This is a genomic window from Achromobacter maghribensis, assembly GCF_057334215.1.
Genome location: NZ_JBHFII010000029.1, coordinates 119,118 through 162,939, shown reverse-complemented (window position 1 = coordinate 162,939; position 43,822 = coordinate 119,118). Strand labels below are relative to the sequence as shown.

Here is a 43,822-nt window from a genome sequence, read left to right as displayed (position 1 = left end):
CCCCCCCCCCCCCGGCGCCCGACAGCATGGCGCCGATCGTACGGTTGCGGTTGCGCACCGGCACGATGAACGACACCTTTTCGCCGCGTTCCAGCGCGGGGCGGCTGCGGTCGATCAACTGGTGATCCAGCGCGCCGGCCAAGCCGTGGTCCTGCTCTTCGGTCTGGCGCACATCGGCGTCCGACTGCGTTTGATGAAACACGCGGGCGAAGTCCAGCCCTTGCGCCTTCCAGTGCTCAACGCCCGAACGCATGTCCAGCAGATCGGCGCGGCCGATCAGGTCGTCGAACTTGCGGATGCCCAACTGGGCCATGATTTCGCGCACTTCTTCGGCGATGAAGAAGAAGAAGTTGACGACGTGTTCCGGCTTGCCCTGGAATTTCTTGCGCAGGACCGGGTCTTGCGTGGCCACGCCCACCGGGCAGGTGTTCAGGTGGCACTTGCGCATCATGATGCAGCCTTCGACGACGAGCGGCGCCGTCGCGAAGCCGAATTCATCGGCGCCCAGCAGCGCGCCGATGACGACGTCGCGGCCGGTCTTCATCTGGCCATCTGCCTGCACGCGGATGCGGCTGCGCAGGCGGTTCAGCACCAGCGTCTGCTGCGTTTCGGCCAGGCCCAGTTCCCACGGCGTGCCAACGTGCTTGATGGACGACACCGGCGATGCGCCCGTGCCGCCGTCATGGCCGGCGATCACGACGTGATCGGCCTTAGCCTTGGCGACACCCGCGGCCACCGTGCCCACGCCCACTTCGGACACCAGCTTGACCGACACCGACGCCTTGGAATTCACGTTCTTCAGGTCGTGGATCAGCTGGGCCAAGTCTTCGATGGAATAGATGTCGTGGTGCGGCGGGGGCGAAATCAGGCCCACGCCCGGCACGGAATAACGCAGCTTGGCGATGTATTCCGACACCTTGTGGCCGGGCAGCTGGCCGCCTTCACCGGGCTTGGCGCCCTGGGCCATCTTGATCTGGATCTGGTCGGCGGACGACAGGTATTCGGCGGTCACGCCGAAACGGCCCGAGGCCACCTGCTTGATCTTTGAGCGTAGCGAATCACCCTTCTTCAACACGACGTCGGCTTCGATGCGGTCCGAGCCCAGCAGCGAGGCCAGCGTGTCGCCGTCCTTGATGGTGCTCTTGCCTTCGCGCATTTCGGCGCGGTAGCGCAGTTCGTCTTCGCCGCCTTCGCCGGTGTTGGACTTGCCGCCGATGCGGTTCATGGCCACGGCCAGCACCGAGTGCGCTTCGGTCGAGATCGAGCCCAGCGACATGGCGCCGGTGGCAAAGCGCTTGACGATGTCCTTGGCGGACTCGACGTCATCCAGCGGGATGGCGCGCGACGGGTCGAAGCGGAATTCGAACAGGCCGCGCAGGGTCATGTGGCGACGGCTTTGGTCGTTGATGATCTGCGCGTATTCCTTGTAGGTGCGGTAGTTGTTGGCGCGCGAAGCGTGCTGCAACTTGGCGATGGAATCCGGCGTCCACATGTGCTCTTCGCCGCGCACGCGGTAGGCGTATTCGCCGCCGGCGTCCAGGTCGTTGGCCAGCACGGGGTCGGTGCTGAACGCCGCGCGGTGCTGGCGCAGCGCTTCTTCGGCCACCTGGAAGATGCCGATGCCTTCGATGTTGGACGAGGTGCCGGTGAAGTACTTGTTCACCAGGTTGCTTTGCAGGCCCACGGCTTCGAAGATCTGCGCGCCGGTATAGGACATGTAGGTCGAGATGCCCATCTTGGACATGACCTTGTTCAAGCCCTTGCCGATTGCCTTGATGAAGTTCTTCACGGCCTTTTCGGGGTCATTCATCTTGCCCAGCGATTCCAGCGCCAGGTAGGGGTGAATGGCCTCGGCGCCGTAGCCGCCCAGCAGCGCGAAGTGGTGCACTTCGCGAGCCGAACCGGTTTCCACGACCAGGCCGGTGTTGGTGCGCAGGCCGGCGCGGATCAGGTGCTGGTGCACGGCCGACGTTGCCAGCAGCGCGGGGATGGCCACGCGTTCGCTGTCGACCAGGCGATCCGACACGATCAGGATGTTGTAGCCGCTTTGCACGGCATCGACGGCGCGCGCGCACAGCGCGGCCACGCGGGCTTCAATGCCCTCGGGGCCCCAGGCGGCGGGGTACGTGATGTCGAGCTCGAAGCTGCGGAATTTCTTGCCCGTGACCTGCTCGATGTCGCGGATCTGCGCCATGGCGGCAAAGTCCAGCACCGGCTGGGACACTTCCAGGCGCAGCGGCGGGTTGACGTTGTTGATGTCCAGCAGGTTGGGCTTGGGGCCGATGAACGACACCAGCGACATCACCAGCTGTTCGCGGATGGGGTCGATGGGCGGGTTCGTGACCTGCGCGAACAACTGGCGGAAATAGTTGTAGAACGGCTTGGCGCGGTCGGACAGCACGGCCAGCGGGGCGTCGTTGCCCATCGAGCCAATGACTTCCTCGCCGGTGGACGCCATGGGTTCCAGGATGAACTTGTAGTCTTCCTGGGTCCAGCCGAATGCCTGCTGGCGATCCAGCAGCGACACGGACGACTGCGTGGCGACGGCGGCCTGGCGCGGGGCCGGCAGCGATTCCAGCTTGATCTGCAGGCGCTCGATCCATTGGCGGTACGGGCGGCTGTTGGCCAGTTGCAGCTTGATTTCGGCGTCGTCGATGATGCGGCCTTGTTCCAGGTCGATCAGGAACATCTTGCCCGGTTGCAGGCGCCACTTCTTGACGATGCGGTTCTCGGGAATCGACAGCGTGCCGGCTTCGGACGCCAGGATGACCATGTCGTCATCGGTGACCAGGTAGCGGGCGGGGCGCAGACCATTGCGATCCAGCGTGGCGCCGATCTGGCGGCCATCGGTGAAGGCGACGGCGGCGGGGCCGTCCCACGGCTCCATCATGGCAGCGTGGTATTCGTAGAACGCGCGGCGCGACTCGTCCATCTGCGTGTGCTGTTCCCAGGCTTCCGGGATCATCATCATCATGGCGTGGGCCAGCGAATAGCCGGAATTGACCAGCAGTTCCAGGCAGTTGTCGAACGTGGCGGTGTCCGACTGGCCTTCGTAGACGATGGGGTACAGCTTTTTCAGATCGTCGCCCAGCACGGCCGATTGCATCATGCCTTCACGGGCGCGCAGCCAGTTGAAGTTGCCCTTGACCGTGTTGATTTCGCCGTTGTGGGCGATCATGCGGTACGGGTGGGCCAGCGGCCAGGCGGGGAACGTGTTGGTCGAAAAACGCTGGTGAACCAGCGCCAGCGCGGATACGGCGCGGGTGTCGGCCAGATCGCGGTAATAGCGGCCGACCTGGTCGGCCAGCAGCAGGCCCTTGTAGACCACGGTGCGCACCGACGCCGACGGCACGAAGTATTCCTTGCCGTGGGCCAGATGCATGTTCTGGATGGCGTGGCTGGCGGTCTTGCGGATCACGTACAGCTTGCGTTCCAGTGCGTCGGGCACCATCACGTCGGCGCCACGGCCGATGAACAGCTGGCGGATCACGGGCTCGCATTCGCGCACGGTGGGCGACATCGGCATGTCGACGTCCACCGGCACATTGCGCCAGCCCAGGACGACCTGGCCTTCGGCGCGCACCGAACGTTCAAGTTCTTGCTCGCAAGCCAGGCGCGAGGCGGTTTCCTTGGGCAGGAACACCATGGCCACGCCGTACTCGCCGGGAGGCGGCAGGATGATGCCTTGCTGGCTCAGTTCGTCGCGATAGAGCGTGTCCGGAATCTGGATCAGGATGCCCGCGCCGTCGCCCATCAGCTTGTCCGCGCCGACAGCGCCGCGGTGGTCCAGGTTTTCAAGGATCTTCAGACCCTGCTGGATGATCGCGTGGCTTTTCTTGCCCTTGATGTGCGCAACGAAACCGACACCACAGGCGTCGTGCTCATTCTTGGGGTGGTACAGCCCTTGAGCCGCAGGCAGACCGATGCGGCTGGCATCGATAGGGGTCGCCTTGGGGGTGGGACAGGATTCGATCGGGGTAATTTGGGGCATGGCGCGCTCCGCAGTGGGCCTGCGTCGTAATGTTGCAGTGCAGGAGACGGACAATACCCCCGTCGCAAGTAGGGTGCAATAGAAACAAACAGGGTATGACCCTATTTATATTAATGCTCCATCATAGTGCGTAAATATGGGGACGCATCATCGCCCGCGCCGTTATTGGCTTGCCACGGCGAGTGCCCAGGGCGTCGCATGCCGACGGAGGTGGAATCCCTGAATTTCCCTTTATGCGTCCCTAATTTTATGGACATTTGCGGCTGGGAAATTGACGCGTCGATGTGGCGAAAAGTGCACGTGAACGTGCGTCGCGCCAAAAAAAACCCGCCATGCAGGCGGGTCGGGATGTCAGGAGCTTGTGGTCGGCGGGGATGGCGAGGGGGCCGGAGCACCGGACTCGGCATCCGCCGGCGCGGCGGGCTTTTTACGCGGCCGGCCGCGTTGGCCGGGCGCGACACGCCGGCTGGCGGTATGGGCCAGGCTGGCAATGAAGCTTGCGCCGCCCAGCGCCCACTGGCCCGACACGGCCTGGTCGATGCGTTGCGATTCTTCGCGCGACAGGCCGTCCTGGAGACGCTTGCGATAGTTGGCCTGACGGTCGAACGGCGTATTGCCGCACGCCCAGTAATCGGCGTGATCGGATTGCCACTGTGCAGGCGCCGCTGTCGTGTTGCCGGTGTGGCTCGCCGCCGAGGACCAAGGCCAGGAATCGGGGTCTTGCGACGCGCCGCTGCGCACGGGGTAGGTTTCCAGCCAGACCAGCGCTGGCAGTACCCAGGCGCCGGGTTCCAGCAGGGCGGACCGATAGCGGCCCGCGAACACGCGACCGCCGCGCAGGCGCGCTGCCAGATTTCGGCCCAGCGTCTGCATCAGCCTGGGAAGGCCTTCTTCGTCGGCCGGAGTGGCCAGCAGCAGGATGCGGTCGTTGGCAAGCAGCCACCCATGAACCGACACCCGATGGCGTTGGGCGGATTCGCCCAGCCAGGTGGCTAGTTGATTCAGGATATCCGCGGGCGCGGGTTGCGATGGCGCGGCCAGCGGCGAAATGAAGTTGGCCTGCACCAGTTGGGGCAGCCCAGGGGCGTACAGACGGGGCAGACGGGCCATAGTGTCAGGGCTTGCGTATCTGGAAGAACGGGTTGTCTTCGCTCACGGTATATAAATAGTGCCACGGTGGGCGCTGGTCAAGTCCCGTGATCACAATATGGGCACGGAATCTGTTTTTTTTGCCGCCGGGCCCGTATGAAGCGCAGGTTAACATTCGGCGACGGAACGTCGTACCGTGGATATACCCTAACCCGTCGACGTTTTTTTCACCCCTGACCGGAGAAAATCCATGCCTGTGGCCTTGGAACTCATTTCCCAGCATCGCTGCTTTGGCGGTACGCAGCGCTACTACCGCCATGAGTCCGCGGCGATCGGCCTGCCGATGCGCTTTTCGGTCTACATTCCGCCGCAAGCCGAACACGGGCCGGTGCCGGTGCTGTTCTATCTGGCGGGACTGACCTGCACCGAAGAGACTTTCATGATCAAGGCGGGCGCGCAGCGTCTGGCAGCCGAACTGGGCGTGATGCTCGTGGCCCCGGACACTAGCCCGCGCGGCGCCAACGCGCCGGGCGAAGACGAAAGCTGGGACCTGGGCACCGGCGCCGGCTTCTATGTCGACGCCACGACGCCGGCCTGGCGTGGCCACTACCGCATGTACAGCTACGTCACCGACGAGCTGCATGGCATCGTCACGGGCGAGGCCTTGCCCGGCGACGCGTCGCGCACGGGTATTTTTGGGCACTCCATGGGCGGCCACGGCGCCCTGGTGCTGGCGCTGCGCAATCCGGGCAAGTTCCGCTCGGTGTCTGCGTTCGCGCCCATTGCGGCGCCCAGCCAGTGCCCGTGGGGCAAGAAAGCGTTTGGTGCCTACCTGGGCGACGACGTCCAGGCATGGGCCGCGTACGACGCCTCTACCCTGATGCGCAGCCTGCAGCAGCCCTTCCCGGCCGGCATCCTGATCGACCAGGGCGAATCCGACCAATTCCTGGCCGAACAGTTGTATCCCGACGTGTTCGAGGCGGCCTGCGCCGCTGCCGACCAGCCGCTGACGCTGCGCCGCCAAGCCGGTTACGACCACGGCTACTACTTCATTTCGACCTTCATCGAAGATCACATCCGGTTTCACGTCGAGCGGCTTGGAAAACCGGCGGTCTGAACACGCGCTTCTATACTGGGGTGCCTGCCGCGGCAGGCTCGTGGCGCCCTGGGCGCGCCGGGCTTGGCCCCGCGGCACCCTGAATAGGAACGCCTGACTTGATCAACGGTATCGCTCCCTTCGTCTGGATACTCCTGGCCGCCGTCGTCGTCCTTTTGCCTGGCATGGTCATGCTGCTGGGCCGGGGCGGCCCCCGCGACGAACGTGGCCGCAAGATGTTCCAGGTCCGGCCGGTGCGCCGCCTGTTCGGCTTGATGCTGGTGCTGCTGGGATGCGTGTCGGGCTTGTTGGCGCTGTCGCTGGTCCAGTTCTTCCGGCTGACCACAGACGAATCCGTGGCCCGCATCGAGGTTCGCCAGCAGGCGGAAGGCCAGTTCCAGGTGACCGCCACGGCGTCGGGCGTCAGCCCGAAGCAATACGTGCTGTACGGCGACCAGTGGCAGATCGACGCTCGTGTCGTGCGCTGGAAGCTGCCGGCGCTGATGGCGGGCGTGCCGCCCCTGTACCGCTTGGAGCGCCTGTCCGGCCGCTATAGCGACGCGTCGCGAGAAGCGTCGGCGACGCGTTCGGTCCATGCGCTGGACGATTGGCCGGCGCCGGACCTGGGGTCGCTTAAAAAGACGTTCCCGAACTGGTTCCCCTTCGTCGATGTCCAATTCGGAAGCGGCGCCTATATGCCACTGTTCGACGGTGCCAAGTACCAGGTCTTCATGGACCCCCGGGGCGCCCTGTTTGTCCGGCCTGACGGCGAAGCGACGGCCGAAGGCCTCAAGCGCCTGGGCTGGTAGTGGGTGGGCCCCCACGCTGCGCGCGTTGCGCTTGCTGCCCCCCAAGGGGGCGTCTTTTCCCTTGGGACGGCCCGGCGGGAAAAGGGAGCCCCCACGCTGCGCGCGTTGCGCTTGCTGCCCCCCAAGGGGGCGTCTTTTCCCTTGGGGCGGCCCGGCGGGAAAAGGGAGCCCCCACGCTGCCGTAGATCGGCGCTTGAAATAAATGGGGACGTATTTGTCCCATGAAACTTTGACGCACCGCAATAGTCGAATTAGCACTCCCTCTACTAGAGTGCTAACATCGAATCCATGTCGTTACCCCTTCGCTTTCCGGAGACCCTCGCTATGAAACAACCCAGTACCTCGTTGGCCGCTTCTGGCAACGCCCTGGCGTTGGCCATTGCCAATCCGGGCGCACTTGGCACGATCGACGCGTATATTTCTTCGGTCAACCGCCTGCCGGTCTTGTCCGCCGAGCGTGAAACCGAGCTGGGCCGTCGCCTGCGCGACCAGGAAGACCTGGGCGCTGCGCGCGAGTTGATTCTGTCGCACCTGCGCCTGGTGGTGTCGGTTGCCCGCCAGTACCTCGGTTATGGCTTGCCCCACGCCGACCTGATCCAGGAAGGCAACGTCGGCCTGATGAAGGCCGTGAAGCGTTTCGATCCCGAGCGCGGCGTGCGCCTGGTGTCGTTTGCCGTGCACTGGATCAAGGCCGAAATCCACGAATACATCATCCGCAACTGGCGCCTGGTCAAGGTGGCTACCACCAAGGCCCAGCGCAAGCTGTTCTTCAACCTGCGCAGCATGCGCCCCGATGGCCAGACGCTGGACCCTGAACAGGTCGATCACATCGCGCGCGAACTGAATGTGCGCCGCGAAGACGTCAGCGAAATGGAAGTGCGCCTGTCTGGCCGCGACATGTCGCTGGAAAACCAGGACGACGACGACGACAGCTACGCGCCGATCGCCTACCTGTCCGACGATGGCCGCCAGGAACCCACGCGGGTGCTGGAACGCGCCGCGCGCGACCAGTTGCAAAGCACCGGGCTGAATACGGCCCTGGAAGCGCTGGACGCCCGTTCGCGCCGTATCGTCGAGGCCCGCTGGCTGCAAGACGACGGGGGCGCCACGCTGCATGAACTGGCGCAGGAATTCGGCGTATCGGCCGAACGCATCCGCCAGATCGAAGCGGCCGCATTGAAGAAAATGCGCGGCAACCTGGCCGCCTGATCACCCGCCTGCGATCCGCGGGATCCACACCGAAAAGGGCCGCGCAAGCGGCCCTTTTCTTTGCGCGCGGCGGTCACGAATGGTGCGATCACACGGGCGCCAGCTCGATCAATAAATTGATACAAATTTAGTCCTGAATTTTGCGCGATCGCAGAAACTTAATGGGGATCGCGCCGACTAACTTCATGTAGACCGCGAACTTCGGTTAGCAGTCTTGTCATCCGTCTCGGCTTCTCCTCTTTCCCCTCCCCTATGAGACGGATGCTTGCGGGGCACCATGCATATCTTGGTGCCCCGTTTTTTATGCGCGAACCCAATGCGGGCGTCGCGTCGCCCGATTCCGCATTGCCTTCTTCCCTATCAAGCTGCCTGTGCGTCGTCGGGTGCCAGCGCCGTATGCCATAGCGCATCTTGCACGCGGCGCACGCCGGTCGCCATCGATCCGTCCTGATAGAGCTTGATCCAGCGATAGCCGGGCGCCATGTTGTCGACCACGTGCTTGCCATCGCGGATGCTGAACTGGAAGCAGGTCGACGGCGTGGCGAGCATGCGCAGGTTATGCCGGCGGCGGTCGAACTCATGGTGCACGTGCCCCCACAGCAGCACGCGAGCCTGCGGCCAGCGGGCCAGGCGCTTGAACAGCGCTTGCGGGTTGTCGATCATCATCGAGTCATGCCAGTGGCTGTCCATCTGCATCGGGTTGTGATGCATGGCGATCAACGTGTGGCGGCCGGGGGCCTCCGCCAGGGCGGTCTCCAGCAGATCAAGCTGGCTGTCGGGCAAGTGGCCGGCATTGGATCCGGGCACCGTGGTGTCCAGCGCCACGACGCGCCACGCGCCGACGTCTGTCACCGGCGCCGACCATTGCGCCAATTCCTGGCGCAGCACGGCTGGCTGATCGTGGTTGCCTGGCAGGCAGCGGATCTGGGCGCGCGCCAACCCTTCGGCTTCGCCCAGGATCGTGGCAAAGCGGCGGTAGGAGGCGGCTTCGCCGTCTTGCGACAGGTCGCCCGTGGCCAGCAACAGGTCGGGATGCTTGCCGTCAGCCTCGATCTGGCGCAGCACGGCACGCAGGCTTGCGTCGGTATTGACGCCCAGCATCGCGGTGTCGGGTTCGCCGAACAAATGGCTGTCGGTCAACTGGACGAGCATGGCGGGCGCGTCGTGACGCCGGGCCAGGGAATGGACGCGAGGCAAGTGTGGCTCCTGCGGAGTGGGTACGTTTGCACATTACCCAAAAAACAGAACCCGGCGCGCATTTCGCGAGCGCCTTGGGGTAACGAAACGTGCGTGGCTGCGATTCTCTTCGATTTGCCGCCAGGGGGCGCGGGAAAAAGCCGCTATTCTTGGAAAACTTCACATTGGTTTCATGTTCGGGGCGCGGCGCTATCCATGGATGTCGGTTTTCTTGTTTTCGGCTTGGCCGGTTTGCTTACGCTGGTCTGCTTCATGCCTCCGCTGGCCGGCCGCCTCAAGCTGCCGTACTCGGTGCTGCTGGCTATCGTCGGTTGTTTGCTGGGCATCATCATTCACGTGCACGGCTGGGCGCCCAGCTGGATCGCCGATTTCCTGGACTCGCTGGAACGTTTCGAGATTTCGTCTGAAACCTTCCTGATGGTGTTCCTGCCGGTTCTGTTGTTCGAGACCGCGCTGTCCATGAACGTGCGCCGCCTGATGGACGACATCGGCCCCATCCTGATGATGGCCATCGTGGCCGTGGTGGTGTGCACGGTGGTGGTCGGCGTGACGCTGGACGCGATCTCGTCTTACGGCCTGGTGGTCTGCCTGCTGCTGGGCGCCATCGTCGCGACGACCGACCCTGTCGCCGTGGTGGGCATCTTCCGCGAGGTGGGCGCGCCCAAGCGCCTGACGACGCTCGTCGAAGGCGAAAGCCTCTTCAACGACGCCGCGTCCATCGCCCTGTACTCCGTGCTGCTGGCCGTGCTGAGCGGCCATGGCGAACTGACCGTCGGCGGTATCTTCAACGACTTCATCGTGCACTTCATCGGGGGCGGCATCGCCGGCTTCGCGATGGGGCGGCTGGCCTGCTTCCTGTTTGCGTGGCTACGCGGCTTTCCCACGGCCGAGATCACGCTGACGCTAACGCTGGCCTACCTGTCCTTCTTTATTTCCGAGCACTACCTGAACGTTTCGGGCGTGGTCGCCACGGTGATCGCGGGCCTGGTCGTGGGGTCCACCGGCCGCACGCGCATGTCCCCGACCACTTTCGAATATCTGTCCAGCGCCTGGGGGCAATTCGGGTTCTGGGCCAACTCGTTGATTTTCCTGTTCGCGGCCATGCTGATCCCCAAGCTGATGGCCGCCGCCGATTGGCAGGAACTGGTGCTGGTGGCCGTGGTGTTCGTCGCGACGCTGGTCGCGCGCGCCATCGTGGTCTTCGGGCTATTGCCGTTGCTGGGACTGACGAAACTGGGTACCAAGGTCAGCAACCCGTATAAGGTGGTGATGCTGTGGGGCGGGCTGCGCGGCGCCGTGTCGCTGGCGCTGGCGCTGGCCGTGACCGAGCAGACCGGCGTGCCCGAAGAGGCGCGCCAATTCATCGCGGTGGCCACGACCAGCTACGTCTTGTTGACGCTCTTCATCAACGGCATCAGCCTGCGGCCGCTGATCCGGATGCTGGGCCTGAACCAGTTGTCGTCGGTGGAACGCACCATCCGCAATCAGGCGCTGGCCGTGGCGCTGGAAGACCTGCAAGGCAAAACCGACGAAGTGGCCAAGACCGAGCACATCGGCACCGAGGTCCGCGACCGCATCCGCGCCGTGTTCGACGCCAGCCTGACCAGCGTGCATGACGGCCAGGTCAGCCAGATGAGCGACGAGCAGCGGGTGGCCGTGGGCCTGGCCATCGTGGCGCAGCGCGAAGAGGAAATGTTCTTCGACATTCTGAAGGCGCAGATCGTGGATTGGCGCATGGCCGAAGCCTTGCTGGCGCGGGCCGAACGGTTGGAGGACGCCATCCGCCTGGGCGGGGTGCCGGGCTTTGAACGCGCCATCGTGGCGGACGTGCGCTATTCCACCGCCTTCCGCCTGGCGCTGCGCATGCATTACCTGTTTGGTTTCCAGGGCTGGCTGGCGCGCGAACTGGGGCAGCGTTTCGCCAACCTGATGAGCAAGCGCTCCGTCGCGCAGCGGCTGATCGTCTTCGCGCGGGAGCAGATCACTCCGCTGCTGGGCGAGGAAGCCACGCAGCGCATCGTGTCGCTGCACCAGCGCCGCCTGGACCTCATCGAAAGCGCCATGCAGGCGCTGAACCTGCAGTACCCGTCTTACGCGCAGTGGTTGCAGGAAAGTTATCTGGGCCGGGTGGCACGCGAGCTGGAACGCATCCGCTACCGCGACATGCTTGAGCAGTTTTTGATCAGCGGCGAGGTCTATGCCGATTTGATGGCGCAGTTGAAGAGCCGCTGGGCGCATATTGATACGCACCCCCCGCTGGATATCGAAATGAGCGCGGCCGACCTGATCAAGCGCGTGCCGCTGTTCGAAGGCCTGTCGCCCGATTCGCTGCGCGCGATTAGCAAGCTGCTCAAGCCGCGCCTGTCCCTGCCCGATCAGCGCGTGCTGACAAAGGGCCGCCATGGCGAGGAAATGTGCTTTGTGGCGTCGGGCGCCGTGGCCGTGCATCTGCCCGATCACACCATGATCGAACTGGGCAGCGGCGAATTCTTCGGTGAACTTGGATTGTTGGGTGAACAGCAGATCACGCCGGACGTCACGTCGCTGGGCTATAGCAAGTTGCTGATGCTGTCGTCGCGCGATTTCCACGCGTTGCTGGCGCGGGACGAGCACCTGCGCGAACGCATTCAGGTCGTGGCCAAACAGCGCTTGCGCGCGATCGAGGTCTGGAAGCAGTTTTCGCAGGCTTCCGCGGCAGCGGCCGCGCCCACCCCCGCCCCGGTGTCTGTCCCCAGCCCGGCCCAGGCCGCCGAAGCGGCGGAAGCCGCAGGTGTCGAAGCGCCGGCCGAGCCGCCGTCCAGCCTGGTGGGCGAGCCAGGCGTCGCCCCGCGCTGATTCAGATCTGGCCGGCGGCCTGACGCTGCATGATGTCTTCGATGATCACCAGCGCCGCTTCCAGCGTGAATTCACCCTCGGCGACCTGCCGCACGGCGGTCGCCACGTCCACGGTGGCGATCTGCATGACTTCACCGTCTCGGTTGGCGGGACGGGCGTCGGCCGCCAGCACGCAGGTGCTGGTCAGCACGTCTTCGACCTGATAGCCCTCTGGCAGCCGGCGGTGGATGCGCAGAATGGTGCGCAAAGGTGTGCGCTGGACCAGGTCGGGCGCATCCAGGCCCGCTTCTTCGCCGCATTCGCGCAGCAAGGCCAATTCCAGATCTTCGCCGCAGCCCGCCAGGCCGCCCACCAGTGTGTCCCACATACCGGGATCAGTGGATTTGCTGAGCGCGCGCCGCGCGACCCACAGCCGCCCATCCGGGGTCCAGGCGTTCAGATGCACCGCTTTGGTCAGAAGGCCCAGGGGCCGCACGGCCGCGCGTTCGATCACGCCCAGGGGCAGCACGCCGTCCATCACATCCAGCAATTCGTCGCGCCAGCCGCGCAGGCAGTTGGCTTGGCGCAACAGTTCCGCGGCGTTTTCCAACACGGTGTTCAGCTCGGCGCCCGGCGTCAGGTCGCGGCCGATATGCAGCGCCGTGTCGTCGCACACGATGCGGGGCGCGTCGCGCAGCGCGTCGCACGCCGCATGCGTCGCCCACCCGCAGCGGCGTCCCGCTATATATAAAGCGTGCGCGCCGTCGGGGGCGGCTTCCTGTGCGCGGGCGCAAAGGTCGACATACAAATCGGACAACTGCTTGGGCATCGTTGGGCGCCGTGATGAAGTTGGCGGTGATTTTATGCCACCCTGTTTATGGCGCGCGGTCAAGAGGCGCGTGCAGATGGGGGCGGGGCCCACGAAATCAAGAGGCCCGTCTTACAACTGTTTGCGTGTCCGCTATAATCCGCCAGTTTCTTTGTGATTTCGAGTGGGAATGCGGGGGCCGCTCTATCTCCCTGCCTAGCCCTGCCATCTAATAATTGCGCGTAGTCCTGTTGAAGTGACACTCGTGCCACTAGGCGACAAGGGCCCTCGCGCCGTGTTTCGAGGTAAGCATGAAGAAGTGGAGAGGGATACTGGGGGCTTGTGCGATGCTGATTGGCAGCGTGGCCAACGCTCAGGTGCAAGACATGCCCGGCGGCCCGAAGGTCAATCAGCTGAACCTGCATGAGGGTGTCACGGCGATTTCGCGCGACATCATGTGGCTGCATTGGTTGCTGCTCACGATCTGTATCGTGATTTTCATTGGTGTGTTCGGGGTGATGTTCTACTCCATCTGGGCGCACCGGAAGTCCCGCGGGCACAAGGCCGCGACCTTCCATGAGCATCTTGGCGTGGAAGTCGCCTGGACGGTCATTCCCTTCATCATCGTCATCGCCATGGCGCTACCGGCCACCAAGACGGTCGTGGCCATGAAAGACACCTCAAGCGCCGACCTGACCATCAAGGTCACGGGCTATCAGTGGAAGTGGGGGTATGAATACCTCGACGGCTCCGCTGCCGGCGTCAAGTTCCTGTCCACGCTGTCCACGCCCCGCGCGCAGATCGAGAACCGCGAGCCCAAGGGCGAGTTCTACCTGATGGAAGTGGACAACCACATGGTGGTCCCGGTGGACAAGAAGGTGCGGGTCGTGCTGACCGCGGCCGACGTCATCCACTCCTGGATGATCCCCGACTTCGGCGTCAAGCAGGATGCCATCCCCGGTTTCCTGCGGGACGCCTGGTTCCGTGCGGAAAAACCCGGCATCTACCGTGGCCAATGCGCGGAACTCTGTGGCAAAGACCACGCCTTCATGCCCATCGTCGTGGAAGTCCTGGCGCAGGCCGACTACGATAAGTGGGTTGAAGACCAGAAAAAGAAGATGGCGGCAAACGCCGACGATCCCAATAAAGAGTGGACGGAAGCCGAACTGGTTGCCCGTGGCGAGAAGGTCTTCGCCGCCAATTGCGTAGCCTGTCACCAGGCCAACGGCAAGGGCATTCCGGGCAGTTTCCCACCGCTCGACGGAGACAAGGTTGTTCTGGGCCCCAAGGCGGGCCAGATCAACACCGTGCTCAAGGGCAAGCCCGGCACCGCGATGGCGGCATTCGGCGGGCAGCTCAATGATGTCGAGATCGCAGCGGTCATCAGCTATACGCGCCATGCCTGGAGCAATGCAGGCAAGGGGCAGGACCCGACGGTTCTACCGAAGGACGTCGCGGCCGCGCGTTGATCGCGCGCCTGCGTTCCCACCGTTAGAACCGGTTCCGTTTAGTTAGAGATACCCTGCCGTCCCCGTGGAACGGGGGCGGCACTCAGCAGGAAGGAGTCCATCATGAGCAGCGTCACTGTAGACCACGTGTCGCCGGGCCACGGCCACGGTCACGATGACCACCACCACGCCATGCCCACGGGCTGGCGCCGCTGGCTATTCGCCACGAACCATAAAGACATCGGGACGATGTATCTCATCTTCTCGTTTGCCATGTTGCTGGAAGGCGGCACGCTTGCCTTGCTGCTGCGCACCGAATTGTTCGAGCCGGGCCTGCAGTTCTTCCGCCCCGAACTGTTCAACCAGTTCACCACCATGCACGGCATCATCATGGTGTTCGGCGCCATCATGCCGGCCTTCGTGGGCTTCGCGAACTGGATGATCCCGATGCAGATCGGCGCGTCCGACATGGCGTTCGCGCGCATGAACAACTTCAGCTTCTGGTTGCTGCCGGTGGCCGCGATCATGCTGACGGCGTCGTTCTTCGTGCCGGGCGGCGCCACCGCCGCGGGCTGGACGCTGTATGCGCCGCTGTCCCTGCAGATGGGTCCAGGCATGGATCTGGGTATTTTCGCGATGCACATCATGGGTGCGTCGTCGATCATGGGCGCGATCAACATCATCGTGACCATCCTGAACATGCGCGCGCCCGGCTTGACGCTGATGAAGATGCCGCTGTTCTGCTGGACCTGGCTGATCACCGCGTTCCTGCTGCTGGCCGTGATGCCGGTGCTGGCTGCGGCCATCACCATGGTGCTGACCGACCGCCACTTCGGCACGGGCTTCTTCAACGCGGCCGCCGGTGGCGACCCGGTCCTGTACCAGCACGTGTTCTGGTTCTTCGGGCACCCCGAGGTCTACATCATGATCTTGCCGGCGTTCGGTATCGTGTCGGCCATCGTGCCCGCGTTCGCCCGCAAGAAGCTGTTCGGTTATGCCTCGATGGTGTACGCCACGGCTTCCATCGCCGTGCTGTCGTTCATCGTGTGGGCCCACCACATGTTCACGACGGGCATGCCGGTGACGGGCCAGCTGTACTTCATGTATGCCACCATGCTCATCTCCATCCCGACCGGGGTGAAGGTGTTCAACTGGGTCGCCACGATGTGGCGCGGCTCGATGACGTTCGAGACGCCGATGCTGTTCTCGATCGGCTTCATCTTCGTGTTCACGATGGGCGGCTTCACCGGCCTGATCCTGTCCGTGGCCCCGATCGACATCCAGGTGCACGACACCTACTACGTGGTGGCTCACTTCCACTACGTGCTCGTGGCGGGTTCGTTGTTCGCGCTGTTCGCCGGCGCCTACTACTGGGTGCCCAAGTGGACCGGCCGCATGTACAGCGAAAAGCTGGGCAAGCTGCATTTCTGGTCGACGCTGATCTCGTTCAACGTGACCTTCTTCCCGATGCACTTCCTGGGCCTGGCCGGCATGCCGCGCCGGTATGCCGACTACGCCGCGCAATTCACGACGTTCCACCAGATGGCCACCATCGGCGCGTTCTGGTTCGGCCTGTCGCAATTGATCTTCCTGTGGGCGATCATTCGCTGCTACATGGGCAAGGGCGAAGTCGCCGCGGCGAAGCCGTGGGAAGGCGCCGAAGGGCTGGAATGGACGGTGCCCTCGCCGGCCCCGTTCCACACCTTCGAAACACCGCCCGAAGTGAAGTGAACCCGCCTTTCATGTTCCAGGTAGCACAGCAATGACACCCGAGCAGCGCCGCCGTAACAAAATTGCAGGGCTGGTCCTGCTGGTTTTCGTCCTTGCCGTGTTTGCCTGGACCGTGTTGCGGGGTTCGGCGCTGCTGACCGGCAACGCGGTCGGCTAGGCCACGACCATGAGCGATGACCTGCACGAAACCACTCAGCGCAAGCTGAGCTTCCTTCAGACGATGAAGGCGGTGGCGTGGGGGTTCTTCGGCGTGCGCAAGGGCGCGGGCTACCGGGAAGACAGCGCCAAGCTGAACCCGGTGCACGTGATCGTGGCCGGGCTGCTGGCAGCGGCAATCTTCGTTACTGTGCTGGTATTAATTGTGCGTTGGGCTGTTTCTAGCCTGACTTGAATCACTTAATCGATAAATCTGTACCAGGGAGAAAGCCATGAGTGCAAGCCACTCGGTTCAAGGTAAAGAGGCACCGTACTACTTTGTGCCCGCCGACTCGGGGCACCCCGTGCGTACGGCGGTGGCGCTGTTGTTCATGGGGCTGGGCGCCGCGGCCTGGATCAACGGCGTCGACTGGGCCAAATGGGCGGTGCTGGCGGGGTTCATCGGCCTGATCGTCGTGCTGTACTACTGGTTCGGCGACGCCATCCAGGAATCCGAAGCCGGCATGAACAGCAAGCGCATCGACGGTTCTTACCGCTGGGGCATGAGCTGGTTCATCTTCTCTGAAGTCATGTTCTTCGCCGCCTTCTTCGGCGCGCTCTGGTACACCCGCACGATCACGACGCCGTGGCTGGGCGACATCGACCACCGGCTGATGCTGTGGCCCGACTTCAAGGCGGCCTGGCCCAACTTCGGCCCGGCCGGCGTGGTCGAGCAGTTCCAGACGGTGGGCCCCTTCTGGCTGCCCACCATCAACACCGCGCTGCTGCTGTCCTCGGGCGTCACGCTGACGATCGCGCACCATGCGCTGCGCGAGAACCACCGCGGCAAGACGATGTTCTGGCTGGCCGCGACGGTCATCCTGGGCTTCATCTTCGTGGCCTGTCAGGCCGCCGAATACCACCATGCGTACACAGAGCTGAACCTGAAGTTCAACTCGGGCGCGTACGGGTCGCTGTTCTACATGCTGACCGGCTTCCACGGGTTCCACGTGATCCTGGGCGCCACGATGCTGACGGTCATCCTGATCCGCCTGATCCGGGGCCACTTCACCGCCGATCATCACTTCGGCTTTGAAGGCGCGGCCTGGTACTGGCACTTTGTGGACGTGGTGTGGCTGGGCCTGTACCTGTTCGTCTACTGGTTCTGACGCAGGCCGGCACGGACCCGCTCTGCGGCGCAGGGCGGGCAAAGCGCGATAAGGGCCCGGGCGGCGATAATGCCGGGCGCCGATCGCGCTTTGTTGCAATAAGGGGGAACCGATGCCCCCGCCGGCCTATCTAAGCCCGGTGCTTTCGATCCAGCCCATGTGATGGGCGAACAGCACGAACAGGAACAGGGCGACCGACAGCCCGATGCGCACGGTCAGTGCATTGACAGTGCGGCTGGTAGTGCCTTTGTCCCGCATCAGGTAGACCAGGGCGGATGCCAGGCTGGCCAGAATCCCGATGAAGGCCAGTACGACGAAAACGCGCATGGTGGTCTCCGGACAAAACAGAGTTAGCAACGATACATGGCCCGACCGCATTCAACCCGCTACACGGTAGCCGCCTTACTCCTGCTTGGCATCGCCGTGGTGATTCTGGTGTCGCTGGGGCAATGGCAGTTGCGTCGCAGCGACGAGCGACGCGCCATTCTGGCGGCGATCGAGGCGGGCCGCAAGCAGGCGCCGCTGATGCTGACGCCGGCAACGCCTTCCGACGACATGACCGCGTGGCGCGTGGCCCAGGCCAGCGGCACATGGTTGCCGCAATTCAGTGTACTGCTGGACAACCGCAACCACGACGGCAGGCCCGGCTACTGGCTGGCCACGCCGCTGCTGCTGGATGCGTCGTCGCGGCAGGCGGTGGTGGTGCTGCGGGGCTGGCTGCCGCGCGTGATCCAGGGCCAGGGCGAACCCAAGCTGCCGGCAACGCCCGAAGGCGCACAGACCGTCACCGGTGAACTCTCCGACCGTGTGCCGCGCATGTTCGAGCTTTGGTCGATGGGCGGGCAGGATCAATCCGCGCTGCCCAAGGCGCTGCCCGTGGCAAACGGCAGCGTGCCGCAGGTGCAGAACCTGCCGCTTGCCGATTATGCCCGCGCGACGGGGCTGAACCTGTTGCCGGTGGTGCTGAGCCAGACGGGCCCGGCGGACCCGGGCGCCGCCGGCGGCCTGATCCGGGACTGGCCGCAGCCGTCGGTGGATTTTCAGAAGAACACGTCTTACGCCGTGCAGTGGTTCGCGTTTGGTCTGATAGCCGCCATCGCATGGCTGGTGGTGCTGGGGGGCGCCATCAAGCGCATGCGCCAGCGCGCGCGAAACGGCCCCCCGGCCTGACGCGTGCGTCCATGAACGAATCATCCAGGATATAAAGTGGCTCGCGATATTTCATCCAACAAACCCGCAGGCAAGCGCTCATTGATGCCCATGCTGCTGGTGTTTCTGTGTTCGCTGGCGCCGATCGTGGCCGCCTTCGTGGTGTACATGAACCCGCAGTGGTGGCCGGCGGATTCCAGCAATTACGGCACGCTGGTGTCGCCGCAGCGCCCGATGCCGGCGGCGGCCGAACTGAAGCTGACCACACTGGACGGCAAGCCTTTCGACCTGCAAAGCCTGAAGGGCAAGTGGCTGCTGGTGACGGCGGACGGCGCGGCTTGCCCGGAAAGCTGCGCCCGCAAGCTCTACATCACGCGCAACAGCCACGCCAGCCAGGGCAAGAACGTGGACCGCCTGGCGCGCGTCTGGTTCATCACCGATGACGCGCCAGTGCCGGACAAGGTGCTGGAAGCCTACAAGGGCACGGTCATGCTGCGCGCGGACCCCGATCAACTGGCGCGCTACCTGCTGGCGCGGGACACGGCCGCCGGCCAGCCCGGGTTGCCGGAGCCGATGTGGGTGATCGACCCGCTGGGCAATCTGATGATGCAGTACCCCGCCGAAGCCGACGGCGTCAAAGTGCGCAAAGACATCAGCAAGCTGGTCTATAACTCCAGGATTGGATGACGGGTTTCACGTGCCGCGGGATTCCCGCGGCGCGGCAGAGTAATGGTAGGGAAATGGAACGCATCAAAGCGCGGTATCGCAAGCTGGTTTTTTTCACTTGGTTTCTGACCCTGGACCTGATCATGTTCGGCGCCTTCGTGCGCCTGACGGACTCGGGCCTGGGCTGCCCCGACTGGCCCGGCTGCTACGGCAGCGTGACGCCGCTGGGCGCGCAGGGCGACATCCACCAGGCGTCGCAAGCGATGCCCTTCGGCCCCGTGACGATGTCCAAGGCCTGGATCGAGATGATCCACCGCTATGTCGGGACCATCCTGGGCATGCTCATCATCGGCATCGTCTATATGGCGTGGCGTTATCGGCGCGAACTGGGCCGTTCGCCCGCGTTGGCCGTCACGACGCTTGTCGCCGTGTGCGTGCAGGGCGCGTTCGGCGCCTGGACGGTGACCCACAAGCTGATGCCGGCCGTGGTGACGTCCCATCTGGTGTTCGGGCTGTCGGTGCTGGCGTTAATGACCTGGCTGTCTGCCCGTGAGCGTCCGCATCTGCCTATCGGCGCGGCGGCGGCCCGCTGGAAGCCGTGGGTAGCGGTGGGGTTTGGTCTGCTGCTGGTGCAGGTGACGTTGGGCGGTTGGGTCAGTACCAACTATGCCGCGCTGGCCTGCATGGATTTCCCCATGTGCCACGGGAAGTGGGTACCGGACATGGACTTCCACGGCGGCTATTCGGTGATCCGCGGCCTGGGCGAATTGCCCTCGGGCGAGATGATCTCGCAGCCCGCCCTGACGGCAATCCACTGGGTGCACCGCAATTTCGCCTTTGTCGTGTTCCTGTACCTGGGCACGCTGGCCTGGCGGCTGCGGGCCGAACCTGGGCTGCGCGGCCCCGCCACGCTGATGCTGGCGCTGCTGACCGCGCAGTTGTTCACCGGCCTCACCACCATCTTCTTCCAGTGGCCGCTGCTGATCGCCGTGCTGCACAATGGAGGAGCCGCGGGCCTGACCTTGGCCGCCGTGGTGCTGATGGTGCGTTTGTCCACAGCGGGAGGCGCGCCGGCGGCGGGCTATGGCCCCAATTCGGTGCGCGTTTAAAATAGGGTCCACTATGACCAGTCTTGCCGCTCCCCAATCCGGATTGTTTCGCCAATACTTCGTACTCACCAAGCCGCGCGTCACGCAGCTGGCCGTGTTTTGCGCAGTCATCGGCATGTTCCTTGCCGCGCCGGGCATCCCCGACATGCGCCGCGTGCTGTTCGGCACGATTGGCATCTGGCTGCTTGCCGCAGCCGCTTTCGCCATCAACTGCCTGATCGAACAGGAGGTCGACGCGCGTATGCTGCGCACGGCCCGCCGCGCCACGGCGCAAGGCACCATTTCGGCTTTCCAGGTGCTGAGCCTGTCTGGCCTGCTGGGCGGCGCAGGCATGTTCGTGCTGTACACGCTGGTCAACCCCCTGACCATGTGGCTGACCTTCGCCACGTTTGTGGGTTACGCCGTCATCTACACCGTCATTCTCAAGCCGCGCACGCCGCAGAACATCGTGATTGGCGGCTTGTCCGGCGCGATGCCCCCGGCGCTGGGCTGGGCCGCCGTGGCGGATTCGGTGCCTGCCGAAGCATGGGTGCTGGTGTTGATCATCTTCATCTGGACGCCGCCGCACTTCTGGGCGCTGGCGCTGTATCGCAACCACGATTACGCCAAGGCCGGCCTGCCGATGCTGCCCGTCACCCACGGCAACCAGTTCACGCGCCTGCATATCCTGCTGTACAGCGTGGCGCTGGTGGCCACGACCCTGTTGCCCTACGCCATCCGCATGAGCGGCGAACTCTATCTGCTGTCGGCGCTGGTGCTGGGCGGGATGTTCGTCTCGTATGCCTGGCGCCTGTACCGCGCTTATAGCGACGAGCTGGCGCGCCGCATGTTCCGTTTTTCCATTCTCTACCTGGCGCTGCTGTTCGGCGCCCTGCTGGTGGACCACTGGGTCGGCCTGCTGCGCTGACCCCCTGGAGGTTGTTGATGTCCGTGTTTTCCGCCAGCCGCCGGCTGGCCCTGCGCTTCGGCGCCGCTGCCGCCTTCACCGCCGCTCTTGCCGCTTGCGGCGAAAGCGCGCCCACGTTCAAAGGCAGCGACATCAGCGGCACCCAGCTGGGCCGCGGCATGGAACTGACCGACACCAACGGCAAGACGCGCCAGTTGTCCGACTTCGCCGGCAAGGTGGTGGTGGTGTTCTTCGGGTTCACGCAGTGCCCCGACGTGTGCCCCACGTCGTTGGCCGAGCTGACCGAAGTCATGAAGAAGCTGGGCCCGGACGCCGAGCGCGTGCAGGTGCTGCTAATCACCGTGGACCCCGAGCGCGACACGCAGGACGTGTTGAAGCAGTACGTCACGGCCTTCGATCCGCGCTTCCTGGGCCTGACCGGCACGCCGGACCAGGTCAAAAAGGCTGCCGCGTCGTTCAAGGCGTACTACGCCAAGGCGCCCACCAAGGACGGGAACTACACGATGGACCATACCGCCGCGTTCTATTTGCTGGATGGCAAGGGCGAATCCCGCGTGCTGGCCAACAACAACCTGGGCGTGGACGCCCTGACGCACGACATCAAGGCCCTGCTGAAAGGCTGATCAGGGATCGGTCGGGGCGCGCGCGCCCGAAGCAGCCCAGCCGGCCAGTGCCGCCTGGGCTTTTTCATTGAGCTCGGCCACCGGGATGTCGTGGCGGTGGGTGATGATCATCAGGGCGTAGGGCGTGGCCAGCGCCGCGGCTTCGGGGCACAGGCGCGATTCGTCGCCGACCGATGGCGACAAGTTGCGCCAATAGTTGATCGCCTGTTCGAGCTGGGGCAAGGAAATGGAATCCATGCGCCTATTGTCCACGAATGGGATGGCCTGTCCACCGGCCCGGCGGCTGCAAAGAAGCGTCACCATCGCAACATGCCGAAACGGCGCCCGGGTGCTATACCGATGCCGGTTAGTTACGATGGAGCTTCATCATGAATACCACCCGAATCGACACCCCGCGCCGCGGCCTGCACCCGCTGGTCGCCGCCGCGGCGATTGCCGTCATTGTCATGTGCGCGGTGGGCGTGGCCGCGGTGATGGGCTGGTTGCCCTCGCCGTCGGCCAATCCCCACGCGGAGGCGCCCGTGGTCAGCGCAGGCCCGGAAAGCGCCAACCTGGCACCCGCGCCGCAGGCTTCCGCCTCGCAAGCCTCCGAGCCGCCTGCGCCTGCACCGGCCCAAACCGGCCGTCCGGCCTCTGCCGCGGCGCCCCGTCCCGCCGCCTCGGCCCCGGCTCCGGCGCCGCAAGCCTGCAAGAGCTGCGGCGTGGTGGAGTCGGTGCGCCAGGTGCAAGTCCCCGCGAAGGACGATAGCAATCATCTGGTCGGCACCATCGGCGGCGGCGTCGTGGGCGGCGTTGTGGGTAATCAGTTTGGCGGAGGCAGCGGCAAGACGGCGCTGACCGTGCTGGGCGCCGTGGGCGGCGCTTTGGCAGGCCGTGAAGTTGAGCGTAATATCAGACAGCAACAAACGGTGACGCACTATGAGCTGACGGTCCGCATGGGCGACGGTAGTGCGCGCCAGTTCCGCAGCGCGCAGCCGTTCGCCTTTGCCTCGGGCGACCGGGTGCGCGTGGAGAATAATCAGCTGGTGCCGGGTTGACCGGCAGCCGGCGGAAACCATCCGCATTTGGGGAGACCTGTCATGAGCGACCACTTCACGAATCCGTTCGTCCTTCCTGGCATGGGACAGAATTCCGACCTGTCGGGCAATCCCCTCTTGGCCAGCATGGAAATGATGCGCCAGGCGTGGGCGGGCCTGACCGGACCCGGCGGTCTGGCCAGTAGCTTGCCGATGGCGCCTCCCATGAACCTTGAAGACCTGGACCGCCGCATCGCGGAACTGCGCTCGGTTGAAAACTGGTTGCGCATGAACCTGTCAATGCTGTCGTCCACCATCCAGGGCATGGAAGTGCAGCGCTCCACCATCAGCACGTTGCGCGCGTTTGTGGATAGCGCGGCCAATATGGACATGGGCGCGATGCGCGATAGCGGCGCGGCGTCTCCCCTTGAAGTGGTGCTGGGCCTGAAACCCGCGCCCAAGGCCGCGCCCAAGGCCGCGGCCAAGCCCGCGTCGAATCCGTCGTCGGCGCAAGGCCACGCGCAAGATGCGCCGGCCGGCAAGGACGCGGAGGCGGATGAGGCCGCGGACAAGGCCACGCCGGAGTCGGCCATGCAAGGCATGAGCGAACAAATGGGCGCCGCCGCGCAATCGGCGTCCAAGGCATGGTGGGATCTGCTGCAGCAGCAGTTCAACCAGATTGCGGCCGCCACCGCCGCGTCCATGCCGGGCACGCCCGCCGCGCCGGGCACGGACCCAGGCGCGGATGCGCGGGCCAAGCCCGGCGAATCCAAGGCCGCCGCGAAGACCGAAGCGAAAGCTTCCAAACCGGCGTCGCGCAAGCCTGCCGCCAAGACGGCCGGCAAATCGGCGACGAAGACCGCCAAGAAATCCGGGGCTGCCGACGGCAAGCCCTGACCCCCTTTCAATCGACAAGCGAGACGGCCGCAAGGCCGCTCGGCCGTCCCAACCTTTCATGGAACTTATGCTTAACGTAGTGATTCTTGCCGCCGGACTGGGCAAACGCATGCAGTCCGATCTTCCCAAAGTGCTGCACACGCTGGCCGGCAAACCGATGCTGGGCCACGTGCTGGATAGCGCGCGCCAACTGAAACCGGCGCGCATCATCGTCGTGGTGGGCCACGGCGCCGATCGTGTCAAACAGGCGTTCGACGGTCAGGCTGACTTGCACTTCGTGCTGCAGCAGCCGCAGCAAGGCACCGGCCACGCCGTGCAGCAAGCGGTGCCGCTGTTGCTGGAAGGCGACGGCAAGGACGACGTGACGCTGGTGCTGTACGGCGACGTGCCCCTGGTGCAGCCGGACACGCTGCAACGCCTGCTGACCGCGCGCGCCGCGGGCGCCGCCGTGCTGACGGAAGTCCTGGCGGATTCCACGGGTTACGGCCGCATCGTGCGCGACGCCCAGGGCAATGTGTGCCGCATCGTCGAGCACAAGGACGCCTCGGAAGCGGAACACGCCATCAAGGAAGTGAACACCGGCATTCTGACCGCCCCGACCGCCAAGCTGAAAGACTGGCTGTCCCGCATCGACAACAAGAACGCGCAGGGCGAGTACTACCTGACCGACGTGGTCGGCCTGGCCGTTGCCGATGGCGTGCCGGTGGGCGCGGCCCAACCTGGCGCGGGCTGGGAAACGCTGGGCGTGAACAGCCGCGTGCAACAGGCCGAACTGGAACGCCGCTGGCAGGGCGAGCAGGCCCGCCGCCAACTGGAAGCGGGCGTCACGCTGGCCGATCCGGCGCGCTTTGACGTGCGCGGCACGCTGACGTGCGGGCGCGACGTGTTCATCGACGTGGGTTGCGTGTTCGAAGGCAACGTGACGTTGGCCGATGGCGTGCGCGTGGGCCCGCACTGCGTCCTGCGCGACGTGACCGTCGGCGCCGGCACCCAGATCGAAGCCTTCAGTCACTTGCAGCAGGCCGAAGTGGGCCGGGATGCACGCGTGGGCCCGTATGCCCGCCTGCGCCCGGGCGCTGAACTGGGCGACCGCAGCCACGTCGGCAACTTCGTCGAGATCAAGAAAAGCGTGCTGGGCGCGGACAGCAAGGCCAATCACCTGGCCTACATCGGCGACGCCGACATCGGCCAGCGCGTGAACGTGGGCGCCGGCACGATCACCTGCAATTACGACGGTGTGAACAAGCACCGCACGGTCATCGAAGACGACGCTTTCATTGGCTCGGACACTCAGCTGGTGGCGCCCGTGCGCGTGGGCCGCGGCGCGACGCTCGGCGCAGGCACGACCTTGACCCGCGACGCGCCGGCCGACAAGCTGACCGTGTCGCGCGCTAAACAGCTTACGGTCGAGGGTTGGCAGCGTCCGGTCAAAAAGTCGTGATGGCGGAGAACGACTCCGCCCGGGACACACCGCCGGGCGGGGGCGCCAAGCCCGCGCCGCCCGACGGTTTGCCGGCCCCCCGCCGGTACTGGGCGGCAGCCACGGTGATGACGGGCATCAGCCTGTCGGTGCTGGACACCACGATCGCCAACGTGGCGCTGCCCACCATCGCCGTCGATCTCCACGCCTCGCCCGCCGAAGCCGTCTGGATCGTCAATGCCTACAATCTGGCGGTGGTGATGACGCTGCTGCCGTTGTCGGCGCTGGCCGAACGCATCGGCTTTCGCCGCATGTTCACCTTTGGCCTGATACTGTTCACCCTGGCCTCGTTGGGGTGCGCGCTGGCCGGCACGCTGTGGCAACTGACCGCGGCGCGGGTGTTCCAGGGCGTGGGCGCCGCCACCCTGATGTGCATGTTCGGCGGCCTGGTGCGCAACATCTATCCCCTGAAGATGCTGGGCCGGGGCATCAGCATCAACGCCACCACGGTGGCCGTGATGTCGGTGCTGGGTCCCACCATCGGGTCCGCCATTCTGTCGGTCGCGCCGTGGCCCTGGATCTTCGCGGTGAACCTGCCCATTTGCGTGCTGGCGATGTTCGGCCTGCGCCACCTGCCTGAAGTGCCGCGCAACGACGTGAAGCTGGACTGGGTCAGCGCCCTGCTCTGCATGGCGACGCTGGGCGTTTTCATTTCGGGCGTGGACATGATGGGTCAGGATCTGCTGCGGGGCATCGGCCTGGTGGCGATCGCGGCCGTGGCGGGCTGGGTGCTGGTGCGCCGCGTCAGCAAGCAGCCGGCGCCGCTGGTGCCGGTGGACCTGCTGCGTATCCGCCCGCTGGCGTTCGCCGTGGGTGCATCGGCCTGCACCTTCGCCGCGCAAATGGCGTCGTACGTGTCGCTGCCCTTCTATTTCCAGCAGGTGCTTGGCCGTCCGTACCTGGAGGTGGGCATGTTGATGGGCGCCTGGCCCGTGGGCACCGCCATCATCGCGCCGCTGGCGGGCCGGCTGTCCGATCGCTATTCCGCCGCCACCCTCAGCGGCGTGGGGGCGGCGACCATGGTGGCCGGCATGCTGTGGCTGGCGTTGCTGCCGTCGTCGGTATCCAATTGGTTCATCGTGGCGGGCATGTTCGTGGCCGGAGTGGGTTTCGGTTTCTTCCAGACGCCCAACAACCGCGCCATGCTGTCGGCGGCGCCCCGCTCGCGCAGCGGCGCCGCGGGCGGCCTGCAGGCGACTACCCGGGTGTTCGGCCAGAGTTTTGGCACGGCGTTGGTGGCCATTGCATTCAGCGTCAGCGTCGCGCATGGCCCGGGGCTGGCGCTGGTGCTGGGAACGGTTTGTGCCGCGCTGGCGGTGGTGGTCAACACCGTCCGGTTCAACAAACTGCGGGTCTAGCGCCGGTTAGTGTCGACGGGGCCTGGGGCGGGTCCGCCCTTGCGCCCTGGCCGCTTCTATAATGGCGGCCAGCGCCTGGTCCAGGGACCGGGCGCGCAAGATTCCCTATTTTGAAGGCGTGCAGGCATGAAAATCACGGTCGTGGGTACCGGTTACGTGGGGTTGGTGTCGGGAGCGTGCCTGGCCGACATGGGCAACGACGTCATGTGTCTGGACGTGGACGCGGCGAAGATCGCCCTGCTGCGCCAGGGCGGCATTCCCATCTACGAGCCCGGCCTGGAAGACCTGGTTCGCCGCAACGTGCAGGCGGGCCGCCTGCATTTCACGGACGACGTGGCGCAAAGCGTGGCCTTCGGCGACGTGCAGTTCATCGCCGTGGGTACGCCGCCCGGCGAAGACGGTTCCGCCGACCTGAAATACGTGCTGGCCGCCGCCCAGAACATCGCGCGTCACATGACGTCCCGCAAGCTGATCGTGGACAAGTCCACCGTGCCCGTCGGCACGGCCGACCGGGTGCGCGCGGTGGTGGACAAGGAACTCGCCGTGCGCGGCGTCCAGATCCCGTTCAGCGTGGCGTCCAACCCCGAATTCCTGAAGGAAGGGGCCGCCATCAACGACTTCATGAGCCCGGACCGCGTGATCGTCGGCGCCGACGACGACTACACGGTTGGCGTGATGCGCCGCATCTATGAACCGTTCCAGCGCACGCACGACCGCCTGATGGTGATGGACGTGCGCTCGGCCGAGCTGACCAAGTATGCCGCCAACGCCATGCTGGCCACGCGCATCTCGTTCATGAACGAAATGGCGAACCTGGCCGAAGCGCTGGGCGCCGACATCGAGCAGGTGCGCCGCGGCATCGGCGCGGACCCTCGCATTGGCTACCACTTCCTGTACCCCGGCGCGGGTTACGGCGGTTCCTGCTTCCCCAAGGACGTGCAGGCGCTGGTCAACACCGCCGCGGAAAACGCCTTGCCCATGCGGGTCATCGAAGCCGCCGAGGCCGCCAACCATGCGCAGAAGTTCCGCTTGTCGGAAAAGCTGGTGGCACGCTACGGCGAAGACCTGCGCGGCCGCAAGATCGCGCTGTGGGGCTTGTCGTTCAAGCCGAACACCGACGACATGCGCGAAGCGCCCAGCCTGACGGTCATTGCCGAACTGACGCGCCGCGGCGCCGAGGTGCGCGCTTATGATCCGGTGGCCATGCACGAGGCCGCGCGCATGCTGGTCGGCCAGCCCGGCATCACCTTCGCCACCGACATGTACGACGCACTGGACGGCGCGGACGCGCTGCTGATCGCGACCGAATGGAAGGTCTTCCGCGCGCCCGACTTCGACCGCGTGAAGGCCTTGCTGAAGACGCCGCTGATCATCGACGGTCGTAACCTCTACACGCCGGCCGACGTGCGCGGCCAGGGCTTCGAGTACTCCGGCATCGGGCGCGCATGAAAATCCTGCAACTGAACTTCGAAAAAGGCTGGCGCGGCGGCGAACGGCAGACGCTGTATTGCATGCGCGCCTTCCGCAAGGCGGGCCATGACGTCGAAGTGATGTGCCGTGAGGGCGCGCCGCTTGCCGAGCGCGCCCGCCAAGAGGGCTTTGTGGCCCACACCTGCCGCAACGTGCCGGGTCAATTGGCGTTCCTGGCTGGCGCCGGCCGCTACGACATCATCCACGCGCAGACCGCCAACACCATCACGTGGGCCGTGCTGACGAAATGGCTGCATCGCAGTCCGGTGGTGTTTTCGCGCCGCACGTCGTTCGTGGTCAAGCCGGGCGATGAGTGGAAGACGGGCTTCAAGTGGCGCCATGCCAACCTGTTCGTGGCCATCAGCGAGATGGCCGCAAGCGAACCGCGCCGGCTGGGCATCGAACCGGTCATCATCCGCAGCGCCGTCGAACCGCACGAGATCAACGCGGAAAACGTTGCCGCCCTGGTCCGTGAATTCGATCTGGCGGGCAAAAAGGTCATGGCGACGTCTGCCGCGCTGATCCGCGACAAAGACCCGGTGACCTTGGTGCGCGCCGTGGGCGAGCTGGCCAGGACGCGCCGCGACTTCGTCTTCCTGCATTTCGGTGCCGGCGGCGATCGCGAGCAGCAGGCCAAGGACGAAGCCAAGAAGCTGGGCATCGAAGACGTCTACCGCTTTGCGGGCTTTCGCAAAGGCGTCGAAGACTTCTACAGCATTCTCGACGTGTTCGTGATGAGCTCCGAAGAAGAAGCGCTAGGCAGCAGCGTGCTGGACGCTTTCCTGCAGCGCGTGCCGGTGGTGTCCACCGACGCGGGCGGCTTGAAGGAAAGCCTGGCCGACGGCCGCGGCGTGCTGGTGGCGGTGGGCGACCACCAGGCCATGGCGGCCGGTATGGCCCGTTGCCTGGACGACGCAGCGTTCCGTGACGATGTCACGCAGCGCGCCTACGCATACGTGAAGACGGAACACGACGTCCAGGAGATGGGCAACCGCTACCTGGCGCAATTCGAGCGCCTGCTGGGCCGGCGGTAGACGGGACGCCTGGCGTTACCCGCGCACGTCGATCCGCGTCTCGAACTTGGCGCGGTGCACCGAGAAGAACGTGCGCACGTTGCGCACATTCGCCTGGGCCGTGAACGCCCGGTGCACCAGCGCGTGATAGGCCGGCATGTCCTTGACCTGCGCGATCACCACGAAGTCCGGCCCTGGCGACACCCGATAGCACTGCAGCACGGCGGGCTCGACCAGCATGCTTTGCTCGAACGCATCCAGGCTTTCCGCCGCCTGCACGTCCAGCGTGATTTCCACGATCGCGGTCAGCGTGCTGCCCAGCTTGTCGGCAGCCAGGAGGGCGACCTGACGGTCGATGACGCCTTCGTCCAGCAGTCGCCGCACCCGCCGCAGGCATGTCGGGGGCGACGCATGCACCCGCGCGGCCAGATCCTGGTTGGTCAACGAGCTGTCTTCTTGTAACTGTTCAAGAATGCGCCGGTCCAGATCATCAAGTTCCGGTAGCAAAATCGGCACGTTTTGCATGATTAATTCAAAAATGTGGTTTGCAAGAAAGATAATTTAATCACAATTATGTAAGGGAATTAAATTCCACTTATTCGCACATAAAGAAATCATATTTCTTGGTGGGTCGCGCACAATGCGTCGGTACACGAACTTAGCGGAGTCTCTCCTATGTGCGGCATTGTTGGCGCCGTCGCCCAGCGCGACATCACCCCGATCCTCGTTGAAGGCCTGAAGCGGCTGGAATATCGCGGCTACGATTCCTGCGGCGTCGCCGTCTACGCGGACGGCCATCTGCGCCGCACGCGCAGCACGCAGCGCGTGGCCGAACTGGCCGAGCAGGTCGCCGAAGACAAGGTGCAAGGGTTCACCGGCATCGCCCACACCCGTTGGGCCACGCACGGGGTGCCGGCCACGCACAACGCCCATCCGCACTTTTCGCACCTGGGCAACGACGAACCGCGCATCGCGCTGGTCCACAACGGCATCATCGAGAACCACGACGAACTGCGCGCCGAGCTGCAGGCCGTGGGCTACATCTTTGAAAGCCAGACCGACACCGAAGTCATCGCGCATCTGGTGAATCACCTGTACGCCGGCGACCTGTTCGAAGCCGTGCAAAACGCCGTGCGCCGCCTGCATGGCGCCTACGCCATCGCCGTGTTCTGCCGTGACGAACCGCACCGCGTCGTTGGCGCGCGCCAAGGCTCGCCGCTGGTGGTGGGCGTGGGCCAGAATGAAAACTTCCTGGCTTCTGACGCGTTGGCCCTGGCGGGCACCACCGACCAGATCATCTACCTGGAAGACGGCGACGTCGTCGACCTGCAACTGTCGCGTGTCTGGATCGTGGACGCCGCGGGCAAGAACGTGGACCGCGAAGTGCACACCGTGCACGTGCACACGGGCGCCGCCGAACTCGGGCCTTACCGCCACTACATGCAGAAAGAAATCTTCGAGCAGCCGCGCGCCGTCGGAGATACCTTGCAAGACATCGAAGCCATCACGCCCGAGCTGTTCGGCGACGATGCCTTCAAGGTCTTCAAGGACATCGATTCGCTGTTGATCCTGGCTTGCGGCACCAGCTACTACGCGGGCCTGACCGCCAAGTACTGGATCGAGTCCATCGCCAAGATCCCGGTCGCCGTCGAAATCGCCAGCGAATACCGCTATCGCGACAGCGTGCCCAACCCGCGTTCGCTGGTGGTGACGATCTCGCAGTCCGGCGAAACCGCCGATACGCTGGCCGCGCTGAAGCATGCGCGTTCGCTCGGCATGGAAAACACGCTGACCATCTGCAACGTGTCCACCAGCGCGATGGTGCGCGAGTGCAAGCTGTCTTACATCACGCGCGCCGGCGTTGAAATCGGCGTGGCGTCGACCAAGGCGTTCACCACGCAGCTGACCGCGTTGTTCCTGCTGACGTTGACGCTGGCGCAAGCGCGCGGCCGCCTGAGCGACGAACAGGAAGCCGAGCACCTGAAGGCGCTGCGTCACCTGCCGGTGGCCATCGGTTCGGTGCTGGCACTGGAACCGCAGATCATGGCGTGGGCCGACCGCTTTGCGTCCAAGGAAAACGCCCTGTTCCTGGGCCGCGGCATGCACTACCCGATCGCGCTGGAAGGCGCGCTGAAGCTGAAGGAAATCAGCTACATCCACGCCGAAGCCTACCCGGCCGGCGAACTCAAGCACGGCCCGCTGGCGCTGGTGACGGAGCACATGCCCGTCGTGACCATCGCGCCCAAGGACGAGCTGCTGGAAAAGCTGAAGTCCAACATGCAGGAAGTGCGCGCGCGTGGCGGCGAACTCTATGTGTTCGCGGACGCCGACAGCAAGATCCAGAGCGCCGAAGGCATGCACGTGATCCGCATGCCGGAGAACTACGGCAAGCTGTCGCCGATCCTGCACACGATCCCGCTGCAACTGCTGTCGTACCACACGGCATGCGCGCGCGGCACGGACGTGGACAAGCCGCGGAATCTGGCGAAGAGCGTGACGGTGGAGTGAAGCGGCGAAATCGTAACTTGGCCGTATTCTCGGCCCACCCCGAATTGGTCAATCGACCAGGACACACTGGGGGAATGACACGCGCCCCTGCCAGCGCCGGCGATTGCGCGCCGGTCGGCAGGGGGCGGCCGTGGTGCTGCGATGCGGTCGCGGGCCGCGTCAGAAATCCATCGTTGCCGATAACGTGAAGGTCCGCGGCTGGCTGAGATACAGCCAATTGCTGGAACTGCCCGACCAGTAATTGCGGCCGAAGGCGTTGTTGATGCCGGCGCGCAGCACCAGAGGCCGATCCCATGCGCGGGTCGCGTAGCGCGCGCCGAAGTCCCAGCGTGTCCAGCCGGGAATGCTGCGCGTATTGGCCTGGTCCAGGTATTGCTCGCTGGTGGAGGTCATGCGCGCGGTCAGCGTCAGCCCGGGCAGGGCCGGCAGGTCGTATTCGCCGCCCAGGTTCAACTGCCAGCGCGACACGTTGGGCGCGCGCTTTCCATCGTAGACGCCGCCTTCCGTCTTGGTGAGCCGGGGGTCGATATAGGCCACGCCGCCCAACAGGCGCAGGCCGCGCGTCGCTTCACCGAAGACATTCAGTTCCACGCCGCGATTGCGTTGCTCCATGCCGACCCGGTAGGTCGAGGTGCCGTCGCCGTTGGCGATCGCCAGGCCGCTCGGTTTTTCGATCTGGAACAGGCTGACGGTGGCGCTGAAGCGGCCGAAGTCGTACTTCGCGCCGACTTCGCGTTGCTTGACCTTGATCGGCGCGAACATCTGGCCGGCGTTGGTCGTGCCCATCGGCGCGGTGTCGCCCTGGATCAGGCCCTCGATGTAGTTGCCGTAGATCGACAGGTCCGGCAACGGCTTGATCACGGCGGCCAAGGCCGGCGTGATGGCCTGCTTGTCGTAGGTGGCGCTGGCCACGCCGATGCCGGTGTCGGTGCCGACGTTCTTGACGCGCTGGTAACGGGCACCCAGCGTGATCGACACGCGGTCGTCGAGCCACGAGACCGTGTCCGAGAGCGCCACGGACGGCAAGCGCAGCGAATTGGTCTGGGGTGGATCGGACTTGAAACCCGCCGTCGACGGGCGCTCGACGGTCGTCGGATGGTAGATGTTGGTGCTGAATTGGCTGAAGCCGTAGTAGGCGTTCGTGTAGCCGGTATCGCTGGTCAGATAGGTGGCGTTCAGGTTGACCTGGTGCCTGAATGCGCCGGTGTCGAACGCGCCGCGCACACCGGCCTGGGCGACCCGGTTCTCGACCCAGTTGGGCCAGTAGTAGACGGTCGCCTGCGCATTGCCGGCGGCGTCCGTGATGAACAGATCGGTCGACAGGTAGCGAGACTGCGTCCGGCTGCCGCCGAATGCGCCGTACAGCGTCCAGTCGGGAGCAACGTCGTACTCGGCCTTGGCCAGCAGGTAATTGCTGCTCGACCGGGAGTATTCCCAGTCCTGGGCGATCTGGCGCCTGGCCTGCGGCGGCCGCGGGATCGGCACGCCGTCATCGACGCCAAACCCCGCCGCGCCCTGTGGCGCCTCGTTGTTCATGGTCTGGTGTCCTGCATCCAGCGAGGCCCGCAACGTGGCGCCGCGGTAGTCCAGGCCGATCACTGCCGCGCCGAATTCGACTGATTGGCCAGCGGTGGCGGTGGCGCCGTCGCGGTACAGACCGTTGAAGCGGATGCCCCATTGGTTGTCCTCGCCGAAGCGGCGGCCGACGTCCAGATGGCCGCCGACGTTGCCATCGGACAGGTAGGTGGTGGTCAGGCGCGTCAGGGGCTTGTCCTCCGCGTGCTTGGGAACCAGGTTGATGGCGCCGCCCACGGCGCCGCCTGCGCCCACGGCCATGCCGTTGAGCAATGCGTTGGGTCCCTTGAGGATCTCCACCCGATCCACCAGCTCGGCGGCGCCAGCGCGACTGGAGATGATGCCGGGCAGGCCGTCGAACAGGATCGAGTCCTGCACCGACAGGCCGCGGATCATGAAGATCTCGCCGCCCGCCGCCGTGTTCGTCAGTCCATAGGACACGGTGCGCACGGAAGGATCATTGGCCAGGACGTCGGCCACCGTGATGGCCTGCTGGTTTTCGATCAGTTCGGCGGTGTAGCTGGTGACGTTGAACGGCGTGTCCATCATGTCCCGGTTGCCGAGCAGCCCCAGGCGACCGCCGCGCGCCACTTGCCCGCCCGCGTAGGCGGCAGGCGGTTCACCGGATACGCCGGTGGCCGTGACGGTGACGGCGGGCAGTACGGGTGTCGCGCCTGTCGCCGGCGCTGGCACGACGCGCAAGGCATAGGTGCCGTTCGGCTGGCGCTCTGCTTCGAGGCCCTTGCCCGCCAGCAGCGCCGCAAGGCCGGCCTTCACGCCATAGTCGCCGCGCAACCCCGCGCTGGTCTTGCCGGCAGTCAGGTTGCCTGGCGCCGACAGCAGCACGCCCGCTTCTTCGGCAAAGCGGTTCAGCACCGCGTTCAGCGATCCAGCCGGGATGTCGTAGGATCGCACCGGCCCGGCCTTGGCCGGCTGGGCCCAGGCTTGCGCGGGCCACGCCAGCACGCCGAGCACAGGGCCGGCCATGCACAGGTGCAAGGCCAGCATGGCCGGGCGCAAGGCCGCTTCGGACGAGCCGGAGGACAGGCGGGGCTGCGCCAAGGGCGCAGGGCGGCGGGAGGTGCGGCGGCGGTACATGGGTGGCTATCCTCGATGGTGGGCGGCAATGAGGCGCCCCGCGGATGCAGTGACGGTCGCCGCGCGGCGGCGCGGCGGTCAATGGCAGGCGGGGGGACGGGCGAGGTGGCCGTGGGGCGGTCCCTTCACGTCGTCTGATCGACTCTTTGCTCCTAAACCGGATGAGCCTGGAAAAAGGGAACCGTGTGTTGAAAAAAAGGCCGCGGACTAGCGGGCGTCGACGGTGATCCACCACGGCAGCGGGCGGTGGATACGGATCGGCAGGGCCTGTGCCAGCATGGCCAGGGCGCGGTCGGTGTCATCGGTGGGATAGACCCCCATGACGCTCAGCTCGGCCACGTCCGGGGCGACGCTGATGTGGCCGCGGCGGTAGCGGTTGAGTTCGGCCAGCAAGTCGCCCAGCGGCATGTCGTCTGCGGGTAGGATGCCTTTGCTCCAGGCAGCGCGCATGGGGGCAGCGGTGGCCAGCGGCGTCAAGGCGCGGGCGTCGAACAGCGCAGCCTTTCCGGCATCGACGCGGCCTTGCTCGCCGGACTGCGTGCGTATTTCGACGGCGCCGTCGAACACGTCCAGTCGTGTCTGCCGTTCCTGCAACTGCACCGAGAAGCGGGTGCCCAGGGCTTGCACTCGACCGGCAGGCGTCTGTACGAAGAATGGCCTGCCGCGGCCGTCGCGGGCGGTTTCGATGAGGATTTCTCCCGCCAGCAGGACCAGGTGGCGCGCGACATCCTGGTAGTCGACCTGGAGCGCGGTGCTTGTGTTGAGCCACACGCGAGATCCATCCGCCAGCGCCAGTTCGCGTCGCTCCCCGATGCCGGTGGCGTGGTCCGCGCGCAGCGCCGCCACCACGGCTGGCAAGGGGGTGTAGCGCCAGCCCAGCCACATCGCCGAGCCCAGTCCGAGCAGGCCGGCGACGCTGTTGACGACGTGGCGGCGGCTGACGAAGGCGCGGCGGGCGGCGTTGACGCCCACGACCGCTACCGTGCCACCGGCGTTGCCCTGCCTCAGCGGGTCGAATCTGCGGCTGACCGCCTCGACGTGTTCCCAAGCCTTGGCGTGGGCGGCGGATTGGGCCAGCCAGGCGTTCCAGGCAGCGCGGTCCTGCTCGGTGACGCCAGCGTCGGCCAGCGTCGCGTACCACTCGGCTGCCTGCTTAATATGATTGACGGTCACGCCGCCCGCGCGCCCCACGGAGTCATCGGGCGGGCCTGCGGGCTGGGCTGGGGCGTCGCTGGCCAGCATGGTCAGGCGTTCAACCCGGCTTCGATCAGGGCGCACTGCAGCATGGCCTGGGCGATGTACTTCTTGACCATGCGTTCGGACACGCCGAGCGTGGCCGCGATATCGCGGTAGGGCGTGCCGTCGACCTGCGCCATGACGAACGCGGCGGCGGCTTTCTGCGACAGGCGGCCCAGCATGCGGCCGACGCCGAGCAGCGTTTCGATGATGATGGCCTGGTGTTCCTCCGAGGGCGTGACAGGCTCGGGCTGCGCGGCCAGCGCGTCGAGCCAGGCCCGTTCGACTTCGCGCCGGCGCCACAGGTCCACGCACAGCGCGTGGCCCACCGTGCGCAGGTAGGCGCGCGCTTCTCCCTCGCTGCCGAAACGGGGAAACACCGCCTTGCTCAGCAGGCGCAGGAATGTGTCGTGCGCCAGGTCGGCGGCATCGGCAGCGTTGCCCAGCCGATGCGACAGCCAGCTGCGCAGCCAGCGGTGGTGATCGCAATAGAGGGCCTCCACGCTGGGAGAGGTCAGGGAGTTGGAGACGCTCACGGGAGGGGGCGGCGCGGGTCGGGGCGACAAACCGCGCGGGCTAGAAAGCATAAATGAGAATTAATAATCGTAGCGTAAACCCCCGCGATTGCCCAGTGTCCGGCAAAAGGTTGGGGCGCGCCGCGCCTGCCCTCAAGGCTAATCGTCGCGCGTAGCGCCGCCTGGGCGTTTTACAGCTTCCGAATTGTAAAACGTAAATACAATCCCCGCATTGTATTTGTACTTTACAATCTATATTGAGTATTTCCATTTTACTCAATATAATTTGTAAATCGGCAAAACAACGTGAGGCCTGTATGCCCGATTTCACCGTCCGCACGGCGGAGCAGCTGCCAGCGCTGCTCCAGGGTTTTCGCAAACAGTCCGGCCTGACCCAAGCGGATACGGCTATGCGACTGGGCGTCAGCCAGCAGGCCTTGTCTAATCTCGAGCGCCATGCCGACAAGGTCAGCGCCGACCGCCTGCTGGAGCTTCTGAGCATCCTGGGCGTCGAGCTCGTGCTGCGCAAGACCAGCGAATCGCCGTCGCCCAAGGCGTCGGCAGGCCCCAGCTGGTGAGCCCATGGGCCGACGCTCACACACCCGCACCCTGAATCTCTGGATGAACGGCGAATTCGTCGGTACCTGGAGCGCGCAACCGCATGTCGGAGAAGTCCTGCAATATGCCGACGCCTGGGTGGCTTCCGAGCAGGGGCGCCCGCTGTCGCTGTCCCTCCCCTTCACCCCGGGCAATCGCCCGCACCGTGGCGAAGCCGTGCGCACCTACTTCGAAAACCTGCTGCCGGACAGCAAGGAAATTCGCGAGCGCGTCGCACGTCGGTACCAGGCCGGCTCGACCAACGCGTTCGCCCTGCTGGCTGAAGTTGGTCGGGACTGCGTCGGCGCGCTGCAGGTAGTGCCGGGCCCCGAGGCGCCGGACGGCGTTCAAGAGGTGAACGCGGTTCCGATGACCGACGCCGAGATCGCCCAGCTGCTTCGCAACACCCTGGCGCCAGGCCCTCTGGGCCGCAACGCTGCCGAGGATGAAGACTTCCGCATCTCCATTGCCGGAGCACAGGAAAAGTCGGCCATGCTCTGGTACGACGGGCGGTGGTGCCGGCCGCATGGCGCGACACCGACCACTCACATCTTCAAGCTGCCGCTGGGCCTGGTCGCAAACATGAAGTTCGACTGGAGCGACTCAGTCGAAAACGAGTGGCTGTGCTCCGAAGTCCTGCGCGCCTACCAAATGCCGGTGGCGCGCACCGAGCCCCTGATGTTTGAGGACATGAAGGTGCTGGCGGTCGAGCGCTTCGACCGAATGTGGTGGGAGAACGTAGAGGGCAAGCGCTGGCTCGTCCGGCTGCCGCAGGAAGACATGTGCCAGGCGACGGGAACCCCGCCGCATTTGAAGTACGAGTCCGACGGCGGGCCGGGTGTGTGCCAAATCATGAAGCTGTTGGCCACGTCGCGCGCTCCTGACCGCGACCGCCGCACGTTCTTCCAGGCCCAGGTCCTCTTCTGGATGCTGCGTGCCACGGATGGCCACGCGAAGAACTTCAGCATTTTCCTGCGCCAGGGCGGCACCTACGAACTCACCCCGCTGTACGACGTGCTTTCGGCTTACCCCGTCATCGGCAAGGGGGCGGATCAGCTGTCTCCGTACGACGCCAAGATGGCCATGGCCGTGCGCTCGGAAAACCCCCACCGGGTCATGCGCGACATCCTGCGTCGGCACTGGATTGCCGTGGGCACCGAGCATGGCGTAGTGAGTCACGACGGTAAGGGGGTGGAGCCTGTCATCGACGACCTGGTGGCGCGCACGCCCGGGGTCGTGAAGACCGTCCGCGCGCTACTGCCGGCTGGATTCCCCATGCACGTGGCCGACTGCATCCTCGACGGCCTGCAAGAGGCCGCCGACAAACTGGCACGTTAGCGCCAGAGGACCCGCGGCGCGCTTCAAAAGGCATCCCCATGCCGCACCGCCAGCGCCGCCGCCGCCGCGCGCGTTTCCACGCCCAGTTTGATGTAGATGTGTTCCAGATGCTTGTTCACCGTTCGTGACGCCATGCCCAGAATCTCGGCGATATCCCGATTGGTTTTCCCCTTGGCCAACCAGCGCAGCACATCGGCCTCACGCGGCGTCAGACCGTAGGCCGGCGCCAGCGGCGCCTGCTCCTGCAACAGCAGCAACGTCTCGCCGCTACGCCGTGATGCCGACAGACTCAAGGTCAAACGCCCGCGCGCACTGACGATTACCAAGGGTTCAGCCGCCGGTCCGGCCGCCAGATTGACTGCCACCCAATCCGCCAAGGGCACCGGCAGGTCTGCCGCATCCTCCGTGCAACCAAAATACGCTGCCAGCCAGATCCGCGCTTTGCCCGTCTTCCAGATCGGCAGTCCGCGCGCATCCAGCGCCACTACGGCTCGTGCCGCCGCATCGATCGCATCAAAGGCCGCCGACAGGCTGCGCGCATTGCGCAAATGCGTTCGCAGCCTGGCCACTACCACATCCGGGTCCAGCGGCTTGGTCACATAATCCACGCCGCCCACTCGAAACCCCTTCAACACGTGCTCGGGCTCGGTCAGGCCCGTCATGAACACCACGGGAACATCTCCCGCCGCCGGATGCGCTTTCAGGCGCGCGCAGGTCTCGAACCCATCCATCCCAGGCATCACCGCATCCAGCAGCACGATATCCGGCACCACGAAATCCACCCGTTCTATCGCCGACTGGCCATCGGTTGCCACCAGCACCTGATAGCCCGCTGCATCCAATGCGGTGGAGAGCATTTTCAGATTGTCCGGCGCATCATCGACCAGCATGACGAGGTTCTTATCGGGCGTGGGCATGGTGACGCTGTACATGATGTTTGAGCACTTGATTGAATTCACTCAGTTGAAACTCGCCCGCCAGCGCCCGCAGATGCATCGTCAGTTCGCGTGCTTCGGCCCGGCGGCCCTGTATTTCTTCCAGCTTGGCCTGTATGCCCTTGATGTAGCCCATGGCGCCCAGTTCCAGCAGCGCCTCGGCATCCTCGCGCTCCAGTGCCACCCGATGCAGATCCCCCGCCGGCAGCGCCGTTTCCACCTGCGCCACCTGCCAGTCCAGCTTGAGCAAACTGCCGAGTTGATTCAGCAAATCATCAACCATCACGGGCTTGGCAATGAACGCGTCATGCCCGCTTTGCGCCGGGTCTTTCGGATCCAGCCCCAGGATATTGGCGGACAGCATCACGATGGGCACGGCCACGCCTTCATCACGCAGGCACCGCAGGACTTCCCATCCCGTCATGACCGGCATGGACACGTCCATCAATATCAGGGCCGGCCGCAGCGTATGCACGCAGGCCAGGCAAGCGGCGCCATGCGGCGCTTCGTGTATCTCAAAGCCCAGCGGCTCCAGCAGGTCGCGCACCAGGCGCCGCTGTGAAGGCTGGTCATCCACCGTCAGGATCCGCAGCCGCTCGCCGCGATAGCCCACCACCAGCCCCGACGGTCGGGCATCGCGGCGCGGCGAGCGCACCTCCGGCAAAAACAGCTTGAGCGTGAACACACTGCCGCGGCCGACGGCGCTGCGCACCGTCAACTCGCCGCCCATGATGCCGGTCAGCATTTGGCAGATGGTCAGGCCCAGGCCCGTGCCGGAATCGGCCTGCTCGACCGCCGCCCAGCTGCGTTCAAAGGGCAGAAAGATGCGTTCCAGATCTTCGGCCGGTATGCCTCGGCCGCTATCCTCTACTTCGAACAACACCATATCCGCCGCCGACTTCACGCGCATCGACACATGTCCTTCCGACGTGAACTTCAGCGCATTGCTCAGCAGGTTGATCAGAATCTGCCGCAGCCGCTTTTCGTCGATATGCACGATGGACGGCAGTTCCGCCGCTTCATAGCGAAAGATCAGCCCTCTGAGCGTGCTCTGCGGCCGGAACATTTGCACGATCTGCTCCAGAAACGCCGGCAAGCGCAGTTCGCTGTTCTCCAACCTTAGCCTGCCCGCCTCGATGCGCGCGATGTCCAGCAAACCATCGATCAGGCCGATCAAGTGCTTGCCACTGCGATGAATCACATCGATGGCCTCACGCCGCGCCGGTGGCAGGCCCGGGTCGCGCTGCAGAATCTGCGCGTAACCCAGAATGCTGTTCAAGGGCGCGCGCAACTCATGGCTCATGCCGCCCATGAAGCGGCTCTTGGCCAGGTTGGCGCTTTCGGCCGCTTCCTTGGCTTGTTGCAACTGCGCGTCGGTCTGCTTGTGCGCCTCGATTTCGCGCAGCAGCAAATGGGTCTGACGATCCGATTCCTCTTGCGCCACGCGTCGGCTTTCGTGCGCCAGCACCAGCCACCAGGCCACCACGCCGCCGATCAGCAACAAGGCGGCATACAACTTCAAGAAGGTTGGCCGCAAACCCGTGGGGGCCAGGCCGGCCCGCATGTGACTGGCGTATTCCTGGTAGTAGATCAAGCCCAGAATACCGGCTAGCAGCGAGCCCATTCCCGCCACGATCAAGAGGTAGTGGCCCAGGCGGCTATGCAGCAGCGGTGTGACCCGCGCCGGCAACAGCCAGCCCAAGACCGCCTGCACCTGATCCTTCAAACGTCCCTGCTGTTTGCAGCGATCCTGGCAGCGGGCATCCAGCGTGCAGCACAAGGAACAGATGGCACCGTTATAGGCCGGGCAATGCGCCATGTCAGGCTGTTCGAAACGGTTGGCGCAGATCACGCAGACATGGTCCGAACCCGCGACATCGACCGGCGTCCGCGCCAGGTTGTAGCGCCCGCGCGTGCGCCAGGCGATGACAGGCGCGCAGACAAAAGCCGCCAGCAAGGCTACAAAGGGAGACAACGCCTGCGCCAGCGCGCCCGCCGTGCCCGGAAACACGCCGGCAAAGGCCAGCAGGCCCAGCGTCATGGCGATCAGCATGCTGCCCACGCCGACCGGGTTGATGTCATACAGATAGGCGCGACGAAACTCGATCCGTTTCGGAGACAGACCCAGAGGCTTGTTGATCACCAGATCTGCCACCAGCGCCCCGATCCAGGCCAGCGCAACGTGCGAGAACACCGCCAGCACATGCTCCAACGCGCCGAACACGCCCATCTCCATCAGGACCACGGCGATCAGCACGTTGAACACCAGCCACACCACCCGGCCCGGATGGCTGTGCGTGATGCGGGCAAAGAAGTTGGACCAGGCCAGCGAGCCGGCATAAGCATTGGTCACATTGATCTTGACCTGCGAGACCACCACAAAGGCCGTTACCAGCGCTAGTGCCAGGCCGGGATCGCTGATCACATAGGTATAGGCTGCCAGATACATATGGGTGGGGTCCCCCGCTTTGTCGGCGGGCGCTCCCAGGGACAGGGCCAGCCAGGCCAGAAAGGCGCCGCCCAGGATCTTGGCCGCGCCCGGCAAAATCCAGCCCGGACCCGCGCAGATAAGGGCGAGCCACCAGCGTCTGCGGTTGGCCGCCGTGCGTTCGGGCAGAAAGCGTAGAAAGTCGACCTGTTCGCCGATCTGCGTCACCAGCGAGGCGGCCACCGCTACCGCCGAGCCGAACATCAGCAGATTGAAATTGCCGCCCCGGCCGTCATAGCCCGGAAACCGCAGAAACTCCTGCAAGGTCCCGGGATCCCGGAAGGCGATGAAGGCATAGGGCAAGAGCAGCAGCACCAGCCATATCGGCTGCGTCCATGCCTGCAACCGGCTGATGAAGGTAATGCCGTAAGCCACCATGGGCAGGATGACCACGGCGCACAAGAGATAGCCGATGGACAGCGGCAAGCCGGTGGCCAGCTCGATGGCCAGCGCCATGATGGCCGCCTCAAGCGCAAAAAAGATGAAGGTAAAGGAGGCGTAGATCAGCGACGTAATGGTCGAGCCGATATAGCCAAAGCCGGCCCCTCGCGTCAGCAGGTCCATGTCCAGGCCGTGGCGCGCCGCGTAATAGGCAATCGGCAAGCCGGTCAGGAAGGTGACCAGGGCCACGGCGATGATGGCCCAGAAGGCGTTGATAAAGCCATAGTTCAGCGCCAGCGCGCCGCCAATGGCTTCCAGCGCCAGGAAAGACACGGCGCCCAGGGCGGTATTGGCGACGCGGAACTCCGACCATTTGCGAAACGACACCGGCGTGAAACGCAGCGCATAGTCTTCCAGCGTCTCATTGGCGACCCAGGTGTTGTAGTCGCGGCGGATCTTGACGATGCGTTGAGGCGCGCTGGCAGACAAATCAGGCTCCGAGGAGTTGGGGATACGTCATTGAACGTAGATGCCGTTGTAACGCCCGGGGGCAGGCCTGCCTCTACGTCAATCAACGTATGTTGCGCTGCGTCATAGGCTCCTAGTATGCCCTCACCCTCCGGGCTGCGGCATGTGCCGCGCATGCTCGGTTTCCCTGGTCGTGATCCATTGAGGAGTCATCGATGTCTGGCAAAACCCCTTTTGATACTGCCCCGGAATCGCCCTCGCGCCGGCGCCTGGCCCTGGCTTTTGCCTCCCTTCCGCTGTTGGGCATACCGGCGCTGTCGCGCGCGGCTGCCCCGGCCACCTCGGCCATCAACACCACCGGCCTTGCCATTACCGACACCGAAGTCACGGTGGGCCAGTTGCACTCGGCGACCGGCACCATGGCCATCAGCGAAACAGGGTCGATTCAATCCGAGCGCCTGGCCATCGAGCAGATCAATGCCATGGGCGGCATTCTGGGCCGCAAGATCAAGATCATCCAGGAAGACGGCGCTTCCGACTGGCCGACTTTTGCTGAAAAGGCCCGCAAGCTGCTGGTCAGCGACAAGGTCGCCACCGTGTTCGGCTGCTGGACCTCGGCCTCGCGCAAGGCGGTCTTGCCGGTGTTCGAGAAAGAAAACGGCCTGCTCTACTACCCGACCTTTTATGAAGGCCTGGAGCAATCCAAGAACGTCTTCTATACCGGCCAGGAGGCCACGCAGCAGATTCTGTCCAGCCTGGACTGGCTGTCGCGCGAGAAGAAAGCGCGCTCGTTCTACCTGATCGGCTCTGACTACATCTGGCCGCGCACATCAAACAAGATTGCCCGCAAGCATATCGAGAACGTGCTCAAGGGCGAAGTGGTCGGCGAGGAATACTACCCGCTGGGCCACACGCAATTCGGCTCGCTGATCAACAAGATCAAACTGAAAAAGCCCGATGTTGTGTTCGCCGTGGTGGTGGGCGGCAGCAATGTGTCTTTCTACAAACAGCTTAAGGCGGCTGGCGTCACCAGCGGCAAGCAAAAGCTCTTGACCATTTCGGTGACCGAAGACGAATTGCTGGGAATCGGCGGGGAAAACGCCGAGGGTTTCTGGTCGTGCATGAAGTACTTCCAGAGCCTGGACAACGCCAACAACAAGAAATTCGTCGAAGCCTTCAAGGCCAAGTACGGCGCCAACGCCGTGATCGGCGATGTGACCCAGGCGGCCTATCTGGGCCCCTGGCTGTGGAAGATGGCGGTGGAAAAGGCCGGCAGCTTCGATGTCGACAAAGTGGTCGCCGCCTCGGCCGGCCTGGAATTCAAGGAAGCGCCCGAAGGCTACGTCAAGATCGACCCCAACCACCACCTGTGGAGCAAGACCCGCATCGGCCAGATTCGCAAGGACGGCCAGGTTGACGTGATCTTCGAAACCCCGGAACTGATCAAGCCCGATCCCTTCCCCAAGGGCTATCAGTAATCACCTCGATCCGGGCGCCGC

At 64.9% G+C, this 43,822-nt stretch carries 36 protein-coding genes; 24 read left to right on the top strand and 12 right to left on the bottom strand.

The genetic code is table 11. From position 1 onward, the window contains the following. Together ACE039_RS13140 and ACE039_RS13135 are read right to left on the bottom strand one after the other, a co-directional pair. On the bottom strand, positions 1–3,991 hold a 3,991-nt coding region (locus ACE039_RS13140; RefSeq protein WP_485821002.1), incomplete at its 3' end, for a glutamate synthase-related protein. Between the two features lie 351 nt (positions 3,992–4,342). After that, positions 4,343–5,101 carry a hypothetical protein gene (locus ACE039_RS13135; RefSeq protein ID WP_105560388.1) on the bottom strand — a complete coding sequence of 253 codons (759 nt, stop codon included), beginning with the start codon at positions 5,099–5,101 and terminating at the stop codon, positions 4,343–4,345. Positions 5,102–5,330: 229 nt separating this feature from the next. On the opposite strand from ACE039_RS13135, the gene fghA reads away from it, so the two are divergent. The 3 genes from fghA to rpoH all read left to right on the top strand — a co-directional run bounded on the left by fghA (position 5,331) and on the right by rpoH (position 8,194). Then, the gene (gene fghA, locus ACE039_RS13130) at positions 5,331–6,197 is read left to right on the top strand and encodes an S-formylglutathione hydrolase (RefSeq protein WP_485822569.1); all 867 of its coding nucleotides are present in this window, start codon (positions 5,331–5,333) and stop codon (positions 6,195–6,197) included. A 98-nt stretch (positions 6,198–6,295) separates the two neighbouring features. Further along, complete coding sequence (locus ACE039_RS13125; RefSeq protein WP_485822568.1) at positions 6,296–6,985, top strand: hypothetical protein; 690 nt, start codon at positions 6,296–6,298, stop codon at positions 6,983–6,985. Positions 6,986–7,309: 324 nt separating this feature from the next. Continuing rightward, complete coding sequence (gene rpoH / locus ACE039_RS13120; RefSeq protein ID WP_105560385.1) at positions 7,310–8,194, top strand: RNA polymerase sigma factor RpoH; 885 nt, start codon at positions 7,310–7,312, stop codon at positions 8,192–8,194. A gap of 360 nt (positions 8,195–8,554) precedes the next feature. Here rpoH and ACE039_RS13115 read toward each other — a convergent pair whose 3' ends face one another. After that, positions 8,555–9,346, bottom strand: a complete 792-nt coding sequence (locus ACE039_RS13115) for a phosphodiesterase (RefSeq protein ID WP_485811056.1) — start codon at positions 9,344–9,346, stop codon at positions 8,555–8,557. A 240-nt stretch (positions 9,347–9,586) separates the two neighbouring features. Between ACE039_RS13115 and ACE039_RS13110 the strand changes: the two genes are divergently transcribed. Further along, a complete protein-coding gene (locus ACE039_RS13110; RefSeq protein ID WP_485822567.1) occupies positions 9,587–12,226 on the top strand; it encodes a cation:proton antiporter in 2,640 nt (879 codons plus the stop codon). Between the two features lies 1 nt (position 12,227). Here the strand turns inward: ACE039_RS13110 and ACE039_RS13105 are convergent, their stop codons facing one another. Continuing rightward, complete coding sequence (locus ACE039_RS13105) at positions 12,228–13,034, bottom strand: NUDIX hydrolase (RefSeq protein WP_485822566.1); 807 nt, start codon at positions 13,032–13,034, stop codon at positions 12,228–12,230. A 290-nt stretch (positions 13,035–13,324) separates the two neighbouring features. On the opposite strand from ACE039_RS13105, the gene coxB reads away from it, so the two are divergent. The 5 genes from coxB to ACE039_RS13080 all read left to right on the top strand — a co-directional run bounded on the left by coxB (position 13,325) and on the right by ACE039_RS13080 (position 17,496). After that, positions 13,325–14,482: a cytochrome c oxidase subunit II gene (gene coxB, locus ACE039_RS13100; RefSeq protein ID WP_105559030.1), complete on the top strand. Its 1,158-nt coding sequence runs from the start codon at positions 13,325–13,327 to the stop codon at positions 14,480–14,482. Positions 14,483–14,584: 102 nt separating this feature from the next. Further along, the gene (gene ctaD, locus ACE039_RS13095; RefSeq protein ID WP_105559029.1) at positions 14,585–16,192 is read left to right on the top strand and encodes a cytochrome c oxidase subunit I; all 1,608 of its coding nucleotides are present in this window, start codon (positions 14,585–14,587) and stop codon (positions 16,190–16,192) included. A gap of 31 nt (positions 16,193–16,223) precedes the next feature. Next, positions 16,224–16,349, top strand: coding sequence for a cytochrome oxidase small assembly protein (locus ACE039_RS13090; protein ID WP_233214233.1), 126 nt, complete (start codon positions 16,224–16,226; stop codon positions 16,347–16,349). 9 nt (positions 16,350–16,358) lie between these two features. Further along, positions 16,359–16,583, top strand: a complete 225-nt coding sequence (locus ACE039_RS13085; protein ID WP_105559028.1) for a DUF2970 domain-containing protein — start codon at positions 16,359–16,361, stop codon at positions 16,581–16,583. A gap of 37 nt (positions 16,584–16,620) precedes the next feature. Continuing rightward, entirely contained in the window at positions 16,621–17,496 is an 876-nt protein-coding gene (locus ACE039_RS13080) for a cytochrome c oxidase subunit 3 (protein WP_105559027.1), read from the top strand. 126 nt (positions 17,497–17,622) lie between these two features. Here the strand turns inward: ACE039_RS13080 and ACE039_RS13075 are convergent, their stop codons facing one another. Next, positions 17,623–17,823 (bottom strand): twin transmembrane helix small protein, encoded by a 201-nt coding sequence (locus ACE039_RS13075; RefSeq protein WP_006224570.1) that lies wholly within the window; start codon positions 17,821–17,823, stop codon positions 17,623–17,625. Between the two features lie 36 nt (positions 17,824–17,859). Here ACE039_RS13075 and ACE039_RS13070 point away from each other — a divergent pair, with 36 nt between their 5' ends. The 5 genes from ACE039_RS13070 (at position 17,860) to ACE039_RS13050 (ending at position 21,950) form a co-directional block, all read left to right on the top strand. Continuing rightward, the gene (locus ACE039_RS13070; RefSeq protein ID WP_105559026.1) at positions 17,860–18,666 is read left to right on the top strand and encodes an SURF1 family protein; all 807 of its coding nucleotides are present in this window, start codon (positions 17,860–17,862) and stop codon (positions 18,664–18,666) included. A gap of 84 nt (positions 18,667–18,750) precedes the next feature. Beyond that, the gene (locus ACE039_RS13065; RefSeq protein ID WP_169274121.1) at positions 18,751–19,332 is read left to right on the top strand and encodes a thioredoxin domain-containing protein; all 582 of its coding nucleotides are present in this window, start codon (positions 18,751–18,753) and stop codon (positions 19,330–19,332) included. A 53-nt stretch (positions 19,333–19,385) separates the two neighbouring features. Further along, on the top strand, positions 19,386–20,420 hold the full coding sequence (locus ACE039_RS13060) for a COX15/CtaA family protein (RefSeq protein WP_448710016.1): 1,035 nt from the start codon (positions 19,386–19,388) through the stop codon (positions 20,418–20,420). Positions 20,421–20,433: 13 nt separating this feature from the next. Further along, positions 20,434–21,327 carry a heme o synthase gene (gene cyoE, locus ACE039_RS13055; protein ID WP_105559023.1) on the top strand — a complete coding sequence of 298 codons (894 nt, stop codon included), beginning with the start codon at positions 20,434–20,436 and terminating at the stop codon, positions 21,325–21,327. Positions 21,328–21,344: 17 nt separating this feature from the next. Next, positions 21,345–21,950, top strand: a complete 606-nt coding sequence (locus tag ACE039_RS13050) for an SCO family protein (protein WP_105559022.1) — start codon at positions 21,345–21,347, stop codon at positions 21,948–21,950. Here ACE039_RS13050 and ACE039_RS13045 read toward each other — a convergent pair whose 3' ends face one another. Further along, positions 21,951–22,187: a DUF3717 domain-containing protein gene (locus ACE039_RS13045; RefSeq protein WP_105559041.1), complete on the bottom strand. Its 237-nt coding sequence runs from the start codon at positions 22,185–22,187 to the stop codon at positions 21,951–21,953. 131 nt (positions 22,188–22,318) lie between these two features. On the opposite strand from ACE039_RS13045, the gene ACE039_RS13040 reads away from it, so the two are divergent. From ACE039_RS13040 to ACE039_RS13015, 6 genes are all read left to right on the top strand, one after another. Next, a complete protein-coding gene (locus tag ACE039_RS13040; protein WP_485822565.1) occupies positions 22,319–22,987 on the top strand; it encodes a glycine zipper 2TM domain-containing protein in 669 nt (222 codons plus the stop codon). 42 nt (positions 22,988–23,029) lie between these two features. Then, the gene (locus ACE039_RS13035) at positions 23,030–23,863 is read left to right on the top strand and encodes a PhaM family polyhydroxyalkanoate granule multifunctional regulatory protein (protein ID WP_485822564.1); all 834 of its coding nucleotides are present in this window, start codon (positions 23,030–23,032) and stop codon (positions 23,861–23,863) included. A gap of 67 nt (positions 23,864–23,930) precedes the next feature. Beyond that, positions 23,931–25,304, top strand: coding sequence for a bifunctional UDP-N-acetylglucosamine diphosphorylase/glucosamine-1-phosphate N-acetyltransferase GlmU (gene glmU, locus ACE039_RS13030; RefSeq protein ID WP_332007715.1), 1,374 nt, complete (start codon positions 23,931–23,933; stop codon positions 25,302–25,304). Continuing rightward, a complete protein-coding gene (locus ACE039_RS13025; protein WP_448710020.1) occupies positions 25,304–26,701 on the top strand; it encodes an MFS transporter in 1,398 nt (465 codons plus the stop codon). Before glmU ends, ACE039_RS13025 begins: the two co-directional genes overlap by 1 nt. Positions 26,702–26,827: 126 nt before the next feature. After that, entirely contained in the window at positions 26,828–28,150 is a 1,323-nt protein-coding gene (locus ACE039_RS13020; RefSeq protein ID WP_310033789.1) for a UDP-glucose dehydrogenase family protein, read from the top strand. Continuing rightward, positions 28,147–29,205 (top strand): glycosyltransferase family 4 protein, encoded by a 1,059-nt coding sequence (locus ACE039_RS13015; protein WP_485822563.1) that lies wholly within the window; start codon positions 28,147–28,149, stop codon positions 29,203–29,205. The genes ACE039_RS13020 and ACE039_RS13015 overlap by 4 nt, the downstream gene beginning before the upstream one ends. A gap of 15 nt (positions 29,206–29,220) precedes the next feature. Here the strand turns inward: ACE039_RS13015 and ACE039_RS13010 are convergent, their stop codons facing one another. Beyond that, the gene (locus tag ACE039_RS13010) at positions 29,221–29,709 is read right to left on the bottom strand and encodes an Lrp/AsnC family transcriptional regulator (RefSeq protein ID WP_105559015.1); all 489 of its coding nucleotides are present in this window, start codon (positions 29,707–29,709) and stop codon (positions 29,221–29,223) included. Positions 29,710–29,859: 150 nt separating this feature from the next. Between ACE039_RS13010 and glmS the strand changes: the two genes are divergently transcribed. After that, a complete protein-coding gene (gene glmS, locus ACE039_RS13005) occupies positions 29,860–31,692 on the top strand; it encodes a glutamine--fructose-6-phosphate transaminase (isomerizing) (RefSeq protein WP_448711766.1) in 1,833 nt (610 codons plus the stop codon). A gap of 159 nt (positions 31,693–31,851) precedes the next feature. Here glmS and ACE039_RS13000 read toward each other — a convergent pair whose 3' ends face one another. The 3 genes from ACE039_RS13000 to ACE039_RS12990 form a co-directional block, all read right to left on the bottom strand. Beyond that, the gene (locus tag ACE039_RS13000; RefSeq protein ID WP_485822562.1) at positions 31,852–34,365 is read right to left on the bottom strand and encodes a TonB-dependent siderophore receptor; all 2,514 of its coding nucleotides are present in this window, start codon (positions 34,363–34,365) and stop codon (positions 31,852–31,854) included. A gap of 207 nt (positions 34,366–34,572) precedes the next feature. After that, entirely contained in the window at positions 34,573–35,643 is a 1,071-nt protein-coding gene (locus ACE039_RS12995; protein ID WP_485822561.1) for a FecR domain-containing protein, read from the bottom strand. Continuing rightward, positions 35,610–36,137 (bottom strand): sigma-70 family RNA polymerase sigma factor, encoded by a 528-nt coding sequence (locus ACE039_RS12990; protein ID WP_485822560.1) that lies wholly within the window; start codon positions 36,135–36,137, stop codon positions 35,610–35,612. The genes ACE039_RS12995 and ACE039_RS12990 overlap by 34 nt, the downstream gene beginning before the upstream one ends. 296 nt (positions 36,138–36,433) lie before the next feature. Between ACE039_RS12990 and ACE039_RS12985 the strand changes: the two genes are divergently transcribed. Together ACE039_RS12985 and ACE039_RS12980 are read left to right on the top strand one after the other, a co-directional pair. After that, positions 36,434–36,694: a helix-turn-helix domain-containing protein gene (locus ACE039_RS12985; protein ID WP_105559013.1), complete on the top strand. Its 261-nt coding sequence runs from the start codon at positions 36,434–36,436 to the stop codon at positions 36,692–36,694. 4 nt (positions 36,695–36,698) lie between these two features. After that, the gene (locus tag ACE039_RS12980) at positions 36,699–38,051 is read left to right on the top strand and encodes a type II toxin-antitoxin system HipA family toxin (protein ID WP_485822559.1); all 1,353 of its coding nucleotides are present in this window, start codon (positions 36,699–36,701) and stop codon (positions 38,049–38,051) included. 23 nt (positions 38,052–38,074) lie between these two features. On the opposite strand, the gene ACE039_RS12975 is transcribed toward ACE039_RS12980, so the two are convergent. Further along, a complete protein-coding gene (locus tag ACE039_RS12975) occupies positions 38,075–38,941 on the bottom strand; it encodes a response regulator (RefSeq protein ID WP_485822558.1) in 867 nt (288 codons plus the stop codon). Between the two features lie 10 nt (positions 38,942–38,951). Then, positions 38,952–42,344 (bottom strand): hybrid sensor histidine kinase/response regulator, encoded by a 3,393-nt coding sequence (locus ACE039_RS12970; protein ID WP_485822557.1) that lies wholly within the window; start codon positions 42,342–42,344, stop codon positions 38,952–38,954. Positions 42,345–42,538: 194 nt separating this feature from the next. Between ACE039_RS12970 and urtA the strand changes: the two genes are divergently transcribed. Then, positions 42,539–43,801, top strand: coding sequence for an urea ABC transporter substrate-binding protein (gene urtA, locus ACE039_RS12965; RefSeq protein WP_448711778.1), 1,263 nt, complete (start codon positions 42,539–42,541; stop codon positions 43,799–43,801). Positions 43,802–43,822: the final 21 nt, after the last annotated feature.

Excerpts from the sequence above, each read along its gene's own strand:
- ACE039_RS13065 (WP_169274121.1), top strand. The coding sequence starts at position 18,751 with ATGCCCATGCTGCTGGTGTTTCTGTGTTCGCTGGCGCCGATCGTGGCC.
- coxB (WP_105559030.1), top strand. The coding sequence starts at position 13,325 with ATGAAGAAGTGGAGAGGGATACTGGGGGCTTGTGCGATGCTGATTGGC.
- ACE039_RS12975 (WP_485822558.1), bottom strand. The coding sequence starts at position 38,941 with ATGCTGGTCGATGATGCGCCGGACAATCTGAAAATGCTCTCCACCGCA.
- ACE039_RS13080 (WP_105559027.1), top strand. The coding sequence starts at position 16,621 with ATGAGTGCAAGCCACTCGGTTCAAGGTAAAGAGGCACCGTACTACTTT.
- ACE039_RS13085 (WP_105559028.1), top strand. The coding sequence starts at position 16,359 with ATGAGCGATGACCTGCACGAAACCACTCAGCGCAAGCTGAGCTTCCTT.
- ACE039_RS13025 (WP_448710020.1), top strand. The coding sequence starts at position 25,304 with ATGGCGGAGAACGACTCCGCCCGGGACACACCGCCGGGCGGGGGCGCC.
- ACE039_RS13045 (WP_105559041.1), bottom strand. The coding sequence starts at position 22,187 with ATGGATTCCATTTCCTTGCCCCAGCTCGAACAGGCGATCAACTATTGG.
- ACE039_RS13035 (WP_485822564.1), top strand. The coding sequence starts at position 23,030 with ATGAGCGACCACTTCACGAATCCGTTCGTCCTTCCTGGCATGGGACAG.
- ACE039_RS13105 (WP_485822566.1), bottom strand. The coding sequence starts at position 13,034 with ATGCCCAAGCAGTTGTCCGATTTGTATGTCGACCTTTGCGCCCGCGCA.
- glmU (WP_332007715.1), top strand. The coding sequence starts at position 23,931 with ATGCTTAACGTAGTGATTCTTGCCGCCGGACTGGGCAAACGCATGCAG.
- ACE039_RS13000 (WP_485822562.1), bottom strand. The coding sequence starts at position 34,365 with ATGTACCGCCGCCGCACCTCCCGCCGCCCTGCGCCCTTGGCGCAGCCC.
- ACE039_RS13135 (WP_105560388.1), bottom strand. The coding sequence starts at position 5,101 with ATGGCCCGTCTGCCCCGTCTGTACGCCCCTGGGCTGCCCCAACTGGTG.
- ACE039_RS13070 (WP_105559026.1), top strand. The coding sequence starts at position 17,860 with ATGGCCCGACCGCATTCAACCCGCTACACGGTAGCCGCCTTACTCCTG.
- ACE039_RS13020 (WP_310033789.1), top strand. The coding sequence starts at position 26,828 with ATGAAAATCACGGTCGTGGGTACCGGTTACGTGGGGTTGGTGTCGGGA.
- ACE039_RS13075 (WP_006224570.1), bottom strand. The coding sequence starts at position 17,823 with ATGCGCGTTTTCGTCGTACTGGCCTTCATCGGGATTCTGGCCAGCCTG.
- urtA (WP_448711778.1), top strand. The coding sequence starts at position 42,539 with ATGTCTGGCAAAACCCCTTTTGATACTGCCCCGGAATCGCCCTCGCGC.
- ACE039_RS12985 (WP_105559013.1), top strand. The coding sequence starts at position 36,434 with ATGCCCGATTTCACCGTCCGCACGGCGGAGCAGCTGCCAGCGCTGCTC.
- ACE039_RS13060 (WP_448710016.1), top strand. The coding sequence starts at position 19,386 with ATGGAACGCATCAAAGCGCGGTATCGCAAGCTGGTTTTTTTCACTTGG.
- ACE039_RS13050 (WP_105559022.1), top strand. The coding sequence starts at position 21,345 with ATGTCCGTGTTTTCCGCCAGCCGCCGGCTGGCCCTGCGCTTCGGCGCC.
- glmS (WP_448711766.1), top strand. The coding sequence starts at position 29,860 with ATGTGCGGCATTGTTGGCGCCGTCGCCCAGCGCGACATCACCCCGATC.
- ACE039_RS13110 (WP_485822567.1), top strand. The coding sequence starts at position 9,587 with ATGGATGTCGGTTTTCTTGTTTTCGGCTTGGCCGGTTTGCTTACGCTG.
- cyoE (WP_105559023.1), top strand. The coding sequence starts at position 20,434 with ATGACCAGTCTTGCCGCTCCCCAATCCGGATTGTTTCGCCAATACTTC.
- rpoH (WP_105560385.1), top strand. The coding sequence starts at position 7,310 with ATGAAACAACCCAGTACCTCGTTGGCCGCTTCTGGCAACGCCCTGGCG.
- ACE039_RS13010 (WP_105559015.1), bottom strand. The coding sequence starts at position 29,709 with ATGCAAAACGTGCCGATTTTGCTACCGGAACTTGATGATCTGGACCGG.
- ACE039_RS13040 (WP_485822565.1), top strand. The coding sequence starts at position 22,319 with ATGAATACCACCCGAATCGACACCCCGCGCCGCGGCCTGCACCCGCTG.
- ACE039_RS13015 (WP_485822563.1), top strand. The coding sequence starts at position 28,147 with ATGAAAATCCTGCAACTGAACTTCGAAAAAGGCTGGCGCGGCGGCGAA.
- ACE039_RS12980 (WP_485822559.1), top strand. The coding sequence starts at position 36,699 with ATGGGCCGACGCTCACACACCCGCACCCTGAATCTCTGGATGAACGGC.
- ACE039_RS13115 (WP_485811056.1), bottom strand. The coding sequence starts at position 9,346 with ATGCTCGTCCAGTTGACCGACAGCCATTTGTTCGGCGAACCCGACACC.
- ACE039_RS13090 (WP_233214233.1), top strand. The coding sequence starts at position 16,224 with ATGACACCCGAGCAGCGCCGCCGTAACAAAATTGCAGGGCTGGTCCTG.
- fghA (WP_485822569.1), top strand. The coding sequence starts at position 5,331 with ATGCCTGTGGCCTTGGAACTCATTTCCCAGCATCGCTGCTTTGGCGGT.
- ctaD (WP_105559029.1), top strand. The coding sequence starts at position 14,585 with ATGAGCAGCGTCACTGTAGACCACGTGTCGCCGGGCCACGGCCACGGT.